This is a genomic window from Enterobacter cloacae complex sp. SHL022 (assembly GCF_049237785.1).
Taxonomy (GTDB): Bacteria; Pseudomonadota; Gammaproteobacteria; order Enterobacterales; family Enterobacteriaceae; genus Enterobacter; species Enterobacter hormaechei_C.
This window is the reverse complement of record NZ_JBMKJH010000012.1, coordinates 57,672-111,500: the sequence shown is the minus strand read 5'-3', so window position 1 is coordinate 111,500 and position 53,829 is coordinate 57,672. Positions and strand designations below refer to the sequence as shown.

The following is a 53,829-nucleotide window of genomic DNA, read 5'->3' as shown; positions in this document are numbered from 1 at the left end:
GCATCAAACAAGTGAAGAGGCCATCCGCAAGGATGGCCTTTTTGCGTTTGTTTGCTGAAAAACGGCAGGCCTTAAGAAGCCGTCACCCGGCAGATTTCAGACTGCACACCACGCCGAAATAAACGCTGCAATCCCCTCCACATTATTTAAATCCAGAACCGGTACTTTCAGCGTCAACGCAACGTCACTGGCCACGGCAATCACATGTTCATCCAGCGTTAACTCACTTACGTCATGTCCGGCATCGCTTCTGAATAGCAGGATCTTCGCAACAGCCTCATGCTTAAACCCCTCAACCAGCACCAGATCCAGCGTGGAGTGATCCATCCGGCTGACAAGATAAGCGAGATCCAGCGGTGCTTCATCCGGTGTTTCTGTCATTAACGCCCAGCGCTGGTTACTCGCCACCATCGTTTGTGCAGCGCCAGCCTTACGCAGCTCATAGCTATCTTTCCCCGGTTTATCGACATCCATGTTATGGTGCGTATGCTTAATCAATCCGGGACGAATGCCTTTGGCGCAAAGTGCAGGTATCAGTTTTTTTAGCAGCGAAGTTTTCCCGGTGCCACTCCAGGCTGAGATCGCTAATACGGGTATCATTTTCTCTCCTGCATCATCTGCAAATCTTCCGTCGTGTTTACATTCACAAACGCCGATTTCATGTCGCTGAAATCAACGGAATGCCCTCCGGACTGGCGCATAAATACCATGACGCGTCGCTCTCCTGCGGCCAGGTAATCTTCCAGCGCGGATATTAACGAGCGATTAATCAATGCGATCGTTGGATGGTCGCGTTCACCGTCGTGTACCCAGACGACGGGAGCACCACCGCGCCGCTGCACCAGACGTTCAACCAGACAGGACGGGATGAAGGGCGTATCACATGAACAAAAGAGAAACCACTCTCCGTACGACTGCTGCATAACAGAAAGCATTCCCGCCAGCGGACCGGGGTAGTCCACCAGGTTATCCTGATAAACCGGATACCCGCTGCGCTGATAAATATCAACATGTCGGTTAGCGCTGATCGCCATCGATGACACCTGATCTGCAAGCGTATCAGCAACATGCTGCCATAATGGTGTGTTGTTCAGGAGCTGAAGTCCCTTATCCTTTCCACCCATTCGCGTTGCCCTGCCCCCGGCCAGAACAACCCCGATGATTTCCTGGCATTGATTCACGAATATCGCCTCTTTTATTGTGGGATTGACCCTGCTAACGTGTCTCTCTAAATGAAAGGAGCACTACCATGAAATGTAAACGTCTTAATGAAGTCATTGAGCTTCTCCAGCCGGCCTGGCAAAAAGAGCCAGAGCTGAATCTGATGCAATTTTTACAGAAACTGGCGAAAGAGTCAGGTTTTGATGGCGAACTGGCGGACCTTTCTGACGACATCCTGATCTACCACCTGAAAATGCGTGACTCGGCTAAAGATGCTGTTATTCCTGGCATTCAGAAAGATTATGAAGAGGATTTTAAAACCGCATTACTGCGCGCCCGAGGCGTAATTAAAGAGTAAAAGCTTGTAAGCGGAGCCACCGAAATCGCCACAAGATGATATCCTGAATCATTCGTATAATTTCCGGATGATCGGATGAACGACCAGGCTTTTACTTTCCAGACACTACACCCGGATACCATTATGGATGCGCTGTTCGAGCAGGGTATTCGGGTGGATTCCGGGTTAACCGCTTTAAACAGCTACGAAAACCGTGTCTACCAATTTCAGGACGAAGAGCGCCAGCGCTTTGTCGTAAAGTTTTACCGTCCACAGCGCTGGTCCGCAGAACAAATTCAGGAAGAACATCAGTTTGCCCACGATCTACTGGATGATGATGTTCCCGTTGCGGCACCGATTAAATTCAATAACCAAACGCTGCTGACCCATCAGGGCTTTTACTACGCGGTATTTCCGAGCCTGGGCGGAAGACAGTTTGAGGCAGATAATATCGATCAGATGGAATGGGTTGCCCGCTATCTGGGGCGCATTCATCAGACGGGACGTAAAAAACCGTTTGTTGCCCGTCCGACGATTGGTGTTCAGGAATATCTTATTGAGCCGCGACAGATATTCGAAACATCGGCGCTGATCCCGAATGCACTAAAGGATAATTTCCTCACGGCGACCGATAAGCTTATTGATGCTGTAAAAGCCTGCTGGCGGGATGATATTACTACTCTGCGCCTGCACGGTGACTGCCACGCCGGGAATATTCTCTGGCGCGATGGGCCGCTATTTGTCGATCTTGATGACGCACGTATGGGACCCGCGGTGCAGGATCTATGGATGCTACTCAACGGTGATAAAGCCGAGCAGCGCATGCAGCTTGAGACCATAATTGAAGCTTATGAAGAATTTATCCCCTTTAATTCAGACGAAATTGCCTTGATAGAGCCTTTACGTGCGATGCGATTTGTTTATTATCTCGCGTGGTTAATCAGGCGTTGGGAAGACCCGGCTTTTCCCCGAAATTTCCCCTGGCTTACCGGGGAGGATTACTGGCGCAACCAGATCTCCACATTTACCGAGCAGGTTAAGGTTCTACAGGAACCCCCTTTGCAATTAACGCCGATGTATTAATTGGACACACCCAGGAGAGAGTTGATCATGAAAAAAATTTGGCTGGCGCTGGCTGGTATGATTCTGGCATTTAGCGCAACTGCTGCGCAGTTTACCGACGGCAAGCAGTACATTACGCTAGACAAGCCTGTTGCTGGCGAGCCTCAGGTGCTGGAGTTCTTCTCCTTCTACTGCCCGCACTGCTACGAGTTTGAGCAGGTACTTCATGTTTCTGACAACGTGAAGAAAAAGCTGCCGGAAGGCACCAAAATGACGAAATACCACGTTGAGTTCCTTGGCCCACTGGGCAAAGATCTGACTCAGGCATGGGCGGTCGCGATTGCGCTGGGTGTGGAAGATAAGATCACCGCGCCTATGTTTGAAGCCGTACAGAAAACCCAGACCGTACAAACTACGGCAGATATCCGTAAAGTGTTCGTAGATGCCGGTGTGAAAGGTGAAGACTACGACGCTGCCTGGAACAGTTTTGTGGTGAAATCTCTCGTGGCACAGCAGGAAAAAGCTGCCGCTGACTTCCAGTTGCAGGGCGTGCCGGCGATGTATGTTAACGGCAAATACCAGGTGAATATGCGTGGTATGGACACGACCAGCATGGATATCTTCGTACAACAGTACGCTGATACCGTGAAATACCTGGTTGAGAAAAAGTAACAACCATAAAGAAAAACGCCGGTCACTGACCGGCGTTTTTGTATGAAGATTTAATCTTCGCTATCTGCTCGTCTTTCTCTTTCCAGAGTGTATTAAGCCAAAGCTGGAAACGACGTTTGAAGTTTTTATCGTTGACGTAATCCCCGTGCAGTTCAGTATTGACGGGCACCAGATCAACGCGGACAACGATACGCGTCAGCCTGCCGCTGAGCATGTCGTAGAATGGCGTCCTGTCGTTTTCCGGATAGCAGAGCGTTACGTTCAACAATTTATCGAACTGCTCACCCAGCACGTTGAGCGCCATTGCGATGCCCGCAGCCTTTGGCGGCAACAGGTTCTGATAAGGAGAGCGAGTTTGCTGGCGCTTCTCTTCGGTAAAGCGCGATCCTTCGACGAAGTTAACAATGGTGGTGGGATGCGCGCGAAACTTCTCGCAAGAACGGCGCGTGGTTTCCACGTCCTTACCGCGGCGTTCCGGATGACGAATCAAATAGCTGCGTGAATAGCGTTTCATAAACGGCATATCCAGCGCCCAGCAGGCCAGACCAATGAAAGGCACCCAGGCCAGCTGCTGTTTCAGAAAGTATTTATTCATCGGAATGTGTTTGCGAAACAGTACGCACAATACAACAATGTCGGCCCAGCTGTGGTGATTGCAGATCAGCAGATACCAGTTCTTTTTGTTCAGCTTCTCCAGACCCTGAACGTCCCACTTCAGCCAGGGGTTCAGATGCAGCAGGATCGCCAGGCCTTCACACCAGCAGTACATCATAAAATTACAAAAAGCAGACACCGCGCGCCATACCGGAGGGACAGGCAGCAGGAGCTTAATTATTCCGGCAACGATGATTGGCACAGAACAGGCGATAGTAACCAGAATAGTTAAAATGACGCTTAACAATAATGTTATCGCAGCGAGTATTCTCGACATGATGAATTTTTTCAGATAGTTAGCTGTAATTGAGCAGCCGGCTATCCGGTGCTGGGCACCGATCTTATCAGAAATTCGCTCAGACCAGGGCGCTTTCACACCAGGAGGCCGCGGCTTTTCCTGGCAGGCCGCGAATTCTTCCCTATAGACAAGGTGCTTAAGCCTTATATCCACATAGACTAAATAACCATCAGTGAGGTGTGATCTTAATTGATCTTGTATTAATTATTTGATTTAAATAGATAAATAAGTTTTCAATATCACTTTTATCAAGCTGTTATTCACCTGTATTAAAAATATGCACAAACTTATCCACAGTTTTGTTTTGCGAGCGATCTTCCCGATCGCAAAATCTTTTTCTGTATAAAGCGCTAAAACCTGATGTTTTCATCCTTCTGTGGCATCCTTTACCCATAAATTCATAACAGGCACGGACATTATGGTTCAGATCCCAGAAAACCCACTTATACTCGTCGATGGCTCTTCTTACCTGTATCGGGCGTATCATGCGTTTCCTCCTCTGACCAACAGCGCAGGGGAACCTACCGGCGCAATGTACGGCGTGCTGAATATGCTGCGCAGCCTGATTCTGCAATACCATCCAACCCATGCGGCCGTGGTGTTTGATGCGAAGGGTAAAACCTTCCGCGATGAATTATTTGAGCACTACAAATCACACCGTCCCCCTATGCCTGACGATCTGCGTGCGCAGATTGAACCGCTGCACGCTATGGTGAAAGCGATGGGGCTGCCACTGCTGGCGGTCTCTGGCGTTGAAGCTGACGACGTAATTGGTACCCTGGCGCGCGAAGCGGAAAAAGCAGGCCGCCCGGTTCTGATCAGTACCGGTGATAAAGACATGGCGCAGCTGGTAACGCCAGGGATTACGCTGATCAACACCATGACAAACACCATTCTTGGCCCGGAAGAAGTGGTCGCCAAATATGGTGTGCCGCCAGAGCTCATTATTGATTTCCTCGCCCTGATGGGCGATTCCTCGGATAACATTCCTGGCGTGCCGGGCGTGGGTGAAAAAACAGCTCAGGCGCTGCTGCAAGGGCTGGGCGGGCTGGATACGCTGTATGCAGAGTCCGACAAAATTGCCGGTCTTACCTTCCGTGGCGCAAAAACCATGGCCGGAAAGCTCGCCGATAACAAAGAGGTGGCTTATCTCTCCTATCAGTTGGCCACCATCAAAACTGACGTAGAGCTGGAGCTTACCTGCGAGCAGCTGGAAGTGCAGGAACCCGCCGCCGACGAACTGCTTGGTCTGTTCAGAAAATACGAATTTAAACGCTGGACCGCGGATGTTGAAGCCGGTAAATGGCTTCAGGCGAAAGGGGCTAAACCTGCGGCGAAGCCGAAAGAGACCATCGTTGTCGATGCCGTAGAGCAGGCAGAAGAAGAGGCGATAGCGCTCTCCTTCGACAACTATGAAACCATCCTGGAAGAGTCACGGCTCGTCGCCTGGATTGAAAAGCTAAAAAAAGCGCCAGTATTTGCTTTCGATACCGAAACGGACAGCCTTGATAACATTACGGCTAATATGGTGGGTCTGTCATTCGCGACGGAGCCGGGTGTTGCCGCCTATGTTCCGGTTGCTCACGACTATCTGGATGCGCCGGAGCAAATCTCCCGCGAGCGCGCCTTAGAACTACTGAAGCCGATTCTGGAAGACGAGAAAGCGCTGAAGGTCGGGCAAAACCTGAAGTATGACCGCGGTATTCTGCAAAACTACGGCATTGAGCTGCGTGGTATCGCTTTTGACACCATGCTTGAATCTTACATTCTGGACAGCGTGGCGGGCCGCCATGATATGGATTCCTTATCCGATCGTTGGCTGAAACACAAAACCATCACCTTTGAAGAAATTGCCGGTAAGGGTAAAAATCAGCTGACCTTTAACCAGATCGCGCTGGAAGAGGCAGGCCGCTACGCCGCAGAAGACGCTGACGTCACGCTACAGCTGCATCTCAAAATGTGGCCGAAATTGCAGAAGCACGAAGGGCCGCTGAATGTGTTCCGGAACATTGAGATGCCGCTGGTGCCTGTGCTGTCCCGCATTGAGCGCAATGGCGTTAAAATCGACCCAACGGTGCTGCATAACCACTCTGGTGAGCTGGCGCAGCGCCTGACCGAGCTTGAACAGAAAGCGCATGAGCTTGCTGGCGAGGCATTTAACCTGTCTTCACCGAAACAGCTGCAAACCATCCTGTTTGAAAAACAGGGTATCAAGCCGCTGAAGAAAACCCCGGGCGGCGCTCCTTCAACGTCTGAAGAGGTGCTGGAAGAGCTGGCGCTGGACTATCCGCTGCCAAAAGTTATTCTGCAATACCGCGGTCTGGCTAAGCTGAAATCGACCTATACCGACAAACTGCCGTTGATGATCAACCCGAAAACGGGCCGCGTGCACACCTCCTATCACCAGGCTGTGGCGGCGACCGGGCGACTTTCGTCAACCGATCCTAACCTTCAGAACATTCCGGTGCGTAATGAAGAGGGCCGCCGTATTCGCCAGGCTTTCATTGCGCCAGAGGATTATCTGATTGTCTCCGCGGACTACTCGCAAATCGAACTGCGTATTATGGCGCACCTGTCACGCGACAAAGGCCTGCTGACGGCCTTTGCCGAAGGGAAGGACATTCACCGGGCAACCGCTGCCGAAGTGTTTGGGCTGCCGCTGGAGAGCGTGACAAATGAGCAGCGTCGTAGCGCAAAAGCGATCAACTTCGGTCTGATTTACGGCATGAGTGCCTTTGGTCTTTCACGCCAGCTCAATATTCCGCGTAAAGAGTCGCAGAAGTATATGGATCTCTACTTCGAGCGGTATCCGGGCGTGCTGGAATATATGGAACGTACCCGCGCGCAGGCGAAAGAGAAAGGCTACGTTGAAACGCTGGATGGCCGTCGTCTCTACCTTTCGGACATCAAATCCAGCAACGCCGCGCGCCGCGCGGGTGCTGAACGTGCTGCGATTAACGCCCCTATGCAGGGCACTGCGGCGGACATCATTAAACGCGCAATGATCGCCGTCGATGCCTGGTTGGAAAAAGAGAAGCCGCGCGTGAAAATGATCATGCAGGTACACGATGAACTGGTCTTTGAAGTTCATAAAGACGATCTGGAGACGGTCTCTCAGAAGATCCATGAACTGATGGAAAACAGCATGAAGCTGGACGTTCCGTTGCTGGTGGAAGTGGGTAGCGGCGAAAACTGGGATCAGGCTCACTAAGGGTTAACGGAATAACGCGCGTTTTATGTAAGTAAGCAACATAAGTACGCGCGTTTTGTGACGATCATTAGAATTCCCTATGTAAAGAATGAAAAAAAACTACAAAAAGTGCTTTGTCCAGCGATAAAAAAAGAGTAGAGTTAACGACGTAGGGTACAGAGGTAAGATGTTCTATCTTTCAGACCTTTTACTTCACGTAATCGGATTTGGCTGAATATTTTAGCCGCCCCAGTCAGTAATGACTGGGGCGTTTTTTATTGCGGCAAAGAAAGTTTCAGGCGAAAAAAAGCGCGGTCATCGCCGCGCCTGTTATTACTCTGCTTCCGCTTCTGTCGCCGGTTCCAGATCGTTAAACCAGCTGTCGAGCTTCTGACGCAGTTTATCCACGCCCTGCTTTTTCAGCGAGGAGAACGGTTCAACCTGTACATCACCGTTGAATGCCAGCACCGCTTCACGAACCTTATTCACCTGTGCCTTGCGCGCGCCGCTCGCCAGCTTATCCGCTTTTGTCAGCAGTACCAGCACCGCAATATCGCTTGCCACCGCCCAGTCAATCATCTGCTGGTCGAGATCTTTCAGCGGATGACGAATATCCATCAGCACCACCAGGCCTTTCAGACACATGCGTTTTTCCAGGTATTCACCCAGCGCACGCTGCCATTTGATCTTCATCTCTTCCGGTACCTGCGCGTAACCGTAGCCCGGTAAATCGACCAGGCGTTTGCCTTCAGCCACTTCAAACAGGTTAATCAGTTGTGTACGGCCAGGTGTTTTTGAGGTACGCGCCAGGTTTTTCTGATTGGTCAGCGTATTCAGGGCACTGGATTTTCCCGCATTGGAGCGGCCAGCAAATGCCACTTCAATCCCTGTGTCTGAGGGCAGGTGGCGAATATCGGGCGCACTGGTGACAAAATGCGTCTGTTGGTAGTTCCAGGTAGTCACGTGGTCGTCTCCAAAAATCGTAATCTGCGGGGATTATACCTGAATGCGGGCAAAAGGCTTTTCCCTTCGTCATTGACATGTAAGTGAAAGCCCTGCGAAATGTAAGAGATTTGCCCTTAAGCGTATGAGAAATTTAAGAGAAATCGCAGGGGCTAAAAAACTCAAGATATTAAAATTCAAAGAGTTATTAATGAGTAATTATCTGAAAATCCGGTTTTGTACCTTTTCGTTGCTTGTTAGTTTAAAGGAACAAGGTAAAGTGTGTGCTACGGCGAGGATGCCAACAGGATAACGACTTAAGGATAAGGGTCAGGAGCGCCAGGAGGCGAAGACTCAGGATTGTCAGGACGACCGGCGCCTGGAGGCGTTTTTAACAGGAAACGGAACCGTATCACGGACGGTAGTAGCCAAGGGATAAACAGGGTTTGTTGCAGGCAAACAGGGAATGTCTGACCCGTTAAGGGTTGTGAGTCAGGAAAAAAGGCGACAGATTGCTCTGTCGCCTTTTTTCTTTGCTTGCTTTCTGCTAGATTTCGCCGCAATTCTATACTGAAGAAAACGACTTAAAGATAAAACATCATGAAAAAACCGACCTCCGCTGCGGGCGCGAAACGCCCTGCAAAAGCACGCCGCAAAACGCGCGAAGAACTGAATCAGGAAGCGCGCGATCGCAAACGCGATAAAAAACATCGTGGCCATGCTGCGGGTAGCCGTGCTAACGGTGGCGGTGCCGCAGGCGCTTCTGCAAAAGGCAAACAGCAGAAAGATCCTCGTATCGGCAGTAAAACTCCCATTCCACTGGGCGTGACAGACACCCCGGTCACTAAGCAGCACAAACCAAAGAGCGAGAAACCTATGCTTTCACCGCAGGCTGAGCTGGATTTGCTGGAGAACGATGAGCGCCTGGACGCGCTGCTGGAACGTCTTGAAGAGGGTGAAACCTTGACCGCCGAAGAGCAGTCATGGGTGGATGCCAAACTGGATCGCATCGACGAGCTGATGCAGAAGCTGGGTCTGTCTTACGATGACGAAGACGACGAAGAAGAAGACGAAAAGCAGGAAGATATGATGCGTCTTCTGAAGGGTGGAAACTAACATTTGCACCCGGCAGGTACACTCGTCCTGCTTATAACCCTTCCGGTTATATGTTATCTGGTGTGGTTATTCGTTAAACTACGGCGGTTGTCGCGGCGACAGAAGTGGCTGCGCACCCGAATGATGGCCCGCAACGGGACCAGAACGGGCCGCCGTATACGAACGCGACACCAACGGAAGGAGTGAGCATGTCTGTACCATCTATCGACTGGGATTTGGCCCTGATCCAGAAATATAACTATTCCGGGCCGCGTTATACCTCATACCCCACCGCGCTGGAGTTTTCTGACGCTTTCGGCGAGGCGGATTTTCAGCATGCTGTGGTGCGCTATCCCGAGCGCCCGCTGTCGCTCTACGTCCATATTCCATTCTGCCATAAGCTCTGCTACTTCTGCGGCTGCAATAAAATCGTTACCCGCCAGCAGTACAAAGCCGATCAATACCTCGATGCGCTCGAACAGGAAATTCTGCACCGCGCACCGCTGTTTAAAGGGCGTCACGTTAGCCAGCTTCACTGGGGCGGTGGTACGCCAACCTATCTGAATAAAGCGCAGATCAGCCGCCTGATGGCGCTGCTGCGCGACAATTTCAGTTTTAACGACGACGCCGAAATTTCGATCGAGGTCGATCCACGTGAAATCGAGCTGGATGTGCTGGATCATTTACGCGCTGAAGGCTTCAACCGCCTGAGTATGGGCGTACAGGACTTCAATAAAGAAGTACAGCGCCTGGTAAACCGCGAGCAGGACGAAGCGTTTATCTTTGCCTTACTCAACCATGCGCGTGAAATCGGCTTTACCTCAACGAATATAGACCTGATTTACGGCCTGCCGAAGCAGACGCCGGAGAGCTTCGCCTACACGCTTAAACGCGTGGCTGAGCTTAACCCGGACCGTCTGAGCGTCTTTAATTACGCGCACCTGCCGACGCTGTTCGCCGCTCAGCGCAAAATCAAAGATGCGGATCTGCCTTCCGCCCAGCAGAAGCTAGACATTTTGCAGGAGACCATCGCCTCGCTGACCGAAACCGGCTATCAGTTTATCGGGATGGATCACTTTGCCCGCCCTGACGACGAACTGGCAATTGCCCAGCGCGAAGGTGTTCTCCACCGTAACTTCCAGGGTTACACCACCCAGGGCGATACCGATCTGCTCGGAATGGGCGTCTCCGCCATTAGCATGATTGGCGACTGCTACGCTCAGAACCAGAAAGAGCTGAAGCTGTACTACCAGCAGGTTGATGAAACGGGTAACGCATTGTGGCGCGGCATTGCGTTAACGCGTGACGACTGCATCCGTCGTGATGTGATTAAGGCGCTTATCTGCAACTTCCGTCTCGAATTCCGCGAGGTGGAGTCGCAATGGGATCTGCAATTCAGCGATTACTTTGCCGAAGACCTGAAACTCCTTGCGCCGCTGGCGAAGGACGGGCTGGTGGATGTGTCGGAAAGCGCGGTGGTCGTCACGCCGAAAGGACGTCTGTTGATTCGTAATATCTGCATGTGCTTCGATGCCTATCTACGTCAGAAGGCGCGTTTACAGCAGTTCTCGCGGGTGATTTAAGTTGAAAAGCCGGGTAAGCGAAGCGCCACCCGGCTTTTCATCAACAGCTCGTTAGCTAAACAGCCCAACCAGCGCCGCACACAGCACCGCCGCAACGGCAGTTTGTGGCGTGTGGCTTTCTGCTGCTCCGCTCGAAAGCAAAGTCACTAATGATTCCAGCATGATGCTCCCCCCTGTTTCCGGGCACGATCATACAAAACTCATCGGAACAGTAAAGCGCAAAATAACGGCACTTTGCGCTCAATTAGTAACCTTTACACAGCGGAGTAAGATCACTCCATTCCCAGCTCTTTCAGCTTGCGCGTCAGGGTGTTTCGACCCCATCCCAACAGGCGAGCCGCTTCCTGTTTGTGGCCCTGGGTATGACGAAGCGCGGTAGTTAACAGCGTGCGCTCCATCTCAGGCTGCGCTTCGGAGAGCAGATTTTGATGACCGGAACGCAGCGCGCGATCTGCCCACTGCGCCAGCAGCGTCGCCCAGCTGTCCGGCAGCGCATGTCCGGCGGTGCTTTCGGGCACGGTGGCTTCAAACAGCTCGGCGGGGAGATCCTGAATCAACACTTCCTGTCCGGCGGCCATCACGGTCAGCCAGCGACAGGTGTTTTCCAGCTGACGCACGTTGCCAGGCCACGCCAGACGGGTGAGGGCGGCATCCGTTTCCGGATGAAGCTGCTTGGCTTCCACGCCCAGCTCGCGGGCCGCCACTTGCAGGAAATGGCGCGCCAGACGCGGGATATCTTCCCGACGCTCGCGCAGCGGCGGCAGGTGGACACGGATCACGTTCAGACGATGGAATAAATCCTCACGGAATTTCCCCTCCTGCACGCGCAGCTCCAGGTTCTGGTGCGTCGCGGCAATAATACGCACGTCCACCTTCACCGGCGCATACCCGCCCACGCGGTAAAACTGGCCATCTGCCAGCACGCGCAGCAGTCGGGTCTGAACATCCAGCGGCATATCGCCGATTTCATCCAGGAAAAGCGTGCCGCCGTCAGCCTGTTCAAAGCGTCCCTGACGAATGGTATTGGCTCCGGTAAACGCCCCTTTTTCGTGGCCGAACAGCTCAGATTCAATTAAATCCTTAGGGATCGCTGCCATGTTCAGGGCGATAAAGGGGGCTTTCGCCCGCGGGCTGTGGCGATGCAGGGCGTGTGCAACCAGCTCTTTACCGGTCCCTGATTCACCGTTAATCAAGACGCTGATAGACGAGCGCGACAGACGCCCGATGATGCGAAACACGTCCTGCATGGCCGGCGCTTCACCGATGATGTCCGTCGTAGGCCCGAAATCCGGCGCGTGGCGGGGCTGCTGTTGCTCCTGATAGTGGCTGATGGCGCGTTCGACCAGGGCAACGGCTTCGTCGATATCAAACGGTTTTGGCAGATAATCAAACGCCCCCTGCTGGTAGGCGCTAACGGCGGCATCCAGGTCGGAGTGGGCGGTCATTATGATGACCGGAAGCATGGGGTGGCGCTGTTTGATCTGCTTTAAGAGCGCCAGTCCGTCCATGCCCGGCATGCGAATATCCGAGAGCAGAACGTCCGGCGTTTTGGTGGTGAGTGCGTCGAGCACCTCGCTGCCGCTCTCAAACGTCGTGCAGCTTAATCCCGCTCCTGTGAGTGCGCGTTCAAGCACCCAACGGATGGAGCTATCGTCATCGACTACCCAGACTATCCCTCGTTGCATAAACGTCACCTTTATTTTTTAATCGGCAGGAAAACCGAAAACTCGGTATGTCCCGGCCAACTGGTAAATTCAATTTTGCCGGAGTGTTGGTCAATCAAATTTCGGGCTATGGATAACCCCAGCCCGGTGCCGCCTTCGCGACCGCTGACCATCGGGTAGAACAGAGTGTCCTGGAGATGCGGCGGGATCCCCGGCCCGTTATCTTCCACATCAATACGTGCCGCCAGACGATAACGCACGCCGTGCAGCGTCAGCTGGAACGCGGTGCGGGTACGCAGAATAATTTCGCCACCCTCCGGGCCCAGCGCCTGCAACGCGTTACGCACAATGTTCAACAGCACCTGTTCAATCTGGTCCGGATCGTGCGCCAGCTCCGGCAGGCTTGGGTCGTAATCACGCACCAGCGTGACGTTATCCGGCAGCTCCATAGAGACGAGTTTCACCACCCGCTCCGCGACCTTGTGAATGCTTTCTGAAACATGCATCCCCGGCTGCTGTGGCCCGAGCAGGCGATCGACCAGATTACGCAGACGGTCCGCCTGCTCAATAATGACGTTGGTATACTCCGCCAGGGCAGGGTCAGGCAGCGCTTTGGTCAAAAGCTGTGCCGCACCGCGTAAGCCGCCCAGCGGGTTTTTGATCTCATGGGCCAGCCCGCGCACCAGGTCGCGCGCCGCAATCTGCTGCGCATGCTGAAGCTGCTCCTGGCTGAGACGACGTTGGTTATCCATCGGCGCCATTTCCAGCAGAATCATGCCATCTGGCAGGCGCTGTGCGGTGAGGGACAAAATATGCGAGCGTCCGTCAATCACCAGCGTCACTTCGTTATCGGTGAAGCCCTGACCCGCCTGCAAACTCTCCTGCATCAGACCAATATTCAGCGAGAAATAGCTCAGCAGTTCCGGCAGCGGCGTGCCAAACAGTTTTCTGGCGCTTTGGGCGAGCAGCTGTTGCGCCGCCGGGTTGGCGTAATGCACCGCCAGCTCGTCGTCGACCAGCAAAATACTGTTAATCAAAGAATTGAGGATCTGCCCAGCATCGGGCAGCGTGCCAGTTGCCATTCAGCAGTCTCCTGGAGTCGTTGCACTATTTTAGTGCAGTATAGCGTTTTAGAGGTAAAAAGCGCGTGAGATCAGGTTGTTGGTGGAGAAAAAAGCCCATCCGAAGATGGGCTAAAGTTTCCACGGCAACTACTCCCGACGCGTATGCGCCGGGTAAAACAAAACAATTAAACGCTGTAGTACAGTTCAAACTCAACCGGGTGCGGCGTCATGCGAACGCGGTCGTTTTCTTCGGTACGCAGCGCGATGTAAGCGTCGATAGCTTCATCGGTGAACACGCCGCCAGCGGTCAGGAACTCGCGGTCTGCGTCCAGCGCTTGCAGGGCTTCTTCCAGAGAGCCGGCAACCTGTGGGATCTCTTTCGCTTCTTCTGGCGGCAGGTCGTACAGGTTTTTGTCCATGGCTTCGCCCGGGTGGATCTTGTTCTTGATACCGTCCAGACCGGCCATCAGCAGTGCTGCGAAGCACAGGTATGGGTTAGCCGCCGGGTCCGGGAAGCGCACTTCGATACGACGCGCTTTCGGAGACGCAACCACCGGGATACGGATAGAAGCAGAACGGTTACGGGCAGAGTACGCCAGCATCACGGGTGCTTCGTAGCCTGGAACCAGACGCTTGTAGGAGTTCGTGGTCGGGTTCGCCAGGGCGTTGATCGCTTTAGCGTGTTTGATAACACCGCCGATGTAGTGCAGCGCCTGCTCAGACAGACCCGCATACTTGTCACCAGAGAACAGGTTGGTGCCGTTCTTGGACAGGGACATGTGGCAGTGCATGCCGGAACCGTTGTCGCCAAACATTGGTTTTGGCATGAAGGTCGCGGTTTTACCGAAACGGTGCGCAACGTTGTGTACAACGTATTTGTAGATCTGAATCTCATCCGCTTTTTTGGTCATGGTGTTGAAGCGGGTAGCGATCTCGTTCTGGCCAGCCGTTGCCACTTCGTGGTGGTGCGCTTCAACAACCAGGCCCATCTCTTCCATGATCAGACACATGGTAGAACGGATGTCCTGTGAAGAATCGACCGGAGGAACCGGGAAGTAACCGCCTTTCACGCCCGGACGGTGACCTTTGTTACCACCTTCGTACTTGGTGGAAGAGTTCCATGCGCCTTCGATGTCATCGATAGCGACGTGGGAGCCAGAAATGGAAGCACCAAAACGGATGTCGTCGAACAGGAAGAACTCTGGCTCTGGCCCGAACAGAACGGTGTCTGCGATGCCGGTAGAGCGCAGGTACTCTTCAGCGCGTTTTGCGATGGAGCGTGGGTCACGGTCATAGCCTTGCAGCGTGCCAGGTTCCAGAATATCGCAGCGGATGATCAGCGTAGGTTCTTCGTAGAACGGGTCAATGAGCGCAGTGGTTGCATCTGGCATCAGAACCATGTCGGATTCGTTAATGCCTTTCCAGCCGCCAATGGAGGAGCCGTCAAACATTTTGCCTTCTTCAAAGAATTCGGCGTTCACCTGATGAGCAGGGATCGTGACGTGCTGTTCTTTACCTTTAGTATCGGTGAAGCGCAGATCAACAAACTTCACTTCATGTTCGTTCAGCATCGTCAAAACGTGTTCAGCGGACATACTTAACTCTCCAGATTGGTCATTGTCGTCGTGGTAACGAGGTCTTCAAATCGGCTGGGCTGCCATATTTTTACTGTATTTCTGTAAAGCGAAATCTGTGCCAACTTTTAAAACACCCCAAAAAGGCGTTATCATGCGCACCATAGTGCAGAAGGGCTGCACCACATTGGATTTGTTGCACCATTATAGTGCTTCTGTGTGAACATCGAGCACCATATTGGTGCAATTTACGTTAAAGTGCCCTTTTACCGCTCCGTGAAAGCGATCACAAAGCATCTCTGCAATACTTGTTTGCGGGGGATGTTTGTGATCCTGTTTTGTAGTGCGATTAATCCGTGTACAATAACGCGCTATTTCTAAATGCCTGAGGCAAAGTTGTGATCGAAAAATTGCGTAATATCGCCATCATCGCGCACGTCGACCATGGTAAAACTACCCTGGTTGATAAGCTGCTACAGCAGTCCGGTACGTTTGATGCTCGTGCCGAAACTCAAGAGCGTGTGATGGACTCCAACGATTTGGAGAAAGAGCGTGGGATTACCATCCTCGCCAAAAACACCGCTATCAAATGGAATGACTACCGTATCAACATCGTTGATACCCCAGGGCACGCCGACTTCGGTGGTGAAGTTGAGCGCGTGATGTCCATGGTGGATTCCGTGCTGCTGGTGGTTGACGCATTTGATGGCCCTATGCCGCAAACGCGCTTCGTGACCAAAAAAGCATTTGCCCACGGCCTGAAACCTATCGTTGTGATCAACAAGGTTGACCGTCCTGGCGCGCGTCCTGACTGGGTTGTTGACCAGGTCTTCGACCTGTTCGTTAACCTCGACGCGACCGACGAACAGCTGGACTTCCCTATCGTTTATGCGTCTGCGCTGAACGGTATCGCCGGTCTGGATCACGAAGACATGGCGGAAGACATGACTCCGCTGTACCAGACGATTGTTGACCGCGTTCCTGCGCCAAACGTTGACCTGGAAGGCACCCTGCAAATGCAGATCTCTCAGCTCGACTACAACAACTATGTTGGCGTAATCGGCATTGGTCGTATCAAGCGCGGTAAAGTGAAGCCTAACCAGCAGGTCACTATCATCGATAGCGAAGGGAAAACCCGTAACGGTAAAGTCGGTAAAGTGCTGACTCACCTGGGTCTTGAGCGTATCGAGAGCGACATCGCTGAAGCGGGCGACATCATCGCTATCACCGGTCTGGGTGAACTGAACATCTCCGACACCATCTGCGATCCGCAGAACGTCGAAGCGCTGCCAGCCCTGTCCGTTGATGAACCAACCGTATCCATGTTCTTCAACGTCAACACCTCTCCGTTCTGTGGTAAAGAAGGTAAGTTCGTTACCTCTCGTCAGATCCTTGACCGCCTGAACAAAGAGCTGGTGCACAACGTTGCGCTGCGCGTTGAAGAAACCGAAGACGCTGATGCATTCCGCGTTTCGGGTCGTGGTGAGCTGCACCTGTCTGTTCTGATTGAGAACATGCGTCGTGAAGGTTTCGAGATGGCGGTTTCCCGTCCGAAAGTTATCTTCCGCGAAATCGATGGCCGTAAACAAGAGCCGTTCGAAAACGTAACGCTGGACGTTGAAGAGCAGCACCAGGGTTCTGTGATGCAGGCACTGGGTGAGCGTAAAGGCGACCTGAAAAACATGAATCCAGATGGCAAAGGCCGCGTACGTCTCGACTACGTGATCCCAAGCCGTGGCCTGATCGGCTTCCGTTCTGAGTTCATGACCATGACTTCCGGTACCGGTCTGCTGTACTCCACCTTCAGCCACTACGACGACGTTCGTCCGGGCGAAGTGGGCCAGCGTAACAACGGCGTGCTGATCTCCAACGGTCAGGGTAAAGCGGTTGCGTTTGCGCTGTTCGGTTTGCAGGATCGCGGTAAGCTGTTCCTGGGTCACGGTGCTGAAGTTTACGAAGGCCAGATCATCGGTATTCACAGCCGTTCTAACGACCTGACGGTAAACTGCCTGACCGGTAAGAAACTGACCAACATGCGTGCGTCCGGTACTGACGAAGCAACGGTTCTGGTTCCACCGATCAAGATGACGCTGGAGCAGGCTCTGGAATTCATCGATGATGACGAACTGGTCGAAGTGACGCCTCAGTCAATTCGTATCCGTAAACGTCACCTGACTGAGAACGATCGTAAACGTGCAATGCGCGGTGCGAAAGAAGACTAATTCGGTTATGCCGTAGGCCGGGTAAGCGCATGCGCCACCCGGCAACGAAAAAGCCGCTGAGCGATCAGCGGCTTTTTTATTAGAACGAATACCGTAACCCTAAACGGATCCGGTACTGCTCCCGGTTGTAATCATTCCATCGGTCCAGCCACTGTAGCTCAAGATACGGCAGCCAGTTTCTGTCGATTTTATAGCTGAACTTGTTAGTAATTTCCCAGTGATGATCTTTGCCATTTTTGCTGTGGTAATCATTCACCCGCTGGAAAAAGTGCGGCTCAAAGGTGTAGAAAAACGCATCCGTCACTTTGAAATTCCAGTAGTTGGCGAATTCATGCGTGTCGTTCTTATCCATCTGCCCGTTATAGTCCGGCGTATCGTAATTGTTATGGTTATAGCGATAGCGGAACGTCAGATTAAACCAGCCCGTAAATTTGTAATTGGTATCTAAATAAACCGCGCCACCTGATCCTGCGCTGCTGTCATTAATTAAGCCGCCGGGCTGGAAGGTCAGTTTGTCGGTCGGTTTGAAGAGCGGATACCACCCCTCGATTTCGTTATAGCTGTGTTTCAGTTCGTCCCATTTCCCCACGTTATAAGCGTTGGTGAACATCAGTCCCGCGCCCATATCGAAGTTATAGCCCGCACGCAGGATCACTTCGTGCAGCTCTGAGGCGGTGTTGTAGGCTTCGCGCGTTTCGACATAGGCCCCGGCAAATACCGGGCAGGACACAGACGACACGATCAGTACGGTGATGATTCTTTTCATAATTTGTCCATGTATCAGGTACAGAAAGGCCTCCCTCCTGCTAAACAGGAAGGACATAGTGGCCGGATTTATTGTTATAAAGTGACTGCTGACGCTTTATTGTTGGTGGTTATCTCAGGGGTATTCGCTGACTGTTTTTTTCGTTTTCCAATCTCCTCGATAATAAAGGCGAAGCGCGCTTCGTTGAGTTTATAAAACAGCCCCATGGTCACGGCGGCGACGATTGCCAGGCCGCACGGCCAGAGGAAAATAAGCTGACGCAAACCCAGCAGCGTGCCCGCGCTCTGCACGGCATGGGGAACGTAGCCAATCTGGGTCAGCATGATGCCGGGCAGGAAACCGGCGAGCGCGGCGGAGATTTTGCGCGAGAAGGTATAGCCGGTATACACCGACCCTTCGGCGCGAATGCCGGTTTTCCACTCGCCGTAATCAACGGTATCCGGCACCAGCGCCCAGTTCAGGCTATTAACAAACGCCGTGCCGAAGAAGGCCATGCAGGAAAACAGCACGAACAGCAGGGAGCTGGTCCCCCAGAAAAAATTCAGCACGTCGCCCACCGCCCACAGCGTCAGCCCGCCCAGATAGACCGGCTTCTTGCCAAAGCGCTTCACCGCGCCAGGCACCAGAAACACGCCAATCAGAATGCAGCCCATGCTGAAAAAGCCCATCCACGACAGGAGATGCAGATCGTTCAGCACGTACTGGGTGTAATAGACCTGAATCGCCAGCTTGATGTTAAACGCGGCGAGGGTACAGAGGTTGGCGATGCACAGCACCAGCAGCGGCGGATTGCGGAAAATCGCGCAGAATGATTTCAGAATGCCGGGCTTATGGTGATCGGGCGTAAGCTCGACGTAGCGTTCTTTCACCCCGCTGTAGCACCACCACATGCAGAACAGCCCCCCGGTGACGAACACCAGCGCGGCCACCAGATAGCCGAGTGAGGGCTGGCTGATGAACAGCGCCTGAATCGGCATAAAGCCGACGGTGCAGAGCAACAGTCCTACCGTTGCGCCGCCTTGACGCCACGCCGCAAGCTGCGCGCGCTCGTTCGGGTTTTTGGTGATGGCCGGAACCATTGCACCGTAGGCGCAGTTCATCAGGCTGTAGCAGAGGCCAAACATCATGAAGAGCACGGTGGCGAGGGCCGTTTTCACCGTCAGGCTAAAGTCGTTGGCCATAAACTGCGCCGTCGCGACCAGCGCCACCGGAACGGAGGCGTAAAGTATGAATGGCCTGAACTTCCCCCTCGGGCCAATGTTACGCCGGGAATCCAGCAGCACCCCGGTCAGCATGTCGGTGAACGCGGTAAAGAACTTGGCGACCAGAAAAATGATGCCGCCGTAGAACGCGGGCATGCCCAGCTCGTCCGTGTAAAACTTAAGCAGATACAGCGTGCCAATACACAGCATCAGGTTCGAGCCAAAATCACCCATCCCGTAGGCGCACTTCTCTCGCAGGCTCAATTTCAGGGTTAACGGATCAGTATTATGTGTCATGGTCGATCCTCAAAGCGCCCCGCAGGGCGCTCAATCACGTCATTTATGCCGTACGTTTGCGCAGTTCGATCTCTTCCACTATGCGCACATACATCTTCTCGTTGAGGTTGTAGAAGCAGCCCATCGCCACGATGGTGATGACCGCCAGCAGGCTCGGGTAGATAAATATCAGCTGCCGCAGCCCTTCAACCGTCCCGGCGGACTGCACCACGTTCGGCACATAGCCGATCTGGGTGAGCATGATCCCCGGGAAGAAGCCCGCCAGCGCCTGCGAGACCTTCCTGAAGAAGGTAAAGCCGGTGTAGACCGTTCCCTCGGAGCGCACGCCGGTGCGCCACTCGCCGTATTCCACGGTATCGGACACCAGCGCCCAGTTCAGGCTGTTCACGAACGCGGAGCCAAAGAACGCCAGGCAGGAGAACGCCACAAAGCTCACCGAGCCGCCGCCGAAGAAGTAGTTAAGCAGATCGCCCGCCACCCAAATCATCAGCCCGCTGATGTAGACCTTTTTCTTGCCGAAGCGCCGCACCGCGCCGGGCATCATAAAGACGCCGATAAAAATACAGCCCATGCTGAAGAAGCCCATATACGACAGCAGGATCGGGTCGTTCAGCACGTACTGCGTGTAGTAGACCTGAATGGCGAGCTTAACGTTAAAGGCGCCCAGCGTGCACAGGTTAGCGATGCACAGGATAAACAGCGGACGGTTCCCGGCGATGGCGCGAAACGACTGCAACAGCCCCGGTTTCTGCGCTGGGTTAGCAGGCTGCGTCTCGACGTAACGCTCGGTTACGCCCTTATAGCACCACCACATAAAGAACAACCCGAACAGCGAGAAGAGGGTGGCGGCAAAGATATAGCCAAGCTGGTCATTGCCTTCAATCAGGTTCATCACCGGAACAAAACCCACGGTACAGAGCAGCAGGCCCAGCGTAGCGCCGCCCTGACGCCAGGCCGCCAGCGAGGCGCGCTCGTCCGGGTTTTTGGTGATGGCGGGCACCATCGCGCCGTAAGAGCAGTTCATCATGCTGAAGAACAGGCCGTACAGCATGAACAGCACCGTCGCCATCACCGTTTTACCGGTGATTTCAAACGGTGTGCCGACGAAGTTGGCAATCGCCAGCAACGTTACCGGGAAGGCTGCATACAGCACAAACGGGCGGAATTTCCCTTTCGGGCCGATCTTGCGCCGGGAATCGAGCATGATCCCGGTGCCCATATCGGTGAAGGCGGTAAAAAACTTCGCAATCAGGAAGATAATCCCGCCGTAGGTGCCCGGCAGCCCCAGCACGTCGGTGTAGAACTTCAGCAGATACAGCGTGCCGATATCAAGCAGGATGTTAGAGCCGAGATCGCCCATCCCGTAGGCGAGTTTTTCTTTAAACGGCAGGCGCAGGGTTGCCGGATCAGAAGTATGTTGACTCATTATTGTTCTCCGTCTGCCCGCAGGTTTCCCCGCGGGCGAGCCTTATCAGATATGACGTAAGGTGCTAAACAGATCGGCCCATTCGCTTTGCTGGCGATAGAAGACCGGCGGTTTGCCGAGCGGGGCATCAACGGTGATGTCACCGCCCTGGCAGGTTTCTCCGGTCCACGCATTGACCCAGGTGTCCTGCGGCAGATAGAGCGACCAGTCGCGGCGTCCCTCTTCATGGACCGGCGCCACCAGCAGATCGCGGCCAAACAGATACTGGTATTTCAGCGTGTAGGCGCGCGCGTCGTCCTCGTAGTGCAGGAAAAGCGGACGCATCACCGGCAGGCCGCTTTTCGCGTTCTGCGCAACCGCAGCTTTGATATACGGCTTCAGGGTGGTGAAGACGGTGGTCATGCGCGCGAAGTGCGCGATGGTTTCCGCGTCGCCGTCGAACTGCCAGTTATCGCCAGGGCGGTTGCCCTCGTGGGTACGCATCATCGGCGTAAAGGCGCTGAAATCACACCAGCGCAGCAGCAGCTCTTTGCTGCGCTTCATCTCGAAGAGCGTCGTATAGCCGCCGATGTCGCTGTGGTGCAGGCCGTGCCCGGTCATCGCCAGCGACAGCGCCGCAGGGATGACGGACGCCAGACCGTCGTCCAGGCTCCAGTCGACGTTCTGATCCCCCGCCCACATCATCACCGAGTGCTTCTGGCTACCGGTGTAGCCTGCGCGCATGAAGAACAGGATCTCCCCGAGCTTGCCGGTCTCCTCCAGCGCTTCGTAGTTACATTTCGCCCACAGGGCAGGCCAGGCGTTATGCATGATCTCCGCGCTCACGCCGTTGTGCAGGAAGGTATCGGTTGGCAGGTACTCCCCGAAATCGGCCATCCAGCCGCCGCAGCCCAGTTCGATCAGGTTCTTTTTAATGACCTCTTTGTACCAGTCGTAGGCTGCCGGGTTGGTCAGGTCGATAACGCCCGCGTAGAACTCGCCGAACTCGACGTGGTAGTCCTTGCCGTCGGCGTTTTTGGTCAGATAGCCGCGTTTCGCAGCCTCTTCGCAGAGATCTTTATCGCTGGCGACGTACGGGTTGATATAGGAGAGGAACTGCACGCCTTCCTCTTTCCACTGCGCAATACGCGCATCAAGCTGCGGATAGAGCGCGCTGTTCCACTTCCAGTTCCACATTACGCGTTTGCCAAAGGAGGTCATGCGGATGCCGGACCAGTCCTGCGCCCAGATGCCGTTCACCTTTACGCCGCCGTTACGCATGGTGTCGAGCTTCTGCTGGCACACCTCGGTGCCGCCCTGGATGCCCAGCGTCACGCCGTCGTACACCCAGTCCGGCAGCTCCGGCTGGCGTCCCAGCAGGCCGGTCAGTTTTTCCAGCAGATCGACGTACGTTTCCGCACATTCGAAGCGCAGCGTGGCGTTATCTTCCCAGAACGCCAGCTCGTGGAAGTCAGGGGCGCTGAAGTCAAAGTTCATGTAGCAGCTGTTATCCACGTGGCAGTAGTACTTCTGGGTGCTCACGAAGGTGGGCTGCGGGAAGAAGGTCCAGTAGTAGTCACCGCCCGCGTTCTCTTTGCAGTCGGCCTGCCAGGTGACGTAGGTCTGCTTATTGCGGCCCACGCCCTGCTCGCTGGTCCACAGCGGGAACGGCTTGCCGCGCAAATCGAAATACGAGAACTGCTCGCCGCAGCCGTAAATATGATCGTCAGGCTGAGCTGCCAGCCGCAACCAGATGCGGTTATGGCTGGTGGCGTCATTTTTCAGCTTCAGCTCCAGACGGCCTTCACCATCCACGCCCACCAGCAGCGTCGCGCTCACCGCGTCGCCGCGGGTAAAGCGGATCGCCCAGCCCGCGCTTTGCTGCGTAACGGTCGCGTTCGTCAGGGCAATCTTTTCGTTGAGCTTGTCTTTAATGCTGAAGTTGCCGCGAAACATCTCGATATCCGCCTCACCTGCGCCAATCCACAGGCAAGGGGCATCCGTGGTGTGGGATAAAATCAGACGGTCCTGCCAGCGCAGGGTGAAGCCACTTTCGTTATTTTTCAGGTCAATATTGTGTAGGGTACGCATAAACACTCCGTCTTTATTATTTGGCCAGGCTATCCAGTAATCCGGCGGCGACGGCAGGGGCTAAGCCCGGCGCCAGCGGCAGGCGGGGGATCACCAGGCAGTGCAGCAGATGGTAAATATCCTGCTTGCCGTCCCAGACTTTGGTGGTCACTTCGTTGTTGGTGTCCAGCTCCTGCCACCAGGATCCGTTTTCGTAATCCATCAGATACTTGATGCAGTAATCCCACCATTTCTGATACCAGGCTTCGTACTGCGCCTCGCCGGTCACGGTATAGAGGGCATAGGCCGTGCCCATCGCCTCGACGATTGGCCAGCGCACGCGTTCGCGCACGATTGGCTTGCCGTCCCAGCCCACGGAGTAGACAAAGCCGTCCGCCCCGTCGGGTGCCCAGGCGTCGCGGATGGTGGCGTGGAACAGTCCTTTCGCATCTTCCAGCAGCCACTCCGGCGGGGTTTCAAAGCGCGCTTCCAGGGCGGCGCGCAGGTGCAGCATCAGGCGGCCCCACTCAATCCAGTGCCCAGGCGTGCCGCCATAGGCGCGGAAGCGGTGGGCGGGGTTATCGATGTTATAGTCGCGGATCGGGTTCCAGTTGGTGTCAAAATGCTCGTTAACGCGGTACTCCCCTTTGCGCGCCACGTCGTGAATAATCACCGAGGCGATGCGCAGGGCGCGGTCGAGCCATTTGCGGTCGTGGGTCACGTCATAAACGATGAGGAAAGCTTCCACGGCGTGCATGTTGGCGTTACCGCCGCGATAGTCTTCCGTTTTGCTGAAGGCTTCGTCCCAGGACTCCAGGCACATCTGCTCCTGTTCGCTCCAGAAGTAGCGCTCAATCACCTCGATGGCGTCGTCCAGCAACTTGCGTGCCTGCGGATGGCCGGTGGTGACGGCGCTCGCCGCGCCCAGCAGAACGAAGAAATGCTGATAGCCCTGCTTGGACGCATCAATCACGCCTTCATCGTTTACGCAGGCGTACCAGCCGCCGTGCTGCTTGTCGCGCAGCGGACCGTTCAGGGCATTAATGCCGTGCTCAACCAGGGCGTACGCGCCGGGGCGCCCCATGTTCGCCGCCACCGCGTACACATGCAGCATGCGGGCGGTGATCCACAGATGTGTGCCCATATCGCTACGCACCTGCCCGTTATTGCCCAGCCAGCCAAAGCCGGTCGGTACGGCGGCGTTTTTACCGAAATCGAGAATGCGGTCGGTCTCTTGTTCGAGCCAGCGGTTATGGCTCAGGGTGTTAAACCATTTCATGTTCGGATCCTTTCTTAACGGCGAGCCATCATTTCGTCGACGATCTCACCCAGACGCTGAAGTTTTGGTACGGAAATATCACGCAGCATCAGCTCGGTGTCCGGCAGGCCAATCACAGAGGACCAGACGGCGCGACCGGCTAAAAAGCCCGATGCCCCCGCCTGCATCGCCACGCTCACCGCGCGCGGGAATAACTTATCGTCAACGCCGGACGAGAGGATCACCCACGGCATGGCGATGTTCTCGTTAAGCTTTTGCGAGGCCGCCAGCAGCTCTTGCTGCGTGCCCTTGCCAAACAGTGGCATCTCCACTTTGTAGAGGTCGGCACCGCTGTCGCCCAGCTCTTTGGCCGCGTCGATAATCGCCTGTTCGCGGTTAAACGCGGCACCGCGACGCGGTGGACGCACCACCGGCTCGATAATGCTCAGCAGACCGTTATCGTGGCACAGCGTATTGAACGCTTTCACCATCTCCAGGCGCTGCTGCGGATCTTCATCGCTGCGCCACAGCACCAGCAGCTTCAGTGCTTTGCCGCCATCGCGTTTGACCGCCTGCGCGTCGACGTTCTTGTCGATCGCCACGCTGTCGACCGGAATACCGTTCCCCGGAATAAACTCGTCGGCGGCCACAATCATCGCGCAGCTTTTGGCCACGGCCTGCTGCTCGACAATCTGGCGATAGCAGAACTGCTGGTCGACGAGAATGGCAGAGGCGTACGGCGACAGAATTTTTGCCGCGTTGACTTTAAAATCGGTCAGGTGCTGGTCGGTTACCGGTACCGGCGCGCCTGCCGCCGCAAACATCAGGCGCATCGCTTCGCGCTGATCCACGGCCAGCATCGCAAAACCGCCGGAAGGTCGGGTGATATCTTTCAGGGTGTACATCGTCATTCATCAGTCCTTTCGTATCAGTGTGTTTTTTTCAGCCCGGCAGATGCGCGAACCTGTTCAAGAATGGCCGTCCAGTCTTCGCGCCCGCGCCCGGCGGCGCGTGCCTGGTTGTAAACTTCGCGGGAGGCCGCGCCCAGCGGCATCGGAACGTGGAGCTGGTTAGCCACGTCGAGGGCGATCCCCAGATCTTTATGCGCAAGGTCGATCATAAAGGCGGGAGAAAGATCCCCTTTCAGCACCTTGTTCGGCCAGGATGTCGTGAAGTGGCCTTTACCCGCCGGCGTGCCGCTCATGACCTTGAGCGCCACGTCAAAGGAGAGGCCAAGCGCTTCGCACAGTACGGCGGCCTCGGCGGAAAGGGCGTTCAGGGCGATGCTCATGTAGTTATTGATAAGCTTCACGCGGATGCCCATGCCTGGCCCGCCGGCGTTAATCAGTTCATTGCCCATCGCCATTAATACCGGGGTGGCGCGCTCAACCTGCTGCGCCGTACCGCCCGCCAGCAGGAGCAGCGTACCGGCGATGGCATGGTCAGAGGTGCGTCCGACGGGCACGTCCATCAGGCTGAAGCCTTGCTCAGCCATGTCGCGTATCAGCGCGTCGGTTTGCAGCGGGTGAATGGTGGACATATCAATGACCAGCGCGTCGCGGGATAATCCTTCGCACACGCCGTGCTCGCCGAACAGGACGCTGCGTACCAGGTCGCCGTTTGGCAGCATGGTAATTACGAATTCCGCGTCCGTTGCTGCCTGTGCGGGCGTAGCCGCCGCCCGAGCGCCGCTCTCTACCAGCGCCTGAACCGCCTGCGGGTTCACATCAAAAACGTTAAGCTGGTGGCCCTGTTTCAACAGATTCTTCGCCATGGGCGCGCCCATCTGTCCTAAGCCGATAAATGCGATTGCTGACATGCCTCTCTCCTGTAACATCGTGTCAATTTTTGCGCGTTTGTAGTGTCTGTTTTTGATCGTATTTGTAATTTATAGTCAAAAAATTGACACGGGTCACTTTTTAAACATTTGGTGAAATTAAAATGAAGGCATCAGAAATCGCAGAAGGAATCACCATGACTCGCATCGTTTGTGTCGGCATTACCGTGCTGGATCGCATCTGGTATCTCGATGATTTACCGAAAGAAGGTGGGAAATATGTCGCAAAAGACTATACGGAAGTGGGCGGTGGCCCGGCGGCAACGGCGGCAGTGGCAGCCGCGAAACTGGGCGCGGAAGTGGATTTTATTGGCCGGGTGGGGGACGACGATACCGGCAGACGGCTGCTCGCGGAGCTGGAATCCCTGGGGGTGAATACCCGCTACACGCGCGTAGTTAAGGGAGCCCGATCGTCGCAATCGGCGGTGCTGGTGGACGCAGGTGGGGAAAGAGTGATTGCCAACTACCCCAGCCCCGATCTCCCTGCGGCGGCAGACTGGCTGCATGAAATCGACTTCTCGCAGTGGGACATTGTCTTAGCCGACGTGCGCTGGCATGACGGGGCAAAACAGGCATTTACCCTGGCCCGCCAGCAGGGCGTACCGACGTTGCTTGATGCGGATGTCACCCCGCAGGACATCGCGGATCTGATTGCCTTAAGCGACCACGCGGCCTTCTCCGCGCCGGGATTGCGGCGTTTAACGCAGCGGGATGAAACCGAAAACGCGCTGAAGAAAGCACAAACGCTCACAAATGGACATGTGTATGTTACGCAGGGGCGAGACGGCTGCTTCTGGCTGGAAAACGGCGCACTGTGTCATCAGCCCGGCTTTGAGGTGAACGTGGTGGATACCACGGGGGCGGGCGACGTGTTCCACGGTGCGCTGGCGGTCAGTCTGGGGCAACAATCGTCCACTTCAGACGCCGTGCGTTTTGCCAGCGCCGTCGCAGCGCTGAAATGCACAAAGCCCGGTGGACGCGCGGGTATACCCGACTGTGATCAAACCCGCTCTTTTTTGTCACTTTTTGTATAAAATGCGGGGCGTGATGGTTTTCAGAGGACAGCCCATGAGCCTTACCGAACTGACCGGCAACCCGCGTCACGATCAGCTGCTGACGCTGATTGCCGATCGCGGCTATATGAACATTGATGAACTGGCGCAGCTGCTGGATGTGTCGACGCAAACCGTGCGTCGGGATATCCGTAAGCTCAGCGAGCAGGGGCTGATCACGCGTCATCATGGCGGGGCGGGCAGGGCATCCAGCGTGATGAACACGGCGTTCGAGCAGCGTGAAGCCTCGCTTACCGAAGAGAAACGGGCGATTGCCGAAGCGATTGCGGACTATATTCCCGACGGTTCGACCATTTTTATCACCATCGGGACGACCGTGGAGCACGTTGCCCGGGCACTGCTTAACCATAATCATCTGCGCATCATCACTAACAGCCTGCGGGTGGCGCACATTCTTTATAAGAATCCGCGCTTTGAGGTGATGGTGCCCGGCGGTACGCTGCGCCCGCATAACGGCGGCATTATCGGTCCTGCGGCAACGGCGTTCGTGTCAGGATTTCGCGCAGATTACCTGGTCACCAGCGTCGGGGCGATAGAGCACGACGGCGCGATGATGGAATTTGACGTTAACGAAGCCAGCGTGGTGAAAACCATGATTGCCCACTCCCGCCACATTTTACTGGCGGCCGATCATACGAAATACCACGCCTCCGCGGCGGTTGAAATTGGCAACGTGGCGCAGGCGACGGCGCTGTTCACTGATGAACTGCCCGGCCCGGCGCTGCAAAATCACCTCAAATCCAGCAAGGTTGAGGTTGTCGAAGTCAATTCCGGAGAAGAACAGCAGGCTGGCTGATCATCCTATGGCCCGATATTGCGATTCGGGCCTTTCCTTTCTCTAAGCTGAATCTGGCGCATAGCTAAAGTTTCTCTTTCCCGCTACAGTTACTTCTCCACGGCGAAAGGAGATAAACATGCTTTATATCTTTGACTTAGGAAATGTAATCGTCGATATCGATTTTAACCGGGTGTTGGGCGCATGGAGCGATTTTAGCCGTGTTCCGCTGGCGACGTTAAAGCAGAATTTCGCGATGGGTGAGACTTTCCATCTGCACGAGCGAGGTGAGATCAGCGACGAAGCGTTCGCAGAGCGTTTCTGCCAGGAAATGGGTCTTTCGTTAAGCTACGAGCAGTTTTCCCACGGCTGGCAGGCCATATTTGTCGCGATCCGCCCGGAAGTGATCGACATCATGCACAAGCTGCGCGAGCAGGGGCATCGTGTTGTCGTGCTGTCTAATACTAACCGCCTGCATACCACCTTCTGGCCGGATGAATACCCGGAAATTCACGCGGCGGCAGATAAAGTGTATCTCTCCCAGGAGATGGGGATGCGTAAACCTGAGGCGCGCATCTATCAGGCAGTATTGCAGGAAGAAGGATTCACGGCAGCGGATGCGGTCTTTTTTGACGACAACGCCGATAATATAGAAGGGGCTAATCAGTTAGGTATCACCTCCATTCTGGTGACCGGAAAAGAGACGATACCGAACTACTTTGCGAAGCAGTTATGCTAAAAACCGTTCATCAAAAAGCCAATCACCACACGCGCCCGCTGAGGGCGTGGCTGAAACTCCTCTGGCATCGCATTGATGAGGACAACATGACCACGCTGGCGGGCAATCTCGCTTACGTGTCGTTGCTCTCGCTGGTGCCGCTGGTGGCGGTGATTTTTGCGCTTTTTTCGGCATTTCCAATGTTTGCCGATGTGAGCATGCAGCTTCGCCATTTTGTTTTCGCAAACTTTATTCCTGCCACCGGCGATGTGATCCAGAACTACATTGAGCAGTTTGTCGCAAACTCCAGCAAGATGACGGCGGTGGGGGCGTGTGGGCTTATTGTTACCGCGCTGCTGCTGATGTACTCCATCGACAGTGCGCTCAACACCATCTGGCGGAGCAAAAAAGTCCGCCCGAAGATTTACTCCTTTGCCGTCTACTGGATGATTTTAACCCTTGGCCCATTGCTGGCGGGGGCAAGCCTGGCGATCAGCTCCTACCTTCTTTCGCTGCGCTGGGCGACCGACTTAAACAGCGTGATCGATAACGTGCTGCGTATCTTCCCGCTGATTTTATCGTGGCTTTCGTTCTGGCTGCTCTACAGCGTGGTACCAACCACGCGCGTACCCAACCGGGATGCCGTGGTGGGTGCGCTGGTCGCGGCGTTGCTCTTTGAGCTGGGCAAGAAAGGATTCGCGCTTTATATCACCATGTTCCCCTCTTATCAGCTGATTTACGGTGTGCTGGCGGTGATCCCCATTTTGTTTGTCTGGGTCTACTGGACGTGGTGTATCGTCTTGCTTGGCGCCGAAATAACTGTCACTCTCGGAGTCTACCGCGAACTCAAAAAAGCAGCAGAAGCTGAAAAACAACAAGAAGCAGACCAACCATGATTGCATTGATTCAGCGCGTAACCCGTGCCAGCGTCACCGTGGCGGATGAGGTGACGGGTGAAATTGGCCCAGGACTTTTGGTGCTCCTGGGTGTCGAAAAAGATGACGACGAACAAAAAGCTAACCGCTTATGTGAGCGCGTGCTGGGCTACCGCATTTTCAGCGATGCGGAAGGCAAGATGAACCTGAACGTTCAGCAGGCGGGCGGCAGCGTGCTGGTGGTTTCCCAGTTTACGTTGGCTGCGGATACCGAACGCGGCATGCGGCCGAGTTTTTCGAAGGGCGCGGCACCGGATCGCGCAGAAGCTCTATACGAGTACTTTGTTGAGCGCTGTCGCCAACAGGACATGAATACACAAACCGGACGATTCGCTGCGGATATGCAGGTTTCGCTGGTGAACGATGGCCCCGTCACATTCTGGCTCCAGGTATGAGCCAACTGGCGGTATGGCCGCGGGTAACAAGAGAGAGTACAGCTATGTATCACCTTCGAGTACCGCAAACGGAAGAAGAATTAGACGCTTATTACCATTTCCGCTGGGAAATGCTGCGCAAACCACTGCATCAACCGAAAGGCTCTGAACGCGACGCCTGGGACGCGATGGCGCACCACCAGATGGTGGTTGATGAAGAGGGCAACCTCGTTGCCGTGGGACGTCTGTACATCAATGCCGACAACGAAGCTTCAATCCGCTTTATGGCCGTTCATCCCTCCGTGCAGGACAAAGGCCTTGGAACGCTGATGGCAATGACGCTGGAATCCGTTGCCCGTCAGGAAGGGGTCAAGCGCGTCACCTGTAGCGCCCGCGAAGATGCCGTTGAGTTCTTTGCCAAGCTTGGTTTCGTGAATCAGGGGGAAATCACCGCCCCGCAAACTACGCCGATTCGTCACTTTTTGATGATCAAACCCATCGCCACGCTGGACGATATTCTCCATCGCGCCGACTGGTGCGGGCAGCTCCAGCAGGCGTGGTATCAGCACATACCGCTCAGTGAAAAAATGGGCGTGCGTATTCAGCAGTATACCGGACAAAAATTTATCACCACCATGCCGGAAACCGGCAACCAGAACCCGCACCATACCCTGTTTGCCGGCAGCCTGTTTTCACTCGCCACGCTCACCGGATGGGGACTGATCTGGCTGATGCTGCGCGAACGTCATCTCGGCGGCACCATTATTCTGGCCGATGCCCATATCCGCTACAGCGCGCCGATCAGCGGCAAGCCGAGCGCGGTAGCTGACCTGGGCGCACTGGGCGGCGATCTCGACCGTCTGGCGCGTGGACGTAAAGCACGCGTACAGATGCAGGTTGAGCTGTTCGGCGATGAAACGCCAGGCGCGGTGTTTGAAGGCACCTATATCGTTCTGCCTGCGAAGCCGTATGGCGCGTATGAAGAGGGTGGGAACGAGGAGGAGTAGTCTCCTTCTCACTCTCGCCCGGCATGGTTAATGCGCCAGGCAATATCTCGCATAATGTCTCGCGCTGACTGGCTAATTCCACCCAACTGGAAGAAGCCGTGAATTACACCCCGCCATTGTTGAGCGGTACACTTCACGCCTTGCGCCGTGAGGCGCTGATAAAGCGCCTCGCCTTCGTCACGTAACGGATCATACTCAGCGGTAACAATATGGACCTTCGGCAGACCGCTAAAGTCGTTGCGCCACAGTGGACTGACTTCAGGATGCTGACGGTCGGCTCCAGCCAGATACATTTCATAGCCGCTAAAAAGGGTATCGCGAGTAATCACGTAATCCATGCCGTTGAGGGTATAGCTTTCAAAACTGGCCGTGGCGTCGAGCATGGGATAGATAAGAATAAGCTGCGCAGGTAGCCACAGCCCTTTAACCTTAAGCCGCAGCGCCGTTACCAGCGCCAAATGCCCTCCTGCGCTGTCTCCACAGAGGGTGAGTCGGTTCTTATCCACGCCTAATTCGTCTGCATACTGCCAGACCAGATTCGCACCTCTTTCAGCATCGTCATGTGCGGCGGGGAAGGTATGCTCCGGCGCCAGTCTGTACTGAATCGCAATCACCCGGCAATTGCCGTAGTAGGCTAACTGACGGAGCTGGTTGTCATGGGTATCAAAGCCGCCGCTGATAAAACATCCGCCGTGGTAGTAGATGGCAGCAGGCAATATTTCAGGCGCATTGAGAGGTGAAAATACCCGAATGGTAAGACCCTCAAGAACAAGCGTCTCCAGCTGAACGCGCGTTTCGGTCTTCCCGGCAAGCTCCGTGCTGGCAATATAGCCTGCTCGTCGTACCTCAATCGTCTGGCGACGCGATGAGGGGCGACCTGCAGCGATAAATCCTTGAACCAGCCGTTCAATACCCTTTTCCAGTGCCATGAAAACACCTTTTAACTGTATGAATGTACAGCTTTATAGCCTGGTTTGATTCAAAAGAAAACAAGAATATTATTGAGGGGAAAAGTCTTGAAAGCTGCTCGCAAAGGCGAGAGCTTTTTTATTATCTGCTTTCGTCACAGACATAAAGTGCGGATGTTGCCTGAGATTTGCCGTGGAAGCGATGCTAAAGCGATAACGCGTCTTTAGACGGATCCTGGACTACGGGCTGAAGAGCATCTGGCATATAAGACGGCAGGTATTGCTGTCGAGGTGTAGGCCGGGCAAGCTCGCGCCGCCCGGCACTGTCACAGGAGATTACTCCCCTTCACCCGGGAACAGGAACGGGTTGATCGAGCTGCGGGCAAAGCCCTCCTGCTCCATCTTCGCGTCCAGAATCAGCGAGGCGAGATCGTCGGCCACCGCTTCGACTTTCGGGTCCTTTTCCTGATAGAGAATCTTCAGGTAGGTGCCGCAGTCGCCGCAGCTTTCGGCTTTCACTGCCGCGTCTTCATTCTCCAGCGACCAGTAGTTCAGATCGCGGGTCTGCTCGCAGTTGCTGCACTTAATGCGCACTACGTGCCACTCGGTTTCACACAGGTTGCAGTGCAGGTAGCGCAGCCCCTGTGTCGTACCAATCTGTACCATGCTGGAGACCGGCATTGAACCACACACCGGACAGAACTGGCGCGCTTCGCCGTATTCGGCGCGGGCTTTGCCTGGGATCAGGCTCGCCATTTGCGCCCAGTAGAGCGACAGCGCAGCCCAGATGAACGGCGCTTTATCGCTGCTCACCAGCGAGAAGTCGGAGGCAAACAGCGCGCTCGCCATCTCTTCCAGCTCTTGCTCTGAGGCTTTTTCCAGGTTCTCAATGACCGCCAGCGCCGTGCCGCTCATCTCGGGCTTCAGCTCGGCAATCAGCGAATGCAGCAGCTTATGCCAGTGCTTGTCGCGCGGCAGAACGTGAATGTCCAGCGGCGGCTTGCCCTGTTCGTTGGCTTCTTTGATGCGTGCGGTCAGGTCCATTTGCAGCGGATGGTCGTACAGCACCACTTCCTGCGCATGGGCGACCAGCGCGGCAAAACGCAGAAAATCGCCCAGCGGGTTGTTCTCTGCCAGCTCGCGCAGACGCTCTGCGCGGCGGTTGTAGAGGTTCTTGAGTCTGGGGAATAACAACGGCGGAATATACTCCGCCGTACGTTTCTCGCTCGACCCCAGCTCATCTTGCGGGATTATGCGAATACTCATTCAGATGACTTTTCCTGTTTCTGGCGGACTTCACGGTACCAGCGCGGGTGATGTTTCTTCGCCCACGTTTTGGTGACCCAGCCTTCCACCATCGCGGTAATGGTGCCTTTCACCCAAAGGGCGGCGTAAATATGCACCATGATAACCACAATTAACGCTACTGCGGCAAATGAATGCAGCATCAGCGCAAATCGGATCACCGGGATTGAGAAAGCAGGCGCAAAGTACGGACGCCAGATGATCACGCCGCTCACCAGCAACAGGACCAGGAAGATAATCGCCGCCCAGAATACGCATTTCTGGCCGAAGTTATAACGCCCGGTATCACCTACTTCCTCGTTGACGACGATCTTACGAATATTCTTCGCCCAAAAGATATCATCCCGATTGATTAGGTTATGGTGCCAGTAACGGAAAAACATGATGATGAACGACGCGAACATGATGACGCCCACAAACGGGTGCAGTATACGCGCCAGCTGTGGTGTCCCCATGATCTGCATCAGCCAGTTGAAGGACGGGAAGAAGAACCCCAGCCCGCTTATCGCCGCCAGCATGAAGCAGAAGGCGGTGACCCAGTGGTTGATGCGTTCCGGCGCGGTGTAGCGCACGATGGTGTCACGTTTTCTCATTTGCGCACCTCGTCTTTCTCTTCATGCAGGTTATCGTCTTCCTCTTCCGCGCGGTTCGGACCAACACCGACGTAGTGGAAGATGCTCGCTGCGAAGGTGGCAGCAAAACCGACCGCTGCCAGCGGTTTCCAGATGCCTTTCCAGAACTTCACGGTGGCGCTGATTTCCGGGTTCTCCGGCAGGCCGTGATACAGGTTCGGCTTGTCGGCGTGGTGCAGCACGTACATGACGTGCGTACCGCCAACCCCGGCCGGATCGTACAGGCCCGCGTTATCGTAACCACGGGTTTTCAGCTCGCCCACGCGCTCTGCCGCCAGCGTTTTCATATCCTCTTTGGAGCCAAAGTGGATAGCGCCGGTTGGACAGGTCTTCACGCACGCTGGCTCCTGGCCGACATTTACGCGGTCAACGCACAGCGTACATTTGTAGACGCGGTTGTCTTCCGGGTTCATGCGCGGCACGTCGAACGGACAGCCCGCGATGCAGTAGCCGCAGCCAATGCACTGCTCGGACTGGAAGTCGACGATGCCGTTGGCATACTGAATGATAGCCCCTTCTGACGGACACGCCTTCAGGCAGCCCGGATCCGCACAGTGCATACAGCCGTCTTTGCGAATAAGCCATTCCAGCTTGTCGTTCTGCTCCACTTCCGAGAAACGCATTACCGTCCAGGACTTGGCGGTCAGGTCTGCCGGGTTGTCGTACACCCCGACGTTGTGACCCACTTCGTCACGGATGTCGTTCCACTCAGAGCAGGCCACCTGACAGGCTTTACAGCCGATACAGGTGGTCACGTCGATAAGCTTCGCCACTTCCTGCTGGTGGTCCCGCGCCTGAGGCGCGGGCGTGAAACCGTTAGTCGCGGAACGACGGATAATGTCTTGAGATTGATAAGCCATAAGTCGTCTCCGTTACACCTTTTCCACGTTCACGAGGAAGGCCTTAAACTCCGGCGTCTGCGTGTTCGCATCACCGACGAACGGCGTCAGGGTGTTCGCAATGAACCCTTTCTTCGCCACGCCCTCATAACCCCAGTGAATCGGGATGCCGATGGTATCCACCTGCTGACCGTGAACGTTCAGCGTGCGAATACGCTTGGTCACCACCGCCTTGGCTTTGATGTAGCCGCGGTTAGAGGAGACCTTCACGGTATCGCCATGGGCAATGCCGAGTTTGTTCGCCAGCTTCTCGCCGATCTCCACAAACTGTTCCGGCTGCGCGATGGCATTCAGCAGCGCGTGCTTGGTCCAGTAGTGGAAGTGCTCGGTCAGACGGTAAGTGGTGCCGACATACGGGAACTTGTCCTTTTTACCCAGCGCTTCAAAATCGCTCTTGAAGATACGGGCTGCCGGGTTAGAGACCACGTTCGGGTGCAGCGGGTTAGTACCCAGCGGCGTCTCAAACGGCTCGTAGTGTTCCGGGAATGGCCCTTCCGCCATCTTATCGATAGCAAACAGACGGCCCATCCCTTCAGGCTGCATGATAAACGGCCCGACATCGCTGCCTGGTGCGGCAGTGCTGTAGTCCGGAATATCCACGCCGCCCCATTTCGCGCCGTCCCACTTCAGAAGCTGACGCTTCGGATCCCACGGGTTGCCCTGCGGATCAGCGGAGGCACGGTTATAGAGGATGCGGCGGTTAAGCGGCCACGCCCATGCCCAGCCCAGCGTATTACCGAGGCCCGACGGGTCGGCGTTATCGCGGTTGGCCATCTGGTTGCCTTTCGGCGTCCAGCTCCCGGCAAAGATCCAGCAGCCGCTTGACGTCGTACCGTCATCGCGCAGGTGCGCGAAGGTGCTGAGCTGATCGCCTTTCTTCGCCAGCACCGCACCGGTCGCCGGGTCGATAACGTCCGCCAGCGCTTTACCGTTGCTCTCCATGGCCACTTCTTCCGGCGCTGGGTTTTCCGGCGTCGAGTAGTTCCAGGTCATGTTCAGTACCGGCTCAGGCGTTGCGCCGCCCTCAGAGGCGTACATCTTACGCAGGCGTAAGAAGATGCCGGCCAGGATCTCGCCGTCGTTCAGGGCGATGCCCGGGGCGTCTGCGCCTTTCCAGTGCCACTGCAACCAGCGGCCGGAGTTGACGATAGACCCGTTCTCTTCCGCGAAGCAGGTGGACGGCAGACGGAACACTTCGGTCTGAATCTTCGACGGATCGACGTCGTTCGACTCACCGTGGTTCTGCCAGAACGTCGACGTTTCGGTATTGAGCGGGTCAATCGTCACCAGGAACTTCAGCTTCGACAGAGACTCGACAACCTTGTTCTTGTTCGGGAACGACGCCACCGGGTTAAAGCCCTGGCAGATATAGCCGTTGACCTGGCCCTGGTGCATCATTTCGAAGTACTGAAGTACGTCGTAACCTTTGTCCCACTTCGGCAGCCAGTCAAAGCCCCAGCTGTTTTCCGCCGTCGCCTTGTCGCCGTAAAAGGCTTTCATCAGCGAGACGAAGAACTTCGGATAGTTGCCCCAGTAGTTCACCTGGCCTTCGAGCAGCGGTTTTGGCGTGCTGGCTGTCAGGTAGGTTTGCAGGTCAGTCTGTTTCTCGCTCGGCAGGTTCATGTAACCCGTCAGGCTCTGAGACAGCAGGCCGAGGTCGGTCAGACCCTGAATGTTGGAGTGACCGCGCAGGGCGTTCACGCCGCCGCCTGCCATCCCCATGTTGCCGAGGAGCAGCTGAACCATCGCCATGGTGCGGATGTTCTGCGCGCCGATGGAGTGCTGCGTCCAGCCGAGCGCATACAGGAACGACGCGGTTTTATCTTTCGCGCTGGTTTCCGCAATCAACTCGCACACCTTCAGGAAATCCGCTTTCGGCGTCCCACAGATGTTTTCGACAACCTCCGGCGTATAGCGGGAAACGTGCTCTTTCAGCAGGTTCCACACGCAGCGGGGGTGTTGCAGGGTGGTATCGCGCTTAGCAAAGCCGTTTTCGTCCAGCTCGTAGTTCCAGCTGGTTTTATCGTATTTGCGTTTTTCGGCGTCGTAACCGCTGAACAGGCCATCTTCGAAGTGGTAATCCTCACGCACGATCAGGCTGGCGTTGGTATAGGCTTCGGTGTACTCGCGGTTATATTTTTCGTTGGTCATCAGGTACAGCAGTACGCCTGACAGGAAAGTGATGTCAGTACCTGAACGAATAGGGGTGTAGAAATCCGCCACTGACGCTGTACGCGTAAAGCGGGGATCGATCACAATCAGCTTCGCGCCGTTGTGGATTTTGGCTTCCATCGCCCAGCGGAACCCGACAGGGTGCGCTTCAGCGGCGTTACCGCCCATCACCACAATAAGGTTGGCGTTCTTGATGTCGACCCAGTGGTTGGTCATCGCACCGCGACCAAATGTTGGAGCAAGACTTGCTACCGTTGGTCCGTGTCAGACACGCGCCTGGTTGTCGACCGCGAGCATACCGAGTGCGCGCGTAAATTTCTGGGTTAAATAGCCGGTTTCGTTACTGGACGCTGAAGCACACAGCATGCCGGTGGAGAGCCAACGGTTAACGGTGGTGCCTTCGGCATTCTTCGCGATAAAGTTGGCATCGCGGTCTTCTTTCATCAGCTTAGCGATGCGATCGAACGCTTCTTCCCAGCTGATTTGCTGCCATTTGTCAGAGCCGGGAGCGCGATACTCAGGAAACTTCAGGCGGCTTTCGGAGTGGATAAAATCTACCAGACCGGCCCCTTTCGGACAGAGTGCACCACGGTTTACCGGGTGATCCGGATCGCCTTCGATGTGGAAAATAGATGCTTTGGCGTTTTTCGCACCGTCGCCGAGGCTATACATTAACAGCCCACAGCCGACGGAGCAGTACGTACAGGTGTTACGGGTTTCGCGGGTGCGCAGCAGTTTATACTGCCGTGTTTCCGCCAGCGCTACACCGGGCGCAAAGCCCAGTGCCGCCGCCGTGGTGCCTGCCATACCGCCAGCGCAGATCTTAAAGAACTGCCTTCTGCTGACCTGCATGGGTCACTCCTTGGTTCATTACGACATTGCTATGTAGTTTTACTTTGCGGTTGAGAATTAACCGCAAAGGAGAAAAATTTGCGTTAATCCCTCATTTCTCCGAGGGATAAGCCCAGAATACCACAATGTCGGTACGCCTGTTCCAACGGGGTTAAAACAAAGTGAACGTATTATCACGGCATTGATTATAAAATGTGATATCAATCACATTTTACCCTGTGCATGTTAAAGAGGTGTAGCAGGTGATCGGTTGCACCCCTCCGTATTGAGTAGGAGAATGGTTGCTGAAAAGTTGATCCATACTATGCGTAAGGCCTGCCGTTTGTGTTGCAATAGCAGGCTCACTTCCGTGGTTGTTCAGGAATACCGTTGTGTCTAAACAAAACCGTGTTGCCCACGCGTCGCCACTGCCTGCGGGTATTGTGGAACTGTCGGTACACAGACCGCCTCACATTTCACATGCCACGCCGGATTTTCTGGCGGAAGAGGTCCCCGTTGCCCTGGTTTACAACGGTATTTCGCATGTGGTGATGATGGCCTCGCCGAAAGATCTGGAGCTGTTCGCCATAGGTTTTTCCCTCTCGGAAGGCATCATTGCGCATCCGCAGGAGATCTACGGCATGGATGTGGTTCATGCCTGTAATGGTCTTGAAGTGCAAATCGAACTCTCCAGCCGCCGCTTTATGGGGCTGAAAGAGCGCCGCCGGGCGCTGGCCGGACGTACCGGCTGCGGCGTGTGCGGCGTTGAACAGCTTAACGATATCGGCAAACCCATTATCCCGCTGCCGTTCACCCAGACGTTCAATCTGGCGCACCTTGATCGGGCGCTTGAGCACCTGAACGACGTGCAACCCATCGGTCAGCTCAGCGGCTGTACCCACGCGGCGGCATGGATATTGCCGTCAGGCAACATTGCCGGCGGTCATGAAGATGTGGGCCGCCACGTCGCGCTGGATAAGCTGTTAGGTCGCCGCGCTCGGGAAAGCAACGTCTGGCAGCAGGGCGCGGCGTTAGTCTCCAGCCGCGCCAGCTATGAGATGGTGCAAAAGTCCGCCATGTGCGGCGTGGAAATTCTGTTTGCGGTGTCAGCGGCAACCACGCTGGCGGTGGAAGTGGCGGAGCGCTGCAACCTGACGCTGGTGGGGTTCTGCAAGCCGGGTAGAGCAACTATTTACACCCATCCGCAGCGATTGATAGTTGATCAGTAATTTTGAATGAGTATAGCAAATCCTTCCGCTTTTAGTTGTTCATGATGAGGTCTAATATTTATCTCATCAAGGCACGGCGCCTTATCTAAACAACTTAACGAAAGGGTTTATCTCATGAAAAGCATCAAAACTTTTGTCGCAGTAATCGCTCTGGCTACCTCTTTTGGTTCTTTCGCTGCGCAGACAGTGACCGCATCCGCCTCTACCCTGGATGGTGCAGAAGCTAAAATCGCTGCACAGGCTCAGGAAGCGGGCGCTTCATCGTACAAAATTACCCAGGCATTCACCGGTAACCGCGTACACATGACCGCTGAACTGAACAAATAATTCCGCTATACCGTCGAAAGAGCGCCCCTGGGGCGCTTTTTAGTTTATGCCTGCCAGACGCAGCAGTGCGGTCACCACCGCCGCCGCGACGATCACCACAATTAACGGCATTTTGCGCCAGGCCAGAAACACCGCGAACCCCACGCCCAGCACACGTGCCATCCCGGCAAAATGGTCCCCTTCATAAAACGTTGTCGCCAGCGCGACGGAGAACAGCAAAACGGTAGCCGCGTCTGAAAGCAGCGCCTGCGACCGTTCTGAAAGCGCCAGCCGGTTGCCAAGCTTCGCTCCGCCAAGACGCATCAGATAGGTTCCGGCAGAAAGAATGGCGATGCCGAGAATAAAGACCGTCATGTTTTCCATTATTTTTTCCTCGCGGCAAGGCCGAGCAAAGAGAGCAGCACCGGCAGACCCACCGGCGCAAACGGTACGGCGGCCAGCGACAACACTGCGCCGCTACAGGCGCGGATCAGCGTGGTACGGTTTTTAAATGCCGGCACCACTAACGCCAGCAGGATCGCCGGGAACACCGCGTCCAGCCCGATGGTTTCCGGGTCTGGCAGCAGCTTGCCGACCATCGCCCCCAGCACCGCCCCCAGCGGCCAGATAATTGCCACGCCCAGGCCGCACAGCCAGTAGGCCGCTTTACGCTGCTCGGCGGTTTTTTGCGAAAGGCCGAACACCACGCTTTCATCGTTCATGATATGACAGCCCAGAAAGCTCAGGCCGCGCTTGCCCACCAGGTCACGCACCGTTACGCCGAACGGCACATGGCGCGCGTTTACCAGTAAACCGGCCGCGGCCGCTGCCAGCGGATTGCCGCCGCTTGCCACGATGCCAATAAACATAAACTCGGATGCGCCTGCCAGCACCGTGAGGGAGAGGACAAACGGCACCCACAGCGGGAAACCGTAGGCCATCGCCAGTGAGCCATAAGACATGCCGACTACGCCCACCGCGAGGCAGACCAGGACGATCGCTTTTATCGTGTCGCCTTTCAGACAGGAGAGGTGTTTCTTCATACCATTTTAGCCATATCGAACGTATTTCCATTATAATGAACGCATCAAAATCGTTTTACAAGGCGAACGATTCGTTCGTTATAGAGAGAAAGAGGCCGTTTTTATGACGCAGCCAATCAGCGTGATCGCCAAAAGCCTGGTACGAGAACGCCTGCGAACCGGGCTCTCACTGGCGGAAATTGCCCGCCGTGCCGGGATCGCCAAATCCACGCTTTCACAACTGGAGTCTGGCAACGGCAATCCTAGCCTGGAAACGCTGTGGTCGCTTTGCGTGGCGCTGGATATTCCGTTTGCCCGGTTACTGGAGCCGCAGCAACCCGTCACGCAGGTGATCCGCCGCGGCGAGGGCACAAAAGTCGTCGCCGGGCAGGCGAACTATGAGGCGATTTTGCTCGCGGCGTGTCCGCCGGGCGCGCGTCGTGATATCTATCTGCTGCTGACTCAGCCGGGGGCAGACCGTATTTCCCAGCCCCATCCGCCTGGTTCGGTTGAGCATATTATCGTGACCCAGGGGCGGGCGATGGTCGGTCTGATCGACGCGGCGGAAGAACTCGGCCCGGGAGATTACATTTGCTACCCTGCTGACCAGCCGCATATCTTTAAGGCGCTGGAGCCCGATACGCACGCGCTGCTGGTGGCGGAACAAAACTAAAGAAGATACGGAAAATCATGTCGCTTAAAGCCATTGCCAAAGAACTGGGGCTGTCTGTTACCACCGTCAGCCGCGCCCTCAACGGATATGACGACGTTTCTGCTGAGACGCGCGCCCGCGTGGAAGCGGAGGCCCAGCGCCGTGGCTACCGACCAAATACCTTTGCCCGTCGCCTGAAGATGGGCAAAATCGACGCCGTCGGGCTGGTATTTCCGGTGCATCCTGTTCCGCTCAATAACAGCGTTTTTATGGACATGGTCGGCGAAATTAGCCACGAACTGGCGCGACATGAGATTGACCTGCTGCTCATCGCTGACGACGATCTGGCGGACAAACACAGCTATATGCGCATGGTGCAGAGCCGACGCGTGGATGCGCTGATAGTGGCGCATACGCTGGATCACGATCCGCGTCTTGAGCAGCTTCAGGCCGCCGGGTTTCCGTTCCTGGCGCTCGGCCGCAGCCAGCTCCCGCAGCCGTACGCGTGGTTCGATTTCGACAACTATGCCGGTACGTATCAGGCCACCCGCTGGCTGATCGAGAAAGGCCATCAGCGCATTGCGCTGCTGGGCGAAAGCAACAACCAGGCATTCATCACCCAGCGCCGCCAGGGCTACCTGGACGCGCTGCGGGAAGCCGGACTTTCCAGCGAATGGCTGCGCGCCATGCCCCCTTCGCGCCGCGTGGGTTATGCCACCACGCAAGAACTTCTCTCCCTGCCGCAGCCGCCCACGGCCATCATTACCGACTGCAACACCCACGGCGACGGCGCAGCGATGGCCCTGGCGCAGATGGGACGCTTAACTGGTGAAAATGCCGTCTCGCTGGTGGTCTATGACGGCTTACCGCAGGACAGCATTGTCGATATCGACGTCGCGGCGGTGATCCAGTCTACCCGTCAGGGCGTCGGGAAACAGATTGCCGATATGGTGCGCCAGTTGATTAACGGCGACGACATTGACACTCTTCAGGTGCTCTGGCAGCCAGAATTCTCCCCAGGCCAGACGGCCTAATCACACGAAAAATTCCAAACCCGATCACAGATCCGAAACGTTTTGGTTTGTATCCGAAACGTTTCGGATCAAAACTCAGGACATCCCGATGACAGGAGATGTCCGATGCAAGATGCCATTTTTCGACTTGAAAGCAATACGGTTGACGTGGTGCTAAAAACTCACCCGTTCGCCGAAATTCTCTACTGGGGGCCGCACCTTCAGCACTTCTCGCCGCAGGATGTCCTGAGTATTGCGCGCCCGGTTGCTAACGGCAGGCTGGACGTCGACTCCCCCGTCACGCTGATGGCAGAGCTGGGGCATGGGCTGTTTGGCTCGCCGGGCATCGAGGGGCATCGCCAGGGGCTGGACGGATCGCCGGTATTTAAAACCACGCAGGTGCAGCAGGCGTTAAACGCCCTGACAATCACTGCTGAAGACGAGCATGCAGGCTTGCGCCTGACCAGTGAAATAACGCTGGATGCCAGCGGCGTACTGGTGGTGCGCCATGGGTTAACCAACCTGAAAACGCTGGCGTGGCAGGTGGATCGCTTTGCCGTGACGCTGCCGGTGGCCGAACGCGCGCAGGAGGTGATGGCCTTCCACGGACGATGGATCAGGGAGTTTCAGCCGCACCGCGTTACGCTTGAGCACGACAGCTTCGTGATTGAAAACCGCCGGGGTAAAACCTCCCACGAACATTTCCCGGCACTGATTTCAGGTACGCCGTCATTCAGTGAAATGCACGGCCACGTCTGGGGTGTGCATCTGGGCTGGAGCGGCAACCACCGCCTGCGCGCAGAGGCGAAAACCGATGGCCGCCGCTATATGCAGGCCGAAGCGCTCTACCTGCCGGGTGAAATGGCGATTGAAGAGGGGGAAACGCTCTGGACGCCGCGCCTGTATGCCAGCCACTCCCCGCACGGGCTGAACGGCATGAGCCAGCAGTTCCACCGCTACCTGCGCGATAACGTTATCCGCTTCCCGGAAGATAAACCGCGCCCGGTGCATCTCAACACCTGGGAGGGGATCTACTTCGACCACGATCCGGACTACATCATGCGCATGGCCGACGAGGCCGCAGCGCTGGGCGTGGAGCGCTTTATCATTGACGACGGCTGGTTCAAAGGCCGCAACGACGACCACGCCGCGCTGGGCGACTGGTATCTGGACGAGAAAAAATACCCGAACGGCCTTAAGCCGGTAATCGATCACGTTAAACAGCTCGGCATGGAGTTTGGTATCTGGGTTGAGCCGGAGATGATTAACCCGGATTCCGATCTGTACCGCGCGCACCCTGACTGGGTGCTGGCGCTGCCGGGCTACGCCCAGGCGACCGGGCGACATCAGCTGGTGCTCAATCTTAATATTCCGCAGGCCTTTGATTATCTGGTCGAGCGCATGAGTTGGCTGCTGGGCGAACACGCGGTCGACTACGTGAAATGGGACATGAACCGCGAGCTGGTGCAGCCAGGGCACAAGGGCAAAGCCGCCGCCGATGCCCAGACGCGCCAGTTTTATCGCCTGCTGGACGTGCTGGGCGAGCGTTTCCCGCACATTGAGTTTGAATCCTGCTCCTCCGGCGGCGGGCGAATCGATTATGAAGTGCTGACCCGCTGCCACCGCTTCTGGGCGTCCGACAATAACGACGCGCTGGAGCGCAACACTATCCAGCGCGGCATGAGCTACTTCTTCCCGCCGGAGGTGATGGGGGCGCATATCGGTCATCATAAGTGTCACGCTACCTTCCGCCAGCACAGCATTCAGTTCCGCGGGCTGACGGCGCTGTTTGGTCACATGGGGCTGGAGCTGGATCCGCTCACCGTCGACGCGCAGGAGCGTGAAGGCTATCGACATTACGCCGCGCTGTATAAGCGGTGGCGCGAGGTCATTCATCACGGCACCCAGTGGCGCGTGGATATGCCGGACGCCACCACCCTGGCGCAGGGTATAGTGAGCGAAGACAAGACGCAGGGGCTGTTTTTGGTCAGCCAGCTCGCGATGCCGGATTACACCCTGATGATGCCGCTGCGTATGCCGGGGTTAGACGCCAGCGCGCAGTACCGCATCACGCTGCTCGATCACCCGAACATTCAGATTACGGGCGAGGGCGGGCACACCATGCGCAAGCTGCCGGCGTGGATGGACGCGCCGCAAACGGTAAGCGGTGAATGGCTGATGCAGGCGGGTATTGCGCTGCCGATTCTGGATCCGGAAACCACCATTCTGATTGGTGTGGAACGCGTGTAAGGGTGACGGGCCGGGCAACCGGCCCTCCGTTGAGGATAAAAATAATGAACACAACAACCTGTACCCACAAAGACAACCCTAACTTCTGGATCTTCGGGCTGTTCTTCTTTCTCTACTTCTTCATCATGGCCACCTGTTTTCCGTTCCTGCCGATCTGGCTGTCGGACATCATCGGCCTGAACAAAACCCATACGGGGATTGTTTTCTCCTGCATCTCGCTGTCGGCCATTGCCTTCCAGCCGGTGCTGGGGGTCATTTCGGACAAGCTGGGGCTGAAAAAACATTTGCTTTGGATCATTTCGGTGCTGCTGTTCCTGTTCGCGCCGTTCTTCCTGTACGTCTTCGCCCCGCTGCTGAAAACCAATATCTGGCTGGGAGCGCTGAGCGGTGGGTTGTATATCGGCTTTGTCTTCTCAGCGGGTTCGGGGGCGATTGAGGCCTACATTGAACGCGTGAGCCGCAACAGCTTTTTTGAGTACGGCAAGGCGCGCATGTTCGGCTGTCTCGGCTGGGGGCTGTGCGCCTCAACGGGCGGCATCCTGTTCGGCATCGATCCGTCGTATGTTTTCTGGATGGGATCGGCGGCGGCGCTGTTGCTAATGCTGCTGCTGGTGGTCGCGAAACCGAAGCCCAACCAGACGGCGCAGGTCATGAACGCCCTGGGCGCGAACCAGCGGCAGATCACTGCTAAAACCGTGTTCAACCTGTTCCGCCAGCGCAGAATGTGGATGTTCATCCTGTACGTGATTGGCGTGGCCTGCGTATATGACGTCTTCGACCAGCAGTTTGCTACCTTCTTCAAAACCTTCTTCGCCACGCCGCAGGAGGGGACCCGCGCCTTTGGTTTCGCCACCACAGCGGGGGAAATCTGTAACGCGATCATCATGTTCTGCTCGCCGTGGATCATTAACCGCATCGGTGCGAAAAACACGCTGCTGATTGCCGGGGTGATCATGGCGACGCGCATTATCGGATCGTCGTTTGCCACCACCGCCGTGGAGGTGATTGCCCTGAAGATGCTGCACGCGCTGGAAGTCCCGTTCCTGCTGGTGGGGGCATTCAAGTACATCACCGGGGTGTTTGATACGCGCCTGTCGGCCACCATCTACCTGATTGGCTTCCAGTTTGCCAAACAGTCGGCGGCGATTTTTCTCTCCGCCTTTGCCGGGAATATGTATGACCGGGTCGGCTTCCAGGAGACGTATCTGATACTGGGCTGTTTCGTGCTGGCGATCACGGTGGTGTCGGCGTTTACGCTGAGTGGCAGGCGGGAGATTGCTGCTACCGCTGGGGCAGCAGCGTTAACACATCAGTCCAGGTAAAACACCTCGTTCAGCGCCGCACTCACCGGGCTGTTGTCAGGGTTAGACGGCATAACGTCAGCCATATGTTTCCACCAGCGCTGGCAGACGTCGGTATTCGCTACCGCGTTCCAGCGCTCCTCCGATTCAATCTCCACGGTTGCAAACAGCAGGTTGCGGGCTTTGTCGAGGTAAATGGCGTAGTGGTGCGCACCGTGGGCTTTCAGTACCGCCTCCAGCTCAGGCCAGATCGGGTTGTGGCGACGCGCGTACTCCTCGTGCGCGTCCGGGTTTACCTGCATCACAAACGCTTTGCGGATCATAAAGCCTCCAGGTACAGCTCGCGGACCTCATCGCGGCTGGCGGTGCGCGGGTTACACGGCGCGCACGGGTCTGCGAGAGCTTTATCCAGCCAGCCTTCAATATCGGCTTTGGTCACGCCGAGCTGGCTAAATCCGGACGGAATGCCGACCCGGGCGCTCAGGTCGCGAATCGCCTGAATGGCTGACATGCTGGCCGCTTCATCGCTCATGCCGCGCGTGTCAACGCCCATCGCCTGCGCCACGCGGGCAAATCGGGCAACCGCGTTCGGGCGGTTAAAGTTTTCGATGATCGGCAGCAGAATGGCGTTGCACACGCCGTGCGGCAGGTTGTGCGTCGCGCCCGGCTGGTGCGCCAGGGCATGCACCAGCCCCAGACCGGCGCTGTTAAACGCCATGCCCGCCAGATACTGACCAAAGGCCATCTGCTCGCGCGCTTCCAGGTTGTGACCGTCGTCGACCGCTTTCGGCAGCCAGAGGTTGATCAGGCGAATCGCCTCCAGCGCGTTGGCATCGGTCAGCGGGTGCGCGCCGACGGACACGTAGGCTTCAATCGCATGAGTCAACGCATCCATGCCGGTTGCGGCGGTCACGGAGGCGGGAATATCGAGCATCACGCTGGCATCGTCCACGGCGATATCCGGGATGATGTTCGGGTCGATGATCACCTCTTTCACCTGCCGCGCGGAGTCGATGATCACCGCGTTGCTGGTCATCTCCGCCGCCGTGCCTGCGGTGGTGTTGATCGCCACCAGCGGCACGCCCGCGTTTTTCACCTTGCCGACGCCAGAGTAATCGGTTGACGGACCGGGGTTGGCGGTGAGGATTTTGATTGCCTTGGCGGTATCAATCGGGCTGCCGCCGCCAAAGGCAATCAGGTAATCACACTCCGCATCCTGATATGCCGCATAGCCTTTTTGCACCAGCGCTTCCGTCGGATTCGGGAATACCTCATCGAACAGGTGATACGACATCTGATGGGCGTCGAGCGCGGTAAACAGGCTGTCGAGCAGGCCCAGCTTCACCAGCTGACCGTCGGTGACAATCAGCGCTTTTCCCCACTGTTTGTTTGCCACCAGATTGACCATATCGCCGATCGCGCCCGCGCCGTGCAGGCTGATTTTGGGGAGTGCCAACATAAAGCTCATGATAATTCTCCTTAATTACTGTGAATTTTATGCCCGGCGGCGCTGCGCTTGCGCGGGCCTACGGTTAAGCAGGCCGGGTAAACGCAGTGCCACCCGGCTATGAGATCCGTCTTCGCTGCATAATCCGGCGGGTAATAATCGGCAGCGAAATCACCACGATCAGCATCGCGCCGATAATCACCGACATCACAATGCCGGGCACGTTGAGCAGGCTCAGGCCGAAGGTCACCAGCCCCATCAGGAAGGCGGCGATAATCACGCCCACCATGCTGCCGGACCCACCGAGAATATTGACGCCGCCGAGCACCGCCATCGTCACCACCGCCAGCTCCCAGCCCATCGCGATGGTCGGACGGGTGCTGCCCAGACGCGAGGTGAGCAGCACCGACGCCAGGCCGGACATCAGCCCCACCAGCGCGAAGAGGATCAGGTTGTGGCGCTTCACGTTGATGCCGGAGTACCACGCGCCGGTCGGGTTGTTGCCGATGGCGTAGGTGCGGCGGCCAAAGTTGGTACGGTGCAGCACAAAGGCAAACAGAGCGGCCAGGACGATAAACAGCGCGAACTCAAACGACAACGCGCCCCAGACGTAGCCCTGGCCGAACCAGGCAAAGCTCTCCGGGTAGCTGTTCAGCGCCTGGTCCCCGAGCAGGATGTAGGTGATCCCGCGGTACAGGCTCATGGTGCCGATGGTGATGACGATGGACGACAGGTTAAAGCGCGTCACCAGAATGCCGTTGAACAACCCGCACAGTAGCCCGACGCCTAATCCCACGCACACCAGCAGTGGCGTATCGATGCCCGCCGCCGCGCAAAAGCCCATCACCGTCGAGCTGAGCGCGATGGTGGAGGCCACCGACAGGTCAATTTCCCGGGCGATAATCAGCATCGCCATCGGCAACACAATGATCGCTTTTTCCGTGAAGTTGAACGTCGCGTCGGAGAGGTTCCAGATATTGAGGAAGTAGGGCGAGGCGAGCGCGTTCACCACAAACACCGCCAGCGTCACCGCCAGCAGGAAGCCCTCCCAGCACAGCAGACGCTGGAAGATGCCCGGCGCAGAAGTGGGTTTGAACTCTTCAGATGTCATCATTTTACTCATGGTTTCACCGCCAGTTTCTGACGTGCCAGCGCCGCGTCGCGCAGGATCAGCCTGCCTTTGCGCTTGTTGCCGCGCTCGTTCAGCAGCACAGCGATGACAATGACCGAGCCGGAAATCGCCATCTGCCAGAACGGGGAGACGCCGATCACCGGCAGGGCGTTGTTGATGACGCCAAGGAACAGCGCCCCGAACAGACAGCCGAGCACGCGGCCGGTGCCGCCCATGGTGCTGATCCCGCCAATCACGCAGGCTGCCACCACCTGCAATTCAAAACCGTTAGCGACGTCAACATACGCAACGGCAAAGCGCGATATCCACAGGTAGCCGCAGAACCCGGCCAGCAGACCGGAAAGGCAGAAGCTGATGAACTGCATTTTCCCGGCGTTGATCCCGGTGTAGTACGCTGCCGTGGCGTTACCGCCTGCGGTGTAGAGCGCCCGTCCGGTGCGGCTGTAGCGCAGGAAGTAGCCCACCAGCAGCAGTACGGCGATGGCGCACCAGCTCAGCACCGGCAGGCCCAGCACTGACGCACGCGGCAGGCCGAGGAAGTCTGCACCCATCTGGTTGGAGTTCACCCAGCCGCCGCCGGAGAGCAAAAAGATCATTCCGCGGTAGATGCTCATGGTGCCGAGTGTTACCACAATCGCCGGAATGCCCAGCTTCCACACAAGCAGGCCGTTTATCGCGCCCATCAGCAGCCCAAGCGCGCTGGCGAGGATCAGCAGCGCCCAGACGGGCACGTCCGGGTAATGGAAGTTAATCAGGGCGACAATCATCCCGGTCAGGGCCAGATTGGCCGCCATCGACAGGTCGATGCCTTTAGTGAGCAGCACCATCATCTGCCCGAGCGCGAGGACGATCAGAATGGCGGTGTCGTTAAACATCTCCACCAGGTTGCCCGGCGCGATAAACGATGGCACGCGGCTGCCAATGGCGACGATCATCAGGATAATCACCGCGCCCAGCAGGGCTTCGCGGTGTTTTAAGAGTGAGCTAAGCATTTATGCCGCCTCCTGTTTTGCACCGCTGGCGGCGCTGACGATGGTTTCCGCCGTCGCGTCTCCCGCCTGGTATTCGGCCACCATCAGCCCCTCGTGCATGACGATAATGCGATCCGCCATGCCCATCACTTCCGGTAGTTCGGACGAGACCATAATCACCGCCAGCCCCTGACTGACCAGCTCGGACATAAACTGATGAACGGCTGCCTTTGAGCCGATATCGATGCCTTTTGTTGGCTCATCGAGGATGATCACGTCAGGGTGCGTCGCCAGCCATTTGCCGATCACCACCTTTTGCTGGTTGCCGCCAGAGAGGGTCTCCACCGCCTGCTTCCAGCTGAAGGCTTTCACTTGCAGGCGTTTGGCGTACTCGTTCGCCAGTTTCCATTCACGGTCGTCATGCAGCACGCCGTTCGGATTGAGCGTGCTAAGCTGAGGCAGGCTGATGTTCTGGGCAATCGGCAGGGCGATAATCGCCCCCTGTTTCTGCCTTTCTTCCGGCACGCAGACAATACCGGCTTTGATCGCATCCGCAGGCTGGCGGAAGCGCCGGGGCTGTCCGTTGAGGATAATTTCCCCGGACGATGGCCGCGTGACGCCGGAAAGCGCCTGCATCAATTCGGTACGCCCGGCACCCACCAGCCCGTAAAAGCCGAGGATTTCCCCTTTACGCAGGGAGAACGAGATATGCGCAAACTCGGTCGGATGGCAGAGGTTTTGCACCTCCAGCACCGTCTCGCCTTTTTCGCAGTCGATTTTCGGGAAGGTTTGGGTAATGGCGCGCCCGACCATCATCGACACCATCCGCTCCTCGGTGATCTCATTTATTGCCCCTGCACCGACGAACACGCCGTCGCGCAAAATGGTGTAGTGATCGGCCAGCTCAAAAATCTCGTCGAACTTGTGGGAGATAAACAGGATGGCTTTTCCCTCCTGCTTTAAGCGCTCCACAATCTGGTAAAACTCGAGGATTTCATGCTGCGACAACGCCGCCGTGGGTTCGTCGAGGATCACCACCTGCGCCTCAAACGACAGCGCGCGGGCAATCGCCACCATGTGACGCTGGGCGATGCTTAGGGTTTTCAGCGTTGCGCGCGGGTCGATTTGCACCTCAAGGCGGGCGAGAATAGCCTGCGCCCGGCGGTGCATTTCCGGCCAGTCGAGCTTTTTCAGGAAGCCTTTGTGAAGGTACTGACCAACAAAGATATTTTCGGTGACCGAGAGTTCATCAAACAGGACGGTTTCCTGGTGTATGGCGGTGATACCCATTTTATGCGCCGACTCCGGCGTTGGAAGGTGAACGGGGATCGCCTTGTAGAGAATTTCGCCCTCGTCGGGCTGGTATATGCCGGTCATCACTTTGACCAGCGTCGACTTGCCCGCGCCGTTTTCGCCGATAAGCGCCGTCACTTTGCCGGGCCACAGCGCAAGCTGCACGTTCTCAAGAGCACGTACGCCGGGGAACACCTTGGTGATGCCAGAAAGCTGTAGCAATGGGGTCATGATAGTTCTCCGTTTGGTTCACCCTCACCCCGACCCCCTCCCTTTGGGAGAGGGCTAGGGTGAGGGGGGAAAGGATCAAAAGATTTTCGAGAACTTATCAATATTGCTGGCATCGTAGACGAACGGCTCGGCCATCGCGCCGTTGCCGTCCGCATCCAGCTTCACTTTGCCCAGTTTGCCCATGCTGGCCTCACCTTTCGTGGCCGTGTCTTTCACCAGATCGTCCGCTAAGTAAGTCGCGGCATAGCCCAGGTCAATCGGGTTCCAGATGGCAAAGCTCTTGCTCGCGCCGGATTTCACCGCGCCCGCCATCTCAGACGGCAGGCCTAAACCGGTGACGTACACTTTGCCAATCTTGCCCTGGTCCTTCACCGCCTGCGCGGCAGCCACAATGCCCACGGACGACGGCGAGACGATGACTTTCAGCTCCGGGTAGGTTTTCAGCAGGCCGACCGCTTCGCGGTAGCTTTTGTCAGAGAGATCGTCTCCGTAGGCCACGGTCACCAGATTGACGGACGGGTACTTCGGCAGCACCTTTTTCATCTCCGCAATCCAGGTGTTCTGGTTGGTGGAGGTTGGCGTGGCGCTCAGCACCGCTACTTCGCCCTTCTCCACGTTCAGCGCTTTCAGGGCATCGGCGGCGAGCTTGACGTTGGTTTCGCCAATCAGGGCGTTATTGGACGGGTTGAGATGGATCTGACGCCCGGCTTTCGCCACCCCGGAATCCCACGACACAACCTTAATGCCGCGCTGCATCGCTTTTTTCAGCACCGGCACGACGGCGTCCGGATCGTTCGCGGAAATTGCGATCGCATCCACGCCCTGGGCGATCAGCCCGTTCAGCACCTCGATCTGCGCTTCCGCCGTGGTGGTGGTCGGGCCGGTATAAATCACTTTTACATCGCCTAACTCTTTGGCCGCCTCCTGCGCGCCGACGTTCGCTGCCTCGAAGAATCCATTCCCTAAGGACTTCGCCACCAGGGCGATTTTCACTTCTGCTAAAGCGGAACCGGACAACGCCAGAGCGGCAACGGTGAGGATCAAGCTTGCTTTTATTTTCATTGCTTTTACTCCACTGACTTGAGTTAGTTGTAGGGATTGCAGGTGGTTTTCGCCCCGTCTCGGTGAGCGGGGCGCGATGTTGTTATTGGTACAGATCTAACGCCGACTGCATCGGGGTGACGCCAAAGCGTTTGCCCAGGGCAATCAGCTCTTCCCGGGTGATGGTCTGCTTCATGCCGCCCATGGAATAGACCTTCACCAGCACCTCCGCGGATTTCTCGGCGGTGTCGATCAGGCCGAAGGTTTCATCCAGTGTCGGGCCGCTGCCGAAGACGCCGTGGAACGGCCACAGCACCAGTGAGTGCTTCTGCATGTCCGTCGCGGTCGCCTGGCCGATTTCGTCGGTACCCGGCACCATCCACGGCAGAATGCCGACGCCGTCCGGGAACACCACCAGACACTCGGTGCTGCCTTCCCACAGTTTGCGGGTGAAGAAATCAGAATTATTTTCCAGCACGTAGGTCAGGGCGATCAGGTTGGTGGCGTGGCAGTGCATGATTACGCGGTCCTTGCCATTGGTCGCCTTAATGCGCTCGCAGTGGGAGAGGAAGTGCGCCGGCAGTTCGGATGTGGGTACCGCGTCGTCCGTCAGTCCCCAGAGAATGTGGTAACCCGCGCCGTCGCTGTCCACCTTCACCACGCCGAGGTTGGCTTCCGGGTCCAGCTGTACGTTGCGGAAAAACTTCCCGGAACCGGTGACGATAAACGGCGTGTTGGCGAGCAGCGGCATCGGCTGGCTCAGGGCGATATAGCGCGGCTTCTGGTGGAAATCGGAGGCAAATGGCTCGATATCCGCGTCGTCCAGGCGTAGCGTCAGGTTGCCGCCGTTGCGCTCATCCCAGCCCTTCAGCCAGGCGTCGGAGGTGGCTTTGATCATGCCCTGGACGAACCAGGAGGTGGTGATGGTCTGCATACTGTAGTTCCTTTGAAAATGCCGGGTGGCGTTACGCTTACCCGGCCTGGTCTTATCTGTAGGCCCGGCAAGCAACGCGCCGCCGGGCGATGTTTTTTACTGACGAGCGGCAAGAACCTCTTTCTCATACGCCCGCACGTTATCCAGCCACTGGCTGCCCGCAGGTGCATCGTGACGCTGGCAGTACATCTCCCACACCGCCTGCCACGGCAGGGATTTCTGCTCTTCCAGCAGCGCCAGGCGCGCGGTGTAGTCGCCGTTTTCTTCCAGCTGTTTCAGGGCGGCGACAGGCTCCAGCAGCGCGCGCAGCAGGGCTTTCTTCATGTTACGGGTGCCGATAACCCACGCCGCGATGCGGTTGATGGAGGCGTCGAAGAAGTCGAGGCCGATATGTACGCGGTCAAAGAGGTTGTGGCGGATGATTTCGCTGGCAATGGCCTGGGTTTCGTCATCCAGCAGCACCACGTGGTCGCTGTCCCAGCGCACCGGGCGGCTGACGTGCAGCAGCAGGCGCGGCACGTAGAGCATGGCGGCGGAGATCTTGTCGGAGATGACTTCCGTTGGGTGGAAGTGGCCGGCATCCAGGCACAGCGCGGTCTGGCGGCTGGTGGCATAACCCATGTAGAACTCGTTTGAGCCCACGGTGTAGCTCTCTGCGCCAATGCCGAACAGCTTGCTCTCGACGGCGTCGATGTGGTGCGCCGGGTCCAGCTTCTCGCTGATGGCTTCATCCAGCGCGGCCAGCAGGCGCTGACGCGGGGCCAGTCGGTCTACGGTGATGTCCTTCATGCCGTCCGGGATCCAGATATTCATTACCGATGGCGTGCCAAGCTGCTTGCCAAAATAAGCCGAGACGCGGCGGCTGGCTTTGACATGGTCGATCCAGAACTGGCGGATTTCATCGTTGGCATGCGCAAGGGTAAACCCGTCCGCGCTCAGCGGGTGCGAGAAGCAGGACGGGTTAAAATCCAGACCCAGCCGGTTGGCTTTCGCCCACGCCACCCAGTTCGTAAAGTGTTCCGGTT

The 53,829-nt window shown here is 56.3% G+C and carries 49 protein-coding genes (1 of these 49 cut by a window edge); 19 read left to right on the top strand and 30 right to left on the bottom strand.

Annotation, left to right across the window (positions count from 1 at the left end):
* Positions 1–96 precede the first annotated feature (96 nt).
* Together mobB and mobA are read right to left on the bottom strand one after the other, a co-directional pair.
* Positions 97–600 (bottom strand): molybdopterin-guanine dinucleotide biosynthesis protein MobB, encoded by a 504-nt coding sequence (gene mobB / locus ACOTZD_RS20710; RefSeq protein ID WP_003861899.1) that lies wholly within the window; start codon positions 598–600, stop codon positions 97–99.
* Positions 597–1,181 carry a molybdenum cofactor guanylyltransferase MobA gene (gene mobA / locus ACOTZD_RS20705; RefSeq protein WP_096947333.1) on the bottom strand — a complete coding sequence of 195 codons (585 nt, stop codon included), beginning with the start codon at positions 1,179–1,181 and terminating at the stop codon, positions 597–599. Before mobA ends, mobB begins: the two co-directional genes overlap by 4 nt.
* A gap of 68 nt (positions 1,182–1,249) precedes the next feature.
* Here mobA and ACOTZD_RS20700 point away from each other — a divergent pair, with 68 nt between their 5' ends.
* From ACOTZD_RS20700 to dsbA, 3 genes are all read left to right on the top strand, one after another.
* Positions 1,250–1,519 carry a YihD family protein gene (locus tag ACOTZD_RS20700; protein WP_003861904.1) on the top strand — a complete coding sequence of 90 codons (270 nt, stop codon included), beginning with the start codon at positions 1,250–1,252 and terminating at the stop codon, positions 1,517–1,519.
* A 75-nt stretch (positions 1,520–1,594) separates the two neighbouring features.
* Positions 1,595–2,581 (top strand): serine/threonine protein kinase, encoded by a 987-nt coding sequence (locus ACOTZD_RS20695; RefSeq protein WP_045895054.1) that lies wholly within the window; start codon positions 1,595–1,597, stop codon positions 2,579–2,581.
* 27 nt (positions 2,582–2,608) lie between these two features.
* The gene (gene dsbA / locus ACOTZD_RS20690; protein ID WP_003861908.1) at positions 2,609–3,232 is read left to right on the top strand and encodes a thiol:disulfide interchange protein DsbA; all 624 of its coding nucleotides are present in this window, start codon (positions 2,609–2,611) and stop codon (positions 3,230–3,232) included.
* Between the two features lie 22 nt (positions 3,233–3,254).
* Here the strand turns inward: dsbA and ACOTZD_RS20685 are convergent, their stop codons facing one another.
* Complete coding sequence (locus tag ACOTZD_RS20685; RefSeq protein WP_003861910.1) at positions 3,255–4,163, bottom strand: acyltransferase; 909 nt, start codon at positions 4,161–4,163, stop codon at positions 3,255–3,257.
* 439 nt (positions 4,164–4,602) lie between these two features.
* Here ACOTZD_RS20685 and polA point away from each other — a divergent pair, with 439 nt between their 5' ends.
* Positions 4,603–7,395, top strand: coding sequence for a DNA polymerase I (gene polA, locus ACOTZD_RS20680; protein WP_174402280.1), 2,793 nt, complete (start codon positions 4,603–4,605; stop codon positions 7,393–7,395).
* Between the two features lie 312 nt (positions 7,396–7,707).
* Here polA and yihA read toward each other — a convergent pair whose 3' ends face one another.
* Positions 7,708–8,337, bottom strand: a complete 630-nt coding sequence (gene yihA, locus ACOTZD_RS20675) for a ribosome biogenesis GTP-binding protein YihA/YsxC (RefSeq protein WP_003861913.1) — start codon at positions 8,335–8,337, stop codon at positions 7,708–7,710.
* A gap of 579 nt (positions 8,338–8,916) precedes the next feature.
* Between yihA and yihI the strand changes: the two genes are divergently transcribed.
* Positions 8,917–9,432, top strand: coding sequence for a Der GTPase-activating protein YihI (yihI, locus tag ACOTZD_RS20670; RefSeq protein ID WP_014885763.1), 516 nt, complete (start codon positions 8,917–8,919; stop codon positions 9,430–9,432).
* 188 nt (positions 9,433–9,620) lie between these two features.
* Positions 9,621–10,994, top strand: coding sequence for an oxygen-independent coproporphyrinogen III oxidase (hemN, locus tag ACOTZD_RS20665; protein WP_174402279.1), 1,374 nt, complete (start codon positions 9,621–9,623; stop codon positions 10,992–10,994).
* Between the two features lie 51 nt (positions 10,995–11,045).
* On the opposite strand, the gene ACOTZD_RS20660 is transcribed toward hemN, so the two are convergent.
* From ACOTZD_RS20660 to glnA, 4 genes are all read right to left on the bottom strand, one after another.
* A complete protein-coding gene (locus tag ACOTZD_RS20660) occupies positions 11,046–11,156 on the bottom strand; it encodes a YshB family small membrane protein (protein ID WP_017382667.1) in 111 nt (36 codons plus the stop codon).
* A gap of 110 nt (positions 11,157–11,266) precedes the next feature.
* Positions 11,267–12,679 carry a nitrogen regulation protein NR(I) gene (gene glnG / locus ACOTZD_RS20655; RefSeq protein ID WP_003861919.1) on the bottom strand — a complete coding sequence of 471 codons (1,413 nt, stop codon included), beginning with the start codon at positions 12,677–12,679 and terminating at the stop codon, positions 11,267–11,269.
* Between the two features lie 11 nt (positions 12,680–12,690).
* A complete protein-coding gene (gene glnL / locus ACOTZD_RS20650) occupies positions 12,691–13,740 on the bottom strand; it encodes a nitrogen regulation protein NR(II) (RefSeq protein ID WP_003861923.1) in 1,050 nt (349 codons plus the stop codon).
* Between the two features lie 167 nt (positions 13,741–13,907).
* Positions 13,908–15,317: a glutamate--ammonia ligase gene (gene glnA, locus ACOTZD_RS20645; protein WP_003861925.1), complete on the bottom strand. Its 1,410-nt coding sequence runs from the start codon at positions 15,315–15,317 to the stop codon at positions 13,908–13,910.
* Between the two features lie 377 nt (positions 15,318–15,694).
* On the opposite strand from glnA, the gene typA reads away from it, so the two are divergent.
* Positions 15,695–17,518 (top strand): ribosome-dependent GTPase TypA, encoded by a 1,824-nt coding sequence (gene typA, locus ACOTZD_RS20640; RefSeq protein ID WP_003861927.1) that lies wholly within the window; start codon positions 15,695–15,697, stop codon positions 17,516–17,518.
* Between the two features lie 79 nt (positions 17,519–17,597).
* Here typA and ompL read toward each other — a convergent pair whose 3' ends face one another.
* The 7 genes from ompL to yihU form a co-directional block, all read right to left on the bottom strand.
* On the bottom strand, positions 17,598–18,284 hold the full coding sequence (gene ompL / locus ACOTZD_RS20635) for a porin OmpL (protein WP_174402278.1): 687 nt from the start codon (positions 18,282–18,284) through the stop codon (positions 17,598–17,600).
* Positions 18,285–18,358: 74 nt separating this feature from the next.
* The gene (locus ACOTZD_RS20630; protein WP_103883288.1) at positions 18,359–19,783 is read right to left on the bottom strand and encodes an MFS transporter; all 1,425 of its coding nucleotides are present in this window, start codon (positions 19,781–19,783) and stop codon (positions 18,359–18,361) included.
* 43 nt (positions 19,784–19,826) lie between these two features.
* Positions 19,827–21,209 carry an MFS transporter gene (locus tag ACOTZD_RS20625; protein ID WP_003861932.1) on the bottom strand — a complete coding sequence of 461 codons (1,383 nt, stop codon included), beginning with the start codon at positions 21,207–21,209 and terminating at the stop codon, positions 19,827–19,829.
* A 45-nt stretch (positions 21,210–21,254) separates the two neighbouring features.
* Entirely contained in the window at positions 21,255–23,279 is a 2,025-nt protein-coding gene (locus ACOTZD_RS20620) for an alpha-glucosidase (protein WP_174402277.1), read from the bottom strand.
* A 16-nt stretch (positions 23,280–23,295) separates the two neighbouring features.
* Positions 23,296–24,537: a sulfoquinovose isomerase gene (gene yihS, locus ACOTZD_RS20615; protein WP_022649846.1), complete on the bottom strand. Its 1,242-nt coding sequence runs from the start codon at positions 24,535–24,537 to the stop codon at positions 23,296–23,298.
* A gap of 14 nt (positions 24,538–24,551) precedes the next feature.
* Complete coding sequence (gene yihT / locus ACOTZD_RS20610; protein ID WP_003861939.1) at positions 24,552–25,427, bottom strand: sulfofructosephosphate aldolase; 876 nt, start codon at positions 25,425–25,427, stop codon at positions 24,552–24,554.
* 17 nt (positions 25,428–25,444) lie between these two features.
* Complete coding sequence (yihU, locus tag ACOTZD_RS20605) at positions 25,445–26,335, bottom strand: sulfolactaldehyde 3-reductase (RefSeq protein WP_003861941.1); 891 nt, start codon at positions 26,333–26,335, stop codon at positions 25,445–25,447.
* 155 nt (positions 26,336–26,490) lie between these two features.
* On the opposite strand from yihU, the gene ACOTZD_RS20600 reads away from it, so the two are divergent.
* The 6 genes from ACOTZD_RS20600 to fabY all read left to right on the top strand — a co-directional run bounded on the left by ACOTZD_RS20600 (position 26,491) and on the right by fabY (position 31,235).
* Positions 26,491–27,387: a sugar kinase gene (locus ACOTZD_RS20600; RefSeq protein ID WP_174402276.1), complete on the top strand. Its 897-nt coding sequence runs from the start codon at positions 26,491–26,493 to the stop codon at positions 27,385–27,387.
* Positions 27,388–27,421: 34 nt separating this feature from the next.
* The gene (locus ACOTZD_RS20595) at positions 27,422–28,222 is read left to right on the top strand and encodes a DeoR/GlpR family DNA-binding transcription regulator (protein WP_174402275.1); all 801 of its coding nucleotides are present in this window, start codon (positions 27,422–27,424) and stop codon (positions 28,220–28,222) included.
* 118 nt (positions 28,223–28,340) lie between these two features.
* Positions 28,341–28,940 (top strand): glucose-1-phosphatase, encoded by a 600-nt coding sequence (gene yihX, locus ACOTZD_RS20590; RefSeq protein ID WP_003861947.1) that lies wholly within the window; start codon positions 28,341–28,343, stop codon positions 28,938–28,940.
* On the top strand, positions 28,934–29,815 hold the full coding sequence (locus tag ACOTZD_RS20585) for a virulence factor BrkB family protein (protein WP_174402274.1): 882 nt from the start codon (positions 28,934–28,936) through the stop codon (positions 29,813–29,815). The genes yihX and ACOTZD_RS20585 overlap by 7 nt, the downstream gene beginning before the upstream one ends.
* A complete protein-coding gene (dtd, locus tag ACOTZD_RS20580) occupies positions 29,812–30,249 on the top strand; it encodes a D-aminoacyl-tRNA deacylase (RefSeq protein ID WP_015569909.1) in 438 nt (145 codons plus the stop codon). Before ACOTZD_RS20585 ends, dtd begins: the two co-directional genes overlap by 4 nt.
* A gap of 44 nt (positions 30,250–30,293) precedes the next feature.
* The gene (gene fabY / locus ACOTZD_RS20575; protein ID WP_015569910.1) at positions 30,294–31,235 is read left to right on the top strand and encodes a fatty acid biosynthesis protein FabY; all 942 of its coding nucleotides are present in this window, start codon (positions 30,294–30,296) and stop codon (positions 31,233–31,235) included.
* Between the two features lie 8 nt (positions 31,236–31,243).
* On the opposite strand, the gene ACOTZD_RS20570 is transcribed toward fabY, so the two are convergent.
* The 5 genes from ACOTZD_RS20570 to fdnG form a co-directional block, all read right to left on the bottom strand.
* Positions 31,244–32,164 carry an alpha/beta hydrolase gene (locus ACOTZD_RS20570; protein ID WP_174402273.1) on the bottom strand — a complete coding sequence of 307 codons (921 nt, stop codon included), beginning with the start codon at positions 32,162–32,164 and terminating at the stop codon, positions 31,244–31,246.
* Between the two features lie 315 nt (positions 32,165–32,479).
* Positions 32,480–33,409 (bottom strand): formate dehydrogenase accessory protein FdhE, encoded by a 930-nt coding sequence (gene fdhE, locus ACOTZD_RS20565; RefSeq protein ID WP_023315053.1) that lies wholly within the window; start codon positions 33,407–33,409, stop codon positions 32,480–32,482.
* Entirely contained in the window at positions 33,406–34,041 is a 636-nt protein-coding gene (gene fdoI, locus ACOTZD_RS20560; RefSeq protein ID WP_003861958.1) for a formate dehydrogenase cytochrome b556 subunit, read from the bottom strand. The genes fdhE and fdoI overlap by 4 nt, the downstream gene beginning before the upstream one ends.
* Complete coding sequence (fdxH, locus tag ACOTZD_RS20555) at positions 34,038–34,940, bottom strand: formate dehydrogenase subunit beta (RefSeq protein WP_003861960.1); 903 nt, start codon at positions 34,938–34,940, stop codon at positions 34,038–34,040. The genes fdoI and fdxH overlap by 4 nt, the downstream gene beginning before the upstream one ends.
* 12 nt (positions 34,941–34,952) lie before the next feature.
* Positions 34,953–38,003: a formate dehydrogenase-N subunit alpha gene (fdnG, locus tag ACOTZD_RS20550; RefSeq protein WP_086527948.1), complete on the bottom strand. Its 3,051-nt coding sequence runs from the start codon at positions 38,001–38,003 to the stop codon at positions 34,953–34,955.
* 371 nt (positions 38,004–38,374) lie between these two features.
* On the opposite strand from fdnG, the gene fdhD reads away from it, so the two are divergent.
* Positions 38,375–39,211 (top strand): formate dehydrogenase accessory sulfurtransferase FdhD, encoded by an 837-nt coding sequence (gene fdhD / locus ACOTZD_RS20545; RefSeq protein ID WP_003861964.1) that lies wholly within the window; start codon positions 38,375–38,377, stop codon positions 39,209–39,211.
* A gap of 114 nt (positions 39,212–39,325) precedes the next feature.
* Positions 39,326–39,538, top strand: a complete 213-nt coding sequence (locus tag ACOTZD_RS20540; protein ID WP_003861966.1) for a DUF1471 domain-containing protein — start codon at positions 39,326–39,328, stop codon at positions 39,536–39,538.
* Positions 39,539–39,577: 39 nt separating this feature from the next.
* Here ACOTZD_RS20540 and ACOTZD_RS20535 read toward each other — a convergent pair whose 3' ends face one another.
* Both ACOTZD_RS20535 and ACOTZD_RS20530 read right to left on the bottom strand, forming a co-directional pair.
* A complete protein-coding gene (locus tag ACOTZD_RS20535; RefSeq protein ID WP_003861969.1) occupies positions 39,578–39,901 on the bottom strand; it encodes an AzlD domain-containing protein in 324 nt (107 codons plus the stop codon).
* Positions 39,901–40,560, bottom strand: a complete 660-nt coding sequence (locus ACOTZD_RS20530) for an AzlC family ABC transporter permease (protein WP_022652076.1) — start codon at positions 40,558–40,560, stop codon at positions 39,901–39,903. Before ACOTZD_RS20530 ends, ACOTZD_RS20535 begins: the two co-directional genes overlap by 1 nt.
* Positions 40,561–40,663: 103 nt before the next feature.
* On the opposite strand from ACOTZD_RS20530, the gene ACOTZD_RS20525 reads away from it, so the two are divergent.
* From ACOTZD_RS20525 to ACOTZD_RS20510, 4 genes are all read left to right on the top strand, one after another.
* On the top strand, positions 40,664–41,212 hold the full coding sequence (locus ACOTZD_RS20525) for a helix-turn-helix domain-containing protein (protein WP_003861973.1): 549 nt from the start codon (positions 40,664–40,666) through the stop codon (positions 41,210–41,212).
* Between the two features lie 17 nt (positions 41,213–41,229).
* The gene (locus ACOTZD_RS20520) at positions 41,230–42,225 is read left to right on the top strand and encodes a LacI family DNA-binding transcriptional regulator (protein WP_003861974.1); all 996 of its coding nucleotides are present in this window, start codon (positions 41,230–41,232) and stop codon (positions 42,223–42,225) included.
* A 105-nt stretch (positions 42,226–42,330) separates the two neighbouring features.
* Complete coding sequence (locus tag ACOTZD_RS20515) at positions 42,331–44,454, top strand: alpha-galactosidase (protein WP_023323893.1); 2,124 nt, start codon at positions 42,331–42,333, stop codon at positions 44,452–44,454.
* A 44-nt stretch (positions 44,455–44,498) separates the two neighbouring features.
* Positions 44,499–45,776 carry an MFS transporter gene (locus tag ACOTZD_RS20510; RefSeq protein WP_003861977.1) on the top strand — a complete coding sequence of 426 codons (1,278 nt, stop codon included), beginning with the start codon at positions 44,499–44,501 and terminating at the stop codon, positions 45,774–45,776.
* Here ACOTZD_RS20510 and rhaM read toward each other — a convergent pair.
* The 8 genes from rhaM to rhaA form a co-directional block, all read right to left on the bottom strand.
* Entirely contained in the window at positions 45,764–46,078 is a 315-nt protein-coding gene (rhaM, locus tag ACOTZD_RS20505) for an L-rhamnose mutarotase (RefSeq protein WP_022652074.1), read from the bottom strand. The genes ACOTZD_RS20510 and rhaM overlap by 13 nt on opposite strands.
* Positions 46,075–47,223, bottom strand: a complete 1,149-nt coding sequence (gene fucO, locus ACOTZD_RS20500; protein ID WP_022652073.1) for a lactaldehyde reductase — start codon at positions 47,221–47,223, stop codon at positions 46,075–46,077. The genes rhaM and fucO overlap by 4 nt, the downstream gene beginning before the upstream one ends.
* Positions 47,224–47,320: 97 nt before the next feature.
* Positions 47,321–48,325, bottom strand: coding sequence for an ABC transporter permease (locus ACOTZD_RS20495; RefSeq protein ID WP_174402272.1), 1,005 nt, complete (start codon positions 48,323–48,325; stop codon positions 47,321–47,323).
* Positions 48,322–49,326: an ABC transporter permease gene (locus ACOTZD_RS20490; protein ID WP_022652071.1), complete on the bottom strand. Its 1,005-nt coding sequence runs from the start codon at positions 49,324–49,326 to the stop codon at positions 48,322–48,324. The genes ACOTZD_RS20495 and ACOTZD_RS20490 overlap by 4 nt, the downstream gene beginning before the upstream one ends.
* Positions 49,327–50,829, bottom strand: coding sequence for a sugar ABC transporter ATP-binding protein (locus ACOTZD_RS20485; protein ID WP_003861985.1), 1,503 nt, complete (start codon positions 50,827–50,829; stop codon positions 49,327–49,329).
* Between the two features lie 75 nt (positions 50,830–50,904).
* On the bottom strand, positions 50,905–51,891 hold the full coding sequence (rhaS, locus tag ACOTZD_RS20480; RefSeq protein WP_421636363.1) for a rhamnose ABC transporter substrate-binding protein: 987 nt from the start codon (positions 51,889–51,891) through the stop codon (positions 50,905–50,907).
* Positions 51,892–51,973: 82 nt separating this feature from the next.
* Positions 51,974–52,804 carry a rhamnulose-1-phosphate aldolase gene (rhaD, locus tag ACOTZD_RS20475; RefSeq protein ID WP_003861989.1) on the bottom strand — a complete coding sequence of 277 codons (831 nt, stop codon included), beginning with the start codon at positions 52,802–52,804 and terminating at the stop codon, positions 51,974–51,976.
* A 96-nt stretch (positions 52,805–52,900) separates the two neighbouring features.
* On the bottom strand, positions 52,901–53,829 hold the 3' portion of the coding sequence (gene rhaA / locus ACOTZD_RS20470) for an L-rhamnose isomerase (RefSeq protein ID WP_174402271.1). The gene runs 331 nt beyond the window's last position; the window shows 929 of its 1,260 coding nt (coding positions 332–1,260); the start codon falls outside the window, past its right edge — the gene reads right to left on this strand; its stop codon occupies positions 52,901–52,903.

Bases quoted from the DNA above. Each gene is read 5' to 3' on its own strand.
- ACOTZD_RS20685 (WP_003861910.1), bottom strand. From the start codon at position 4,163: ATGTCGAGAATACTCGCTGCGATAACATTATTGTTAAGCGTCATTTTA.
- mobB (WP_003861899.1), bottom strand. From the start codon at position 600: ATGATACCCGTATTAGCGATCTCAGCCTGGAGTGGCACCGGGAAAACT.
- ACOTZD_RS20520 (WP_003861974.1), top strand. From the start codon at position 41,230: ATGTCGCTTAAAGCCATTGCCAAAGAACTGGGGCTGTCTGTTACCACC.
- ACOTZD_RS20570 (WP_174402273.1), bottom strand. From the start codon at position 32,164: ATGGCACTGGAAAAGGGTATTGAACGGCTGGTTCAAGGATTTATCGCT.
- yihI (WP_014885763.1), top strand. From the start codon at position 8,917: ATGAAAAAACCGACCTCCGCTGCGGGCGCGAAACGCCCTGCAAAAGCA.
- glnL (WP_003861923.1), bottom strand. From the start codon at position 13,740: ATGGCAACTGGCACGCTGCCCGATGCTGGGCAGATCCTCAATTCTTTG.
- fabY (WP_015569910.1), top strand. From the start codon at position 30,294: ATGTATCACCTTCGAGTACCGCAAACGGAAGAAGAATTAGACGCTTAT.
- ACOTZD_RS20510 (WP_003861977.1), top strand. From the start codon at position 44,499: ATGAACACAACAACCTGTACCCACAAAGACAACCCTAACTTCTGGATC.
- rhaD (WP_003861989.1), bottom strand. From the start codon at position 52,804: ATGCAGACCATCACCACCTCCTGGTTCGTCCAGGGCATGATCAAAGCC.
- ACOTZD_RS20620 (WP_174402277.1), bottom strand. From the start codon at position 23,279: ATGCGTACCCTACACAATATTGACCTGAAAAATAACGAAAGTGGCTTC.
- dsbA (WP_003861908.1), top strand. From the start codon at position 2,609: ATGAAAAAAATTTGGCTGGCGCTGGCTGGTATGATTCTGGCATTTAGC.
- hemN (WP_174402279.1), top strand. From the start codon at position 9,621: ATGTCTGTACCATCTATCGACTGGGATTTGGCCCTGATCCAGAAATAT.
- rhaS (WP_421636363.1), bottom strand. From the start codon at position 51,891: ATGAAAATAAAAGCAAGCTTGATCCTCACCGTTGCCGCTCTGGCGTTG.
- ACOTZD_RS20585 (WP_174402274.1), top strand. From the start codon at position 28,934: ATGCTAAAAACCGTTCATCAAAAAGCCAATCACCACACGCGCCCGCTG.
- yihT (WP_003861939.1), bottom strand. From the start codon at position 25,427: ATGACGATGTACACCCTGAAAGATATCACCCGACCTTCCGGCGGTTTT.
- ACOTZD_RS20535 (WP_003861969.1), bottom strand. From the start codon at position 39,901: ATGGAAAACATGACGGTCTTTATTCTCGGCATCGCCATTCTTTCTGCC.
- ACOTZD_RS20700 (WP_003861904.1), top strand. From the start codon at position 1,250: ATGAAATGTAAACGTCTTAATGAAGTCATTGAGCTTCTCCAGCCGGCC.
- ACOTZD_RS20525 (WP_003861973.1), top strand. From the start codon at position 40,664: ATGACGCAGCCAATCAGCGTGATCGCCAAAAGCCTGGTACGAGAACGC.
- ACOTZD_RS20515 (WP_023323893.1), top strand. From the start codon at position 42,331: ATGCAAGATGCCATTTTTCGACTTGAAAGCAATACGGTTGACGTGGTG.
- ompL (WP_174402278.1), bottom strand. From the start codon at position 18,284: ATGAAAAGAATCATCACCGTACTGATCGTGTCGTCTGTGTCCTGCCCG.
- ACOTZD_RS20660 (WP_017382667.1), bottom strand. From the start codon at position 11,156: ATGCTGGAATCATTAGTGACTTTGCTTTCGAGCGGAGCAGCAGAAAGC.
- ACOTZD_RS20540 (WP_003861966.1), top strand. From the start codon at position 39,326: ATGAAAAGCATCAAAACTTTTGTCGCAGTAATCGCTCTGGCTACCTCT.
- glnA (WP_003861925.1), bottom strand. From the start codon at position 15,317: ATGTCCGCTGAACACGTTTTGACGATGCTGAACGAACATGAAGTGAAG.
- rhaM (WP_022652074.1), bottom strand. From the start codon at position 46,078: ATGATCCGCAAAGCGTTTGTGATGCAGGTAAACCCGGACGCGCACGAG.
- ACOTZD_RS20495 (WP_174402272.1), bottom strand. From the start codon at position 48,325: ATGAGTAAAATGATGACATCTGAAGAGTTCAAACCCACTTCTGCGCCG.
- fucO (WP_022652073.1), bottom strand. From the start codon at position 47,223: ATGAGCTTTATGTTGGCACTCCCCAAAATCAGCCTGCACGGCGCGGGC.
- yihX (WP_003861947.1), top strand. From the start codon at position 28,341: ATGCTTTATATCTTTGACTTAGGAAATGTAATCGTCGATATCGATTTT.
- glnG (WP_003861919.1), bottom strand. From the start codon at position 12,679: ATGCAACGAGGGATAGTCTGGGTAGTCGATGACGATAGCTCCATCCGT.
- ACOTZD_RS20600 (WP_174402276.1), top strand. From the start codon at position 26,491: ATGACTCGCATCGTTTGTGTCGGCATTACCGTGCTGGATCGCATCTGG.
- fdxH (WP_003861960.1), bottom strand. From the start codon at position 34,940: ATGGCTTATCAATCTCAAGACATTATCCGTCGTTCCGCGACTAACGGT.
- ACOTZD_RS20630 (WP_103883288.1), bottom strand. From the start codon at position 19,783: ATGACACATAATACTGATCCGTTAACCCTGAAATTGAGCCTGCGAGAG.
- ACOTZD_RS20595 (WP_174402275.1), top strand. From the start codon at position 27,422: ATGAGCCTTACCGAACTGACCGGCAACCCGCGTCACGATCAGCTGCTG.
- yihS (WP_022649846.1), bottom strand. From the start codon at position 24,537: ATGAAATGGTTTAACACCCTGAGCCATAACCGCTGGCTCGAACAAGAG.
- ACOTZD_RS20485 (WP_003861985.1), bottom strand. From the start codon at position 50,829: ATGACCCCATTGCTACAGCTTTCTGGCATCACCAAGGTGTTCCCCGGC.
- fdhE (WP_023315053.1), bottom strand. From the start codon at position 33,409: ATGAGTATTCGCATAATCCCGCAAGATGAGCTGGGGTCGAGCGAGAAA.
- ACOTZD_RS20695 (WP_045895054.1), top strand. From the start codon at position 1,595: ATGAACGACCAGGCTTTTACTTTCCAGACACTACACCCGGATACCATT.
- fdoI (WP_003861958.1), bottom strand. From the start codon at position 34,041: ATGAGAAAACGTGACACCATCGTGCGCTACACCGCGCCGGAACGCATC.
- yihU (WP_003861941.1), bottom strand. From the start codon at position 26,335: ATGTCAGCAATCGCATTTATCGGCTTAGGACAGATGGGCGCGCCCATG.
- ACOTZD_RS20530 (WP_022652076.1), bottom strand. From the start codon at position 40,560: ATGAAGAAACACCTCTCCTGTCTGAAAGGCGACACGATAAAAGCGATC.
- ACOTZD_RS20625 (WP_003861932.1), bottom strand. From the start codon at position 21,209: ATGAGTCAACATACTTCTGATCCGGCAACCCTGCGCCTGCCGTTTAAA.
- dtd (WP_015569909.1), top strand. From the start codon at position 29,812: ATGATTGCATTGATTCAGCGCGTAACCCGTGCCAGCGTCACCGTGGCG.
- ACOTZD_RS20490 (WP_022652071.1), bottom strand. From the start codon at position 49,326: ATGCTTAGCTCACTCTTAAAACACCGCGAAGCCCTGCTGGGCGCGGTG.
- polA (WP_174402280.1), top strand. From the start codon at position 4,603: ATGGTTCAGATCCCAGAAAACCCACTTATACTCGTCGATGGCTCTTCT.